The organism is Arcobacter sp. s6 (genome assembly GCF_040884245.1).
Lineage (GTDB): Bacteria > Campylobacterota > Campylobacteria > Campylobacterales > Arcobacteraceae > Aliarcobacter.
Genome location: NZ_JBEVTN010000014.1, coordinates 1 through 57,671, shown reverse-complemented (window position 1 = coordinate 57,671; position 57,671 = coordinate 1). Strand labels below are relative to the sequence as shown.

Here is a 57,671-nt window from a genome sequence, read left to right as displayed (position 1 = left end):
ACATTACCTTCTACATTTTTTTGAGTTGCATCGATTGCTGCTTGAAGCATTTCTCTCTCAGGAGAGAACCAGTAACCTTGGTAGATTAACTTAGCATATCTTGGCATTAACTCATCTTTTAAGTGTGCAGCTTCTCTATCTAAACAAATAGATTCAATAGCTCTATGTGCTTTTAACATAATAGTTCCACCTGGAGTTTCATAACATCCTCTAGCTTTCATACCAACATATCTATTTTCAACAATATCAACTCTTCCAATACCGTGTTTATTTCCATATTGATTTAGTGTTTCAAGTAAAGTTGCAGGTGACATTTCTTCACCATTTATTGCAATTGGATCTCCATTTTTATAAGTTATTGTTAAATATTCAGCTTCATCTGGAGCTAATTCAGGAGGAGTAGTCCATAACCACATTGATTCTTCAGGCTCATTAGATGGATTTTCTAAATGTAAACCTTCATAAGAAATATGTAATAAGTTTGCATCCATAGAATAAGGACTAATAGCAGGATTTCCATCTTTATCAAGATGTTTTTGAGCAATTTCAATACCATGTTTTCTAGCATACTCAAGTAAACTTTCTCTTGAATTTAAATCCCATTCTCTCCAAGGAGCAATAACTTTGATATCAGGTCTTAATGCTAGGGCACCAATTTCAAATCTAACTTGGTCATTTCCTTTTCCTGTTGCTCCATGAGATACAGCATCTGCACCTTTTTCATTTGCAATATCAATTAATTTTTTTGCAATTAAAGGTCTTGCTATTGAAGTTCCTAATAAATATTCACCCTCATAAATTGCATTTGCTCTAAACATAGGGAAAACATAATCTTTTACAAACTCTTCTTTAATATCTAAAATGAAAACATTTTCTGGTTTAATACCACAAGCTATTGCTTTAACACGAGCAGGTTCAACTTCTTCACCTTGACCTAAATCAGCTGTGAAAGTAATAACTTCAGCTTTGTATTCATCTTGAAGCCATTTTAAAATAATAGAAGTATCTAAACCACCACTATAAGCTAAAACTACTTTTTTAACATCTTTTTTACTCATAAATATATCCTGTGCTTACGTTATTTTTAAGGCATCATTTTATCAAAGTTTAGCTATAATTTTCTTTATGAGAATAGATAAATTTTTAAATGCCGTTAATATTACAAAACGAAGAGCAGTTGCAGAAGATATGCTTGAACACAAAGTTGTTTTTATAAATGACTTAGCTGTAAAAAAAGCAAAAGAGGTTAAAGTTGGGGATATTATAGAAATAAAATATCTTGAAAGAAGTGATAAATTCAAGGTATTACAAATCCCAACAACAAAATCAACACCAAAATCAAAAATAGATGAATATGTACAAAGGATAGATTAAATGTTTAATGCAGCAAAACTTAAATTTGATGATATTTTTGAAAACAGATTATCAGAGGATGAAGTAAGAGAATATTTAATTGAATTATATGAAAGAGGTGAAACAGCAGCTGAAATTGCAGGAGCTGCTAGTGCTATGAGAGATCATATGATACCTTTACCTGTTCATTATGATTTAAAAGAAAAACTAATTGATAATTGTGGAACAGGAGGAGATAAATCTAACTCTTTTAATGTTTCAACAACAGTTTCTATTTTATTAGCAGCTTGTGGATCTTATGTTGCAAAACATGGAAATAGAAGTATTACTAGTAAATCAGGAAGTGCTGATATGCTAGAAGTTTTAGGTATTAATTTAAATATTAGTCTTGAAAATAGTGCAAAAATGTTAGAAGAAACAGGTTTTACTTTTATGTTTGCACAAAATCATCATCCATGTATGAAACATATTATGCCTATTAGAAAATCAATACCCCATAGAACTATTTTTAATATTTTAGGACCATTATCAAATCCAGCAACTGTATCAAAACAGTTAATTGGGGTATTTGATAAATCATATATAAATAAATTAGCATATGCTCTAGATATGTTAGATACTAAAAGATCTATGATAGTATCTTCAAATGATGGAATGGATGAAATCTCAATTTCAGATATAACACATGCAAGTAGTTTATATAATGGAAAAATCGAAGATTTTGAAATCAACCCTGAAGATTACGGTATGCAACTAAGTGATAAAAGTGAAATTATAGGTGGAGATGCAAAATTTAATGCAAAACTAACAAGCGATTTATTATCAAAAAAACTTATTGGTGCAAAACTGAATATTGTATTACTAAATGCAGCAGCAGCTTTAATAGTAGATGAGAAAGCAAGAGATTTTAAAGATGGTATTGATATGGCAAAAGAAGCTATTATTAGTGGAGCTGCTAAAGATAAATTAGCTCAAATCATCAAAGTATCAAATCAATTAAGCTAGGAATTTTTTTGCAGAAAACTTTTGAATTAAAATTAGATGAATTAAGCAACTTAGTTGAGTATTTAATAGAATTATTAAAAAATGATGATTTTATTGTTATATTAAGAGGTGATTTGGCAAGTGGTAAAACAACCCTTGTTAAAAATTATGTAAAGACTTTGAATTTAGATGATTTAGTTACCTCTCCTACTTTTTCCTTACAAGCTATATATTCAGGTAATATTTTTCATTATGATGTTTACAATAAAACACTAAATGAATTTATAGCTTTAGGAATGCTTGAAGAGTTTGAAAAAAAAGGAACTCATTTTGTAGAATGGGGTGATGAAAAATTAGAAGAAATATTAAAAGATTATGGTTATAACGTAATTTTAATAGAGATTGAAAAGAAAGAAAATAAAAGGTTATATACAATAAATGCATAGATTACATATACAAGACATAACAAAAAATATTAAAAAAACTCAAATATTACATGGTATTTCTTTAGAAATTAGATCAGGTGAAATAGTTGGATTATTAGGACCAAATGGTGCTGGAAAAACTACAACATTTTATACTGTTTGTGGTTTAGTAAAGCCAAGTAGTGGAAATGTATATTTTGATGATAAGGATATAACATTATTGCCTTTACATAAAAGAGCGTTAAAAGGTATAGGATATTTACCTCAAGAATCTTCAATCTTTAAAGATTTATCAGTAGAAGATAACTTAATGCTTGCTGCTGAAATTGTTACAAAAGATAAAAAAGAACAAATTAGACGAGTAGAAGAATTACTAGAACTTTTTAATATTGAACCAATAAGACAAAGAAAAGGTGTTTCTTTATCAGGTGGGGAAAGAAGAAGAACTGAAATAGCAAGAGCCTTAGTTTCTAAACCTAAATTTTTACTTCTTGATGAACCTTTTGCAGGGGTTGATCCAATTGCAGTTAAAGATATTCAAGAGATTATTCATCAATTAACAAAAATTGATATTGGGGTTTTAATAACAGATCATAATGTAAGAGAAACTCTTGAAATTTGTGATAGAGCTTATGTTATGAAAGCAGGAGCTTTATTGGCAAGTGGAACAAGTGACGAAATCAGAAAAGATTCTAAGGTTAGAGAACACTATTTAGGTGAGAATTTCAATTTCTAAGTAATAGCTTATTTTGCTATTACTTTGTTTTTTCCTATATTTTTAGCTTCATATAAAAGTTTATTAACTCTTGAAAAAAAAGTTTTTTCGTCATCATCTTCTTGTAGTACTGATACTCCAAAGCTTGCAGTTAGTTTTAGTTGTTTGTCTGTAAATAGATGTTCAAATACTGTTGTATTTATTTTATTAGCAACAGTTAGAGCACCTTCTAAATTAGTTTGAGGAAGTAATACCAAAAATTCTTCTCCTCCCCATCTAGCTGATATATCTTGTTCTCTAATACAATTTGACATTATTTGTGAAATATCTTTTAAAATAATATCTCCAATTGGAGATTTATACATTTCTATTATTTCTCTATATTCATCTATATCAAAAAGTATAATAGATAAATCATTTTTATATCTTTTAGATCTTTTTATTTCTTTTTCATAAAATTCATCAAATTTATTTTTATTAAATAATCCTGTTAGTTTGTCATGGCTAGATTGATATTCTAATAAATTTGCTTTTTCTTTTATACTTGTAATATCTGTTAGAGAAAATATATAATAATGTTCTTTATTTTCATAATAATCTATATTTATTGTAAATAGTTTTTCTTCATTTGCATTATTTTTGATTTTAACAATTCTATCTATTTCTGGTAATTCTTTAATGTATTTAAGCCAACACTCTTGTTTTTCCATTTGATTTCTTGTAATAAAACCGAACTCTTCTTGAAAAAGATCAAAGATATCTTTCTTTGATTCTTTAAATTTCTCAAAACTCTCAATTCTAAAAAATTCCATAAACTTCTTATTTATATTTGTTATTTCCTCTTTATTTGTAACTATTACAATATTTTCTTGGGCATCTAAAATAGATTTTATTTTCTCAATTTCCATTTCTATTTTACTTTCAAGAGATAAATTCAAATTTACAAGTTCTTTTTTTAAAAAAATCGGTTCAATTGCTTTTGTAATACTCTCAATTAGTTGGTATAAATCAATAGGTTTCATTGCATAGGTACTAACTCCCACATCAATAGCTTTCTTTAAAAAACTAGTATCATTATGTGCACTTGTAACTACAATAGGGATTTCTTTATTTAGCTCTCTTATTTTCTCACACATAGTAATACCATTCATTTTTGGCATATTAATATCTGTAACAATTAAATCAATAGTATTTATATTTTCTTTATATAATTCCAATCCATCTTGGCCATTTTCAGCAGTAAATACATTTTTTAATAAAGATGATAAGAGTTTAGATGTAAATTCTCTTACATCGCTTTCATCTTCTACATATAAAATTGAAATATTTTTTAAAATTTCTTTATTCATGATATGTCTTTTTGTTAAATTCAACAACACTAGGTATTGCAAGAGGTTCTGAGAAAAAATAGCCTTGAGAATAATCTGCACCTAAATCTCTAACAATATTGAAAATTTGCTCATTTTCTACATATTCAGCGATTGTTTTTAGATTTAAATTTTTTGCAAACTCTATTATAGTTTTTGTTATTTTATATGAAGTCTCATCTGTTGCGACATTTTTAATCAATGATGCATCAATTTTTAAATAATCTATATTCATCTTTAACAAGTGTTCAAAATTTGAATATCCAGAACCAAAATCATCTATTGCAACTTTACATCCAAGAGCTTTTATTTCATCAATAAAAGATATTAAACATTGATAATTCTTAATACTTTCATCTTCGAGTATTTCAAAAACTACTCTATTTGAAATATTATATTTTTTTATCATACTTTTTATAAAATCTAAAAAATCACTACTTTCAATATCTTCATAAGAAATATTCACAGAAAATTCAAAAGGAAGATTTTCAAATCTTTTGAATGATTTTTCTAAAACAATTTTTGTCAGTTTTTTATATTGATTTGATTTTTTAGAAATATCTAAGAAAAAATAAGGTGAAACAATCTTTCCATTTTCTTCTATTAATCTTACCAAACACTCATATTTATCGACTTTTAGAGTTTTATTATTTACCAAGGGTTGAAAATAAACTTCTATGTTATCATTGACAAATGCTGATTTTAATTTTTTTGTCCAAAGCATATTATTTTCATATTCTTGAAATTTATCTAATTCATCAAAAAATACTAAGTAATCTTTATTTTCTTTTTTTGCAGTTTGCAAGGCAATATCTGCTGTAATTAATTTATTATTTTTATTGGAAAAAGAGATTCCGGCAGTAATCCTAATATCAATTTCATACTGTTCATATATAAAAACATTCTTATAAACAGAATCTAATATATTTTTCATTAATTCTATAAACTCGGATTTATTATCAACTGTACTTATGACGCAATAATTATCAGAAGGAAATTTAAAAAATTTTAAATAAGAATATTTTTTTATTTTTTTATTTATTAACTGAGCAACATCAATTAATATTGAATCACCAACATTATGTCCAAAAAAATCATTTACTTCTTTAAAAGAATTGATATTTAATAAGCAAACAGCCTCTAATGTAAGTAAATTATTTTGTAAATCTTCGATTAATTTTGTACGATTAGGAAATTTACTTAAGTTATCTGTGTATAAAAGTTGGAATAATTCATTTTTATGTTTTATCTCATGACTTATATCATTTAAAATAATTATATTTGTATGATTATGGGTTAAAAATATTTTTTGTAGAGAAAAGAAACGTTTATTATTTTCTTCATCTAAGATACAAACTTTTGTGTTAACAACTTCAGTTTTTGCTAACCATTTTTTATTTAACTCACTAAAGCATTCTTCTTCTTTATGGAAGATATTTTTTATCTTTTTATATTTTGTATTTATTTCCTCTAGTGAAGAACAATTTGTAAGTTTAAAGAAATGTTCATTTGAAAAAATAACACTATGACCATCTGTAGAAAAGATAGGATAATTGATATTATCAATTATAGAATTTGATAATTCTTCTTCTTTTTTAATTACTGGTTTTTTTTCAATTAAATTTATATATTTAGCAATTTTACTAATTAAATCATTGAATTTAAGGGGACTATATATAGTATCAATATTTTTTAATTTTGATAAGTTTTCTAATTCAATTTCGTCATTTATTAAAAATATTACAAATACATCTTCTTTTAAAAATTGCTTTATTTTATTGAAATATTCAAGAAATTTGACATTAATAATTAATAAATCTGTTAAATCTAAATCTTCATTTAGCTTATTAATATCTGAGAAAAGAGTAAATTTAATATTTTTTAATTTATTAAAAGAGTACTCTTCTAGCTCATTAAATTGGATAATGTCATCGTCTATTATTGATATATCATAACGCATTATTTGCCTTAAATTTTCTTTATCTACTATAGTTTACATAAATTATCATTAAAATGACTTTATTGTTTTTAAACTAAAGTAAATAAAATTTTTATAAATTATTTACCAAAAATTCTTATTGCATTATCCAAATCTTGTTGTGTATCTATTCCAAAAGATTTAGACTTTACTTTTACCATTGCTATTTTAAATCCATTATCTATAGCTCTTAATTGTTCTAATTTTTCTATATTTTCCAATTTAGAAGAATTTAGTTCACAAAAATTATTTAAAGATTTTTTAGTGAAACCATATATACCTAAATGACCACTATAAGTAGCTGCTTCGTAATGATCCCTATGGTATGGAACTTTTGCTCTTGAAAAATAAATTGCATTTGAATTTTCATCTAAAATTACTTTTACATGATTTGGATCATCTGCTAATTCTGAACTAATTTCTTTGTAACAAGAAGTAATCATTATATCTTCATTATTTTCTTTTATTTGTTTTACTCTATCTATTACAGCTTGTACAACTTCTATTTCAATAAAAGGCTCATCTGCTTGTACATTAACAATAATTTCATCATTGCTAAGATTTAAAATATTAACAGCTTCATTTATTCTATCAGTTCCACTATTGTGTAAACTTGATGTCATAATTGCATCAAAACCATATTCTTTAGCTAAATCAACTACCTCTTGTGAATCAGTTGCAATCACAACTCTATCCAAGCTACTAACTTGCTTTGCAGTTCTTATTACCATAGGTAAGCCTAAAATATCAACCATAATTTTATTTGCAAATCTACTTGAATTTAATCTAGCTGGGATTATTATCATTTGTCTACCTTTTTCATTTTATAATTTCAAAACCTTATTTTTAGTGACATTATTATATTATAAAATCTTTAAACAAGTATATGAAAGAGAAATTTTATGAAAAAAACAATTACAGTTATAGATACATTTGGATTCTTATTTAGAAGTTATTTTGCCTTACCCCCTTTAAAATCAAAAGATGGTTTTCCAACAGGTTTATTAACAGGATTTATTAATTTTATATCAAATATTGGAAAAGATTTTCAAACAGATTATATAGTTTTTGCACTTGATGCAAAAGGAAATACTTTTAGAAATGATTTATATGATAATTATAAAGCTCAACGACCTGATGTTCCAGAGGATTTATTAAAGCAACTTCCAATTGCAATTTCATGGATTGAACAAATGGGGTTTAAAACAGCAATTAGAACAGGTTTTGAAGCTGATGATATTGTAGCATCAATTGCCCATGATGCGAAACTAAAAGGTTTGGAAGTTCGAATTGTATCCCATGATAAAGATTTATATCAATTAATTGAAGATGATACTATTTATTTATTTGATCCAACAAAAAGAGTAGTTATAAATGAAGCTAAATGTTTAGAAAAATATGGAGTTCATCCTTCACAATTTACAGATTATCAATCACTTTTAGGTGATAGTGCTGATAATATTCCAGGTGTAAAAGGAATTGGGGCTAAAACAGCTGAAGCTTTAATTCAACAATTTGGAACACTAGAAAATATCTATGCAAATTTAGAAAATATTGAAAAAAAAAGATGGAAAACATTACTTGAAGAGAGTAGGGATATGGCTTTTCTTTCAAAACAGCTTGTGACACTATCAAAAGATTGCCATATAATTGATGATTTGGATAATTTTTTACTACCAAGTGAAAATCCAATTTTAAAGATTTCTGATACTTTAATTAAATATGATATGTCAAAAATACTTGATAGGGTAAATAAAAATGGAATGTCTTTTAAAACACAAATTCCAAAAGAAGTAGAAAAACAAGATAAAATGGAATTTATTTTATTAGATAATGAAAATAGCCTATCTTTAGTCATAAATAAAATTCCAAGAGATGCAATAGTTTCTTTTGATACAGAAACCACAGATATTGATGTTACAAAAGCAAAAATAGTTGGATTTTCATTTGCTTATGAAGAAAATAAAGCTTATTATGTTCCAATTGCACACTCATATTTAGGAGTTGGAAATCAAATTTCAAAAGAAGCAGCATTTCAAGCAATTGTTCAATTAAACAGACATAAATTGGTTTTACAAAACTTTAAATATGATTATGCAGTTATAAAATATAATTTTGATTTAGAACTAAAACTTTATGCAGATACTATGATTTTATCTTGGCTTTTAGATACAAATGAAAAAGTAGGACTTGATTATCAAATTGATAAGTATTTTAATCATAAAATGATTGCATTTAAAGATGTAGTCAAAAAAGGTGAAGATTTTTCAAACGTAGATATTTCAAATGCATGTGATTATGCTGCTGAAGATGCATTAATGACTTTAAAGCTTTTTAATAAACAATTAGAATTATTTAAAGAAAAAAATAGTGAAGAGTTATTAAAACTTGCTTTTGATTTAGAATTTGATTTTATTTATGTTTTAGCAGATATGGAAAACAATGGAATTAAAATAGATGTTGAATTATTAAAAGAGTTAAAAGAGACAAACTATAAGTATATACAAGAATTAACTAATAAAATTTATGAAACAAGTGGAGTGGAGTTTAACATTAATTCTCCAAAACAATTAGGAGTAGTTTTATTTGAAACTTTAGGTTTACCAACTGCTAAAAAAACAAAAACAGGTTACAGTACAGATGAAGCGGTTTTAAATGGTTTATTTGATGCACACAGCGTTGTTCCTTTGCTATTAAACTATAGAGAAGCTTATAAGCTTCAATCAACTTATATTGAACCATTATTAGAGCTTGGATTAAAAAATGAAAATAATAGAATTCATACCTCTTTTTTACATACCGGAACAGCAACTGGAAGATTAAGTTCAAAAAATCCAAATTTACAAAATATTCCTGTGAAATCAGAAGCTGGCTCTTTAATTCGATCAGCATTTATTCCAAAAGATGGATATACATTAGTAGGAATAGATTACTCACAAATTGAACTTAGACTTCTAGCTCATTTCTCAAAAGATGAAGCTTTAGTTGATGCTTTTAATAATAATTTGGATATTCACTACCAAACTGCTGTGAAAATTTTTGGTGAAGAGTCAGCAAAAGAGAAAAGATCAATTGCAAAATCTATAAATTTTGGACTTTTATATGGAATGGGAAGTAAAAAATTAGGGGATACATTAGGAATTTCTTCAAAAGAGGCAAAAATATATATTGAATCATATTTCAAAGCATTTAAGAGTGTAAAAGATTATTTAAAATCGATTGAAGATTCTGCTCATATAAATGGCTACATTAAAACATTATTAAATAGAAAAAGGCTCTTTGATTTTGAATCCGCAAATGCTATGCTTAAAGCTGCATATCTAAGAGAAGCTGTTAATACGATGTTTCAAGGAAGTGCAGCTGATTTAATTAAATTATCAATGGTAAAAATTCATAAAAAATATAAAAATAATGATAATATGAGAATGTTATTACAAATACACGATGAGCTTATATTCGAAGTAAAAGAAGATATTGCAGATGAAATTATTGAAGATCTAAAACAAATAATGGAAAATATATATGTATTAAATGTACCATTAAAAGTATCAATTGCTAAAGGAAATTCATGGCAAAAGTTGAAATAATAGAAAATTATTAAAATATAATCAAAATTATTAAAATATTTTTGACAAATAAAGAAATTTTTGTTATTATTATGACTTAAACCAATATATAAAGAGTACTATTATGTTAAAAACAGTAAGAAATATAAGAAAGTTATACAACGCGAAGTTATTATTCGTTACAAATGACCAGTCAATAATTGATACAATTCAAAATGAATTTGATGATTATTTTAAAGAATTAAAAGTTGCAGGAACTTTAGAAGAAGCAATATCATTAGCATGTTCAAATAGTTATGACATGGCAATTATTGATGCTGATGTAAAAGAAATTTCTTTTTCAGAATTATGTACAGAATTATCACAATTAGCTCCAACACTACCAAAAATCGTTATTTCAGATTCAGATAATAATGAAAGTATCGTTACAGCTATTAACTCAGGTGCTTACACATTCTTATCAAAGCCATTAAGAGCTAAAGATGTAAAATTAGCAGTTATTATGTGTCTAAACCAAACAAAAAGAGGTGATAAAATTGAATTCGAAAATGGAATCTATTTTGATGAATATAGAGATCAATTTTTTAAAGCAGGTGGAGTTTTAATTGACTTTACTAGATTAGAAAAATCATTTTTAAAATTACTGATTGTAAAAAGAAATGAAATCACAGATTATGATATAATAAAAGAAGTCGTATGGAAAGGTAAGGATATGTCAATTTATACTATGAGAAATATAGTAAATAAAATTAGACAAAAAACTTATTATGAAATTATTAAAAACCATTCCAATAAGGGCTATACAATAGACATTCTTAAAAATAATTAAGTTTGGTATTTGCAAAATCTTAATAAAAAAGTTATAATATGGAAGAACTGATCATTTCAAAAGAAGAATTAATACATTTTTTTGAAACGCAAAAAATTATAGATACCGGACGAAGTTGGTTAATGGAGGGTAGAGTTATTGAAATAATAGCTTTACACGACATTGAACCAAAATTCTTACAAGATGTTTCTAATGCTAAGTTTTACAAACTAATAATCAAAGGTAATAAATAATGTCCCATTGCCCATTTTGCAAAAAAAAGATTGCTATGAGTAAGGCTTTTTGCTCAAGAAGCTGTAAAGAGAATTATTTTCAATTAATAGCTATACAAGTACCAAAACCTTTTTTAAAAAGAATTTTTGTATTTTGTACACCTGAACAAAGAGACGTAGAAATAGAAAATTTTGCTAGTAGACATGGTTGGAGACTAGATTTATTAAAAAATAAGATTGCAGAGCTAGCTGTGGATGCTGGTTACAAAGACATGAAAGTCAATAGTTAATAAAAATTATTGACTTTTTTCATTTTTAAATATATTACTACACAAACTATTAAAACAACTGACGACTGTAAAATCCCCATTGTAAGCCAATTACTGTAAAGAAATCCTAATTGACTATCTGGTTGCCTGAAAAACTCTGCAATAATTCTCATAAAAGAGTAAAGAACTCCATACATAAGTGCTAGTTGACCATCAAAAGTTTTTCTTTTTCTAAGATAAACCAAAATTATAAATACAACTAAACCTTCTAGTATTGCTTCATAAATTTGTGAAGGGTGTCTTAATGTTTTATCAACATATATTCCCCATGGAACATCAGTAACTCGTCCGACCAATTCTTGATTGAAAAAGTTCCCAATTCTACCAAAAACATAAGCTGCGCTAATTCCTAAAACAGAAATATCAGTTATGAACCAAAAAGATATTTTATTTTTCTTACAAAAGAAATATGAAGCGATAATAAATCCAATAAAGGCTCCATGGTAACTCATTCCTGAAATTCCAGTATAAACACCATTTACATAAGGATTAAATATTTGCCATGGATGAGTTAAATAATATGAGGTATTAGAATCATAAAACAATATGTAACCAAGTCTAGCACCTAAAATTACTCCGATTTCTGCCCACCAAACATATGAATCAAATAAATCATTAGAAATATTTAATTTATCATTTTTAATAAACCATTTTGCTACAAAAATTGCAGAAATTAATGCTAGTGCATACATAATTCCATACCAGTGAACTGCTATTGGACCTAAATTAAAAGCTACTGGATTAAAGTTTGAATAAATATTTTGCCAAAATTCCATTATGCTTCCAACGCTTCAGCTATTAATTCAATAGGGTTCTTAAATTGAACATCAACATCTGCAAGATATAAAGAGTTTGTGATTTGCATTCTACATGCACTACATTCAGCACTTACAATTTGAGCTTTTGTTTCTCTAATCATTGCTGCTTTTGGTGCTCCTGCTGCTTTTGCAAAATCATATTTTTCAGTTTGCATAGTAACCCCACCAAAACCACAACATCTATTTGAATCGCTCATTTCTGTTAAAACATAGTTTTGTTTTAATAATTCTCTTGGCTCTTTCCATACACCTTGCATTTTTTTAGCATGACATGGGTCATGATAAGTTACAAGTTGATCAATTTTTTTACCACTATTAGCAAGCATATTTTTTAAATCTGTACTGTTTTCTAGCCATTTTGTAGCCATAAATATCTTCTCAGATAATTTTTCAGCTCTTTTTTTCCATTCTGGTTGATTATGGAAATAGTGTGCCCAATCTTGATTTATCATTGCACTACATGTAGCTTCTGGAATTATAACTGCATCAACTTCATCAATCCAAGTTTCAAAATATTCAATATTTTTCTTAGCTAAAAAATCTACTGTGTCAAAATCACCTGTAAAATAAGCAGGTGCTCCACAACATAATTGTTTTTTTGGAATCATAATATCAAGCTCAAGTTTTTTTAGAATTTTAACTAAAGAATCACCCGTATTTGTATATGTATAATTACTCATACAACCTATAAAAATAGCTACTTTATTTTTCTTATTCTCTTCAACTTTTTTATTAGTAGCTTTTATATTTGCAGGATATTTATTTAAAAAACTTCTACTATCTGCAAATGGTAAAGCTCTATCTTTTTTTACAATTGGCAAGCTGAATCTTGGAAGTCCAGATTGTGTTTTTTTATCAAGTTTTAGTGCACATGTTTGAAACATCCAACCCATTTTTGATAAAAAATCCATGGTTTTTCTATGTCTTAATAAGAAGAAGAATAGTTTTTTATACCAAGCTATTCCATATTTTTTTGCAATATCAGAACGTACTTGTTCAATTATCATATCTGTTGGTAAGTCATTTGGACATACCTCTACACAGTTTGTACATAAAAAACATGATTCAAATATATCTTTTGCAGTTTTATCAAGCTCTAATTCATTTCTTTCATAGGCTCCTAATAAATCAATAAATCCTCTAGGACTAGTAGCTTCATCTTGATTTATATTAAATATTGTACAAACAGGTTTACATTTTCCACATTTTACACAGTCATCAGAGATAGCTGTGTAATTAAATTTATTCATTGACACTTATCTAACCTTTTAAATTCAAAATTTTTAATATTTATAATAAAAATTTAATATACAAAAATAATGGTTAAAAGTTGTTAAATAGGTAAATGCAAAGAATTAAGGCAACTGTGATTTTGCCTTAATTTTTTCCTCTAAATTAACACTTGTTCTATTTATTCCATAGTTAATTAAGTCTAAATACTTTATGTCTAAAGTTAAAGTTTTTGCTTTAGAATATAATTGGTTTGCTATTTCTAATTGATTTGATGCTTCATATATAAGAGCTAAATTGTAAGTAATTTCAAAACTTTGGCTAGCTAATTCTTTATCTAATGATTCGAATTCTATTTTTGCTAAATCTAAGTATTTATTTACAAGTAAATCTACAGCTTTTTCAAATCTTTTTATATGCTCTTTTGTATAAATTTTATTGTTATCATCTAGCTCTTCAATAATATTTATATTGTAATAAACATAATGCGGAGACATATCATCTACAATATCTTGTGATATTTGTTCTGCAATTTGTGAGTTGATTCTAAAGATATCTGTTGTGGTCCTATAAAATGGATATGGTCTATCAAAACATACATTGTCATAACTTGATTTATCATATGTTTTAGAAAATATTACTTCATTTGTGATTGGTTTAATAATATTAATATTTGTTGTTACATTATATTCTCTATTTTCACAAGGTATTTGTCTTATAACATATTCCATACAATGTCTTGATCTATTTCTATCATCATATCTATAATATCTACATCTTGAATAATCAACTTCCGATCTATAATATGTATTATATCTTACTGATGAATTTAAAACATCTCCTGTTACAACCGCATCTGTACCAAAATCATTATTTTTTAATAAAAAAACATTACGATGATCAATTACTTTATTTGCAATTGCATTTTCTAAACTAATTGTTTGGTTAACATCATCACGATAAAATCTATCAACTTTTACAGTATATATCTTTTCTTTTTCTATTTTTGAAGGGTGTAATGACTTTATAGTCAAACTTTTTGTGCTACAAGCACTAATAAAAACTGAAATAAAAGTTAAGATAAAAATATTAAATATAATTTTCATAAAAATCCTTTCTATAGAATTGATATTATAACTTATTTGTATAAATAATGTGAAATGATTTTTTATAAATAAGAATAGTTTAATAGTAAAATGAGATAATATTGTAATTTAATATATTTATAAATAAGGAAGTACTTAATGGGATTTTTTACAGCAGATTTATGTGATAACTTTAGTGATAAAACTGAGATTTTAGGACCAGATTTTAAATCTTATGGTGGGAATAAAAAATTTAAAGGTGAAGTAATAACTATAAAACTAGATAAAAACAATAAAGATTTAGCTGCATTTTTAAAAAATAATAATGGATTAGGTAAAGTTGTAATTGTTGATGTTAATATGGAATATTTTGCTGTTGTTGGCGATAATTTAATGAAATTTGCAAATGATAATAAATTTGAAGGAATTATTGTAAATGGATATGTAAGAGACACTGTTACAACAAAAGAGTTTGATATAGGTTTAGTTGCAAAAGGAGTTTGTCCAAGAAAATATATACCTATTCAAGATGGAAAAATAAATGTACCTTTAATAATTGATGGAGTTGAAATAAATAGTGGTGATTATGTTTATGTAGATCCTGATGGAATTGTTGTTTGTAAAGAGAAGTTAATATAAAAATGTATCTTTTTGGTTTTGGGTCGTTAATAAATTTAAAAAGTGCACAAAAATCATTTACCCGCAAGTTAATGCAAAATGATTTGATACCTGTCAGAATAAAAGGGTATAAAAGAGTTTGGAATTCAATAGAAAATATAAAGTTTGATGATGATAAAGAAGTAAATGGAGTTTTTTTAAATTTACAAAAAGATGATACTGCTTGTGTAAATGGTGTTATTATAAAAATTACTCAAGATGAATTTGAAATTTTAAAACTAAGAGAAAAAAATTATTCTCAGATAGAAATAAATGCAAAAAATATTTTAGATTATTATTTAGACGAAAATCTTATCGCTTTTATGACTACAAATGGTGAGAAAATAGCAAAAAGAGGTGATAAAAACTGCTTTATTCCCTCTTTATATATTGATATTTTAACAAATGCTTTTGTTAATTATGATGAAAGTTTTGTAAAAGAGTATGAAAAATCTTTAAAAAGTTTACCTTTTCCTATTAAAAAAGGCTCTTATTTTTTTAGTGATCCTATTCAAAATAAAATAGCAAGGGAAGGTTTAAAAAAATAAATGAAACAAAATAATTGTTTTATATACACATCAAGACTTTGTAATCACAAAAGAAAAACATTAGAAGATCCTTGTATTGTTAAAAAAGGTAATGATATATTTATTACTTACTGTCAAAATGATAGTTTAGATAAATTTGAAGCAGATATAGGTTTGATAGATGGTAAGTCATCATTCTTTTATTTTTTAAGAAAAAAAATTTCAGCTAGTTTAATCTCATTTATATCCATAATACTAATACTTTTAGCCATAATTTCTGTATCAATTTATGAAGATATTTTAAAAAAGATTATTTTTGAGATGCCTTTTATTTGGGAAACAAAAGATTTTATTTCACTTTTTTTTGTCGCAGTTTTCTTTTTAGGTTTACTTATGATGCCTTCTTTACTTGATGGTGAAACAAGTGAATTTAAAAATTTAATCTCTTCATGGTTTAACAAAGATATACGAAGATTAAAAAAATTAAAATTAGCTTTTTCTAATTTTGATAAAAAAACAGTAGTTCATCTTTATAATTTTGATTTAGAAGATTCAAGTCATTGGGTTTGGAGACTTTTAATTAATAGTATTTTAAATAGATTTAATACTGTAAATTTTTATGTAAGAAATGATAAATCTCAAAATATTTTAAAAAGACTAAAAGAGTTTGATTTATTAAATATTGAATTAATAAAACGAGGTAAAACTTTAAAGAAATGTGATGTAGAAATTTTATTATCCTCAAAAGAACAAAAACTTTATTCTTTGATGCAACTTTGTTCAACTGTAATTTTAAAACAAAGGGATAAGAAAAGCTTTATATCCTTAGAGCTTTTTGAGTATTGTGGTAAAAATTTTATTAGAGATGAAATAGATAATAAAAATCAGCTTATTTTTGGGTTTCAAAATTTTATAAATAGAAGTTTTGAAGATTTTAGATTTGTAACACAAGAAAAAGCCTTACAAGTGTATTTTACTTCCAATGTTATTTTTAAAGATTTAGAAGAGGAAGAGAAAAGATTAGCTTATTATTTAAGAAATCATATTGAAGAGTGTCTATCTTATTTTGAAAATCCTATTTCTTTCTTAATTTTATACTATTATGTAAAAGAAATTGTTTTAGATAAAAAAAGAACTATAAAAATTTTAGAACAATTTATAGAGAGTATTGAAAAAAAACAACAATATGAACTCATTGATTTATATTGGTTTGATATTGCTGGATTAATGTTTGATTCAAAAGATTCAAATAATTTTGAAAACTCAACAAACTCTTATTATAGACAATTATCAATAGATTCTTTAAATAAATTAATTGTTTTATTTAAAAGAAATGGATACTTTGAGCAAGCTTTATTGGTATCTAATTATTTGTATGAAATAAATCCAGTTAAATATTCCGTTATTATTTGTTCTTTATATGAACGAATGGGTAATTTTGATAAAGCATTAAACTCTTTACCAAAAAATATGTCAAGTAATATAAATATCAAACCAAATGATACTGAAGTTAAATTTTATCAAAGAAAAGCATGGATAATTGTTAGTCAAAGAAAAGAAGAATTAAAAGAAGAAGGATTAGAAGCCTTAGAAAAATTAAAAAGTATTCTTTTTTCTCATATTGAAGATAATACTCCTTTATGGTTATGGCATTATTATAATATTAAAGCAAACTATGAAGAGTGGGGAAAGAACTATGATAATGCAGTTAATTATTATAAAAAATGTTTAGCAATTCCAACTTTAGGTGCTTTTGAATATGGAGCAAGTTTTGTAAATATGGCAATCGCTTATAGATTTATATATTTAACACAAGCTACACAAGAAATTGCTAAAATAAATGAAGCTATAAAACTTGGGGAAATAGGACTTGTACTTAAGCAATCCGTTGGTGATAGGGATGAAATGCCTATTGTTTTACATAATCAGGCTTTAAATATTTTATATAAAATTTTAAACTCTTCAATAGAAAATAGCTTATGTAATGAAGTATTAAATTTGACACAAGATGCATTAGAAATATTAGATAAAACAAAATCAATAAAAAGATTAGGAATGATTTTAATTGAAAATTATATTGCTAAATCTTTATTAAAAATAGAAGATAAAAATATTTTAAAGAGATTGGAAAAACAAATTGAAGTTTTAGATAAAAATGAGTTGAATCAGCTATTAAATCTATACAAACAATTTATAAAAGTGAATAAAATAAAAAAAGTAGAATTTTTAGAAAATAAATTAGAGAATAATTAGAGGAATATATGAATTATAATAAACAAAGTGTAAATTTAACAACAGGTACAATAGAAGAAAAAAGAGAAGAAATTAAAAAACAGTTTTTACAAACTTACGAATTAGATGAAAAACTTTTTGATTTATTAAAAGAAAAAGATTTTATTTATGAACAACCGAATACTTTAAGACATCCATTGATTTTTTATTATGGACATACAGCTACTTTTTTTGTAAATAAATTAATATTAGCAAATATTTTAAAAGAAAGAGTAAATGAGCAGTATGAATCAATATTTGCAATTGGTGTTGATGAAATGTCTTGGGATGATTTAAATCATAAACATTATACTTGGCCTACTTTTGAGCAAACAAAAGAGTATAGAGATAAAGTTAAGCAAATAGTTTTAAATTTAATAGATACTTTAGAATTTACACTTCCTATAAATTGGGATAGTCCTATGTGGATTATTTTAATGGGAATTGAACATGAAAATATTCATATAGAAACTTCATCTGTATTACTTCGAGAACTTGATATTAAGTTTTTAAAAGAAAATGAAATATTTACTTATGTAAATGAAGCTTCTGAAACGTATCCGAAAAATGAGTTAGTAAGTGTAAAAGGTACAACTGTAATTTTAGAAAAAGATAGATCTAATCCCATTTATTATGGTTGGGATAATGAGTTCTCATTTCATAAAGCTTTAATAAAAGATTTTGAAGCATCAAAATATTTAGTATCAAATGGAGAATTTTTAGAGTTTGTAAAAGATGGGTCTTATAATAAACCTGAATTATTTAGTGAAGAAGGAAAAGAGTGGTTAGATTTTACTCAAGCAAAACATCCAACTTTTTGGGTAAAAAAAGATAATAGTTATTTGTTAAGAGAGATAAATAAAGAAGTTCCACTTCCTCTTAATTATCCAGTTGATATAAATATTTATGAAGCAGAGGCTTTTTGTAAATATAAATCACAAAAATTAGGTTTTGAAGTTAGGCTTCCTAGTGAAGATGAATATTATGCTTTATATGAATATACAAAAGCAGCTCAAAAAGATGCAAATATAGGACTTATTCAGTTTAATCAAAGTCCAGTAGACAAATATAAATTTGATGATTTTTATGATGTAATTGGAAATGTATGGCAATGGAGTTTAACTCCTACTTATCCTTTTGATGATTTTATAACCCATCCTATTTATGATGATTTTACAACTCCTACTTTTGATGATAGACACGCTTTAATGAAAGGTGGATCATTTATATCTTTAGGAAATGAGACTTTAAAAGAAGCTAGATATGCTTTTAGAAAACATTTCTTTCAACATGCTGGTTTTAGATATGTTAGGTCATCAAATGAATATAGAACAAAATTAAATGATAATGTTTATGAAACTGATGAATTAATTGCTCAATATTGTGAGTTCCATTATGGAAATGAGAATTTTGGTGTCAAAAACTTTTGTGTAAACTCAGTTGAGTTATTAAAACCATATATTAAAGATATTAAAACAGCTAAAGCTTTAGATTTAGGATGTTCTGTTGGAAGATCTACTTTTGAATTAGCAAAAGAATTTGATGAAGTTGTCGGAATTGATTTCTCAGCAAACTTTATAAATGTTGGAGTAAAACTAAAAACTTATGATAACTTAATCTATAAAGTAAAAAAAGAGGGTGAAATCTTTGAAGAAAAATCTGTTTCCCTTGATAGTTTAAATTTAGAGAAAATCAAAGACAAAGTTACTTTTATGCAAGGTGATGCTTGTAATTTAAAAGATATTTATACCGGTTTTGATTTGATTTTTTGTTCAAACTTAATAGATAGATTATATTATCCTCAAAAATTTTTAAATGATATCCCAAGTAGAATAAATGATAATGGTTTATTAGTCCTTTTAAGCCCTTATACATGGCTTGAAGATTATACACCAAAAGAGAATTGGCTTGGTGGTTACATCAAAGATAATAAAGAAGTATACACTTTAGATACACTAAAAGAAAATTTATCACAATTTGAACTTTTAGAAACTATTGATGTTCCATTTGTTATAAAAGAGACTTCTAGAAAATACCAACATACAATCTCACAAATGTCAATCTGGAAGAAAAAGGCTTAATAGCTTTTTTCTTTTACAAATTATTCTCCAAGTCAAAATTATTTATACTAATAATAAAATTATTTTATTAAATTTATGATAGTATATATATATTATAAAACTTAGTAAAAAGAAGTACAGTGTATAAAAAAATAATTTTGATTTTAATCTTTTCTTTATATTCATTTGCAGAATTAATAAATAACAAAGAAATAGATAAAGAGTTTTTTATGTTATTTATAAAAAAAGCAAAAACAATTGATGATTTAAAAAAAGACATCAATGATGTAGAAGTATTTGATTATAGTATTATTAAAACCTCTGATAATTTTGAATTATATTTAGTTAATATTTCTACGTATGAAGAAATACTTGAATATAAAAAGGCTTTTAAAAATGGTGTAATAACTAAAAATTTTGATAATAATTCACAAAATAAAATTTATAATAATAATGACAATAAAAAAGTAAAGAAATTAAATAAAGTAAAAGAATTTAAAGATTTAACAAAAGAATATAATAGAGCATTAAATGTATTTGAAAAAGGTAATTATAATGAATCTTATCATGAATTTTATAAGTTATTTTTGTTAAAAATGGATGATGTAAAATATAATTTTTATCTTGGAAGATCTGCTTTTGAATTAAAACAATATGAAGAAGCTCAAAGTATTTTTGAAAGAATCTTATTATATCAACCTGATTCAATGAGAGCAAAATTAGAATTAGCCAGAACATATTTTGAATTAGGAATGCACAAAGAATCAATTTCTCTATTTAATGAAGTTAAAAATGAAAAAAATATAGATCCTCTTATAGTGAAAAATATTGATTATTTTTTAAAAAAGAATGAAAATAAAATCACAAAACATTTTATAAAAGCAAATCTAATTTTAAGCGCATCTTATGATGATAATATTGATAATGATTCATTAAATGATTCTTTTCATCCAACTTTACTTTATTTAAATGATTTTATAGGAGAAGAGGGTATACCAGCTTCAGAAAAAAAAGCAGACATCTCTCACAGTGAGATATTATCTATGAATTATATGTATAAAAAAAGCGATGATTTATTCTTTAAAATTGATACTCTTGTATATAATCAAATATATAAAAGATATTCAGATAAAAATTTACAACTAATAGGAATTAATCCTAAGATATCTAAAGCATATAATGAAAAACTAATAGTTGATTATGGTTTTTATATTGATAATTTATGGCAAGGAAGTGATAACTACCTTACCAGTTATGGTCTTTCTCCAAGTTTGAGATATCTTATAAATAAAGATTTATTATTAGATGCAAATATTAAATATTTATATAAAAAAGCACAATCTATTGAAAATCAACATGATGATAGCAAAGTTATTAAAATACATCTTGGATTATTAAAGATAATTGATAAACAGTTTAGTTTGTATTCGTCACTAAATCTTTCAAAAGAATATGAAGAATATATAGAAAAAGACGATGTCAATCAAGATATTATTTCTTTAGCTACAAGTTTAGACTATAAATTAAATAATAATATTACTATTAATACAGGTCTTGGATATTCAAGTGTTAAATATAAAGATATAGATTCTTGGTATTTAAGAAAAAGAGAAGATTCTGAATTATCATTTAATTTAAGTAGCTCATATGAAATGTTTAAAGAATCTTTTTTATATTTAGCTTATAACTATACAAAAAATAATTCAAATATTGATTATGCAGAATATTATAAAAATAAAATAACATTGAGTTATATTAAAAACTTTAAGGATTAAAAATGAAAAAATTATTATTTATTTATTTTATCTTAGCATTAATAAATGTATATGCCAGCATAGGTAAAATTACATTTATAAATGGTACAGCTAATATATTAAGAGAAGAAAAAAGTTTTATTGCTAAATTAGGTGATGATATTTTATCAAAAGATATTATAAATACAGAAGAAAACTCTAAATTACAAATTATTTTTAATGATAAAACAGTAGTTACAGTAGGAAATAAATCAAAGTTTTCTATTGATGATTATTATTATGATATGAATAATTCAAAGGAAAGTAAATTAGATATGAATTTTTCAAATGGATTTTTCAAAACTATTACTGGAAAAATTGGTAAAATCAATCCCTCAAAGTTTAAATTAAATACAAAATCAGCTTCTATTGGAATAAGAGGGACTCAAATTATAATGACAACTGATTCTGTTGCAGGAGATTTTATTGCTTGTACTTCAGGTGAAATATCAGTAACTTCAAATTTAACAGGAAATTCTGTAATTGTGCCATCGGGAAATTTTACAAAAATAGTACCAGGAGTAAATCCCACTATTCCAGAAACTTATTCAAGCGAACAACTTGATAATCTATCTAAAAATACAGCAGGTGAAAAATCAGAAGAAATAGCTGCTTCTGAAACAGAAAATAAAACGACAACAAATGATAAAACAAGTATTGAGAATGTAAATAAAAATGATACTGCAACAACTACTATTGCAGCTCAAGAAGCTCAAGCTCAAGCAGATGCTGCAGCAGCGTTGGCAGCACAACAAGCAGCAGCTGCCGCAGCTCTTGCTGCACAAGAAGCTCAAGCTCAGGCAGAAGCCCAAGCTCAGGCTGCAGCGGCTCTTGCGGCTCAACAAGCACAATCTGAAGCTGCCGCAGCTCTTGCGGCTCAAGAAGCATTAGCTCAATCTACAGCAGCAGCAGCTCTTGCTGCACAAGAAGCTCAAGCAGCTGCTGATGCAGCAGCCGCTCTTGCTATTCAAGAAGCACAAGATGCAGCTGCTATTCTTGCAGCTGAAAATGCAGCAGCAGCAGCGGCACTTGCAGCACAAGAAGCTCAAGCACTTGCTGATGCCGCACTTGCAGCACAAGAAGCTCAAGCAGCTGCTGATGCAGCAGCAACACTTGCAGCACAAGAAGCTCAAGCTCAAGCAGATCAAGCAGCAGCTGCTGCTATTGAAGCAGAAGCAGCCGCTGAGGAAGCTGCACAAGCAATTATTGATAACCAAACACTTCTTGATAAAATTCGCTTGGCATTAGAAGCTATTTTATCTATAAAACAAGTTCAATATGATAACTCTATTTTAAAAATGGGTTATTGGACAAATCCTTTTACAGGTAAAGAAGTATCTACATACGTTGAAGGAACAACAACACCTTATTCTAAATTAAAAGATTATAAAAATAATGATATAAGTGCCCAATATAATGGTGTAATAAGTGCAATCCATACAAAAACTGATGGTTCAAATAATGCTGTTGGAGGAAATGCTACTTTTGATGTAGATTTTGGAAATAAAAAATTGGATGGTACTTTTGTTATTGGTGGAACCGATTGGAAAACTAAAATAACAGATATTTCAATAGATAAATATAGTTCATTCAGTACTACAAGTATAGAAAATAATGGAAGTAGTACAACTGGAATTACAGGAACTATCGCTGGTAAATTCTATGGACCAAATGCTGAAAATATTGGTGGAAGTATTGACATGAATTCAACTAATAATGGTAGTGTCAAAGGTTCTTTTGCTACAGGGAAGATAAGTAACTCTCAAAATTAAAATTTTTATATAGCTGGTTAAACTAGCTATATAATGTAATTACAATTATTTATCTTTATTTAGATATTTGTCATTTATAATGGCTCTTTTTATTTTAAAAATACTTTAGTTTTCATTATTATATATAATATTATTTCAGTATAATAATTATAATGATTACTTTTATGAATAAAAATAGACTAGTTTTACTATTGTTATTTATTTTCTTAATAAATATCTCAATAGAACATAAGAAATATGAAGAAATAATAAGTGAAGAAATATATGAATCAAAAGTAAGTATTTTGAATATATATGACAAAAATGATTATCAAGTTTTAAAATTAAAAGCTAATAATTTCATTCTTTATACTTCTATTGATAAAGAAATAAAGCTAGAGAAACTAGATATCTTAAATATTGTATTTGTTACTAATAAAATCTCTTTTATAGATTATTTAAAAGGTTTTTATTCAAAAACAATTTATTTTGATAAAGTAAAAAGAGATGTTGATTTTAAAGATAAGATAATTTATAAAATAGACTCTAATCATCAAGATGAAATGATAAGTGAATTATTTCAAGCTTTGTTTTTAGCAATTCCTATTTCATCGAACTTGCGAGATATTTGTACAAATTATGGAATCAGTCATTTAATAGCTTTGTCTGGATTTCATATTGCTGTGATTTCTTTTGTGATTTATTGGATTTTATATTTCCCTTATACTTATTTTCATAAAAGGTATTTTCCTTTTAGAAATAGAAAATTTGATTTATTAATAGTTTGTATGTTGGTTTTGTTTGGATACTTATTTTTTGTGGGAATAGTGCCTTCTCTTTTGCGATCGCTAATTATGCTACTAATATCGGTAATACTTCTTCGTAACAATATCAAAATATTTTCCTTTGGAACTTTACTTTATACGGTTTTATTGATAATTACTTTTATTCCTAGTTTTATTTTTTCTTTAGGCTTTTGGTTTTCAGTTATTGCTGTATTTTATATAATTCTTTATATGAAATATTTTTTCAATATGAATAAATATCTAAGTTTTGCTTTTTTTAATTTTTGGATGTTTTTGATTTTTAATCCTATTGTGCATTTTTATTTTCCTCAAACTTCTTATGAGCAATTTTTATCACCTATTATTACTATATTCTTTACACTGTTTTATCCCTTTGAAATATTTGCACATATCTTTGATTTTGCTATTTATTTTGATGGGGTTTTAAAACTTTTTTTAGAGCATAAAATGAATGTTTTTGAAGTTGTAACTCCATTTTACTTTTTTGTTATATATATAGCAGTTTCATTATTTTCAACAATAAATAAAATGGCATTTTTCTTTTTAAATATTTTAATGATTTTATTTAATTTTTATTTATTTAACTTATTTTGTTTTTTGTTGTAATTCTTCTAATAAGTCAATTTGAATCTCTTGAATTTGAGCTAATCTTTCCCATTGATGAGAAAGAAGATGATCCATTTTTTCATGAAGTTGTCGTATTTCTAATTCAGCTTTTAGATTAACTTGATAATCATATTGAGCTCTTAATCTATCTTTTTTCTCTTGTCTATTTTGACTCATAAGAATTATTGGGGCTTGAATAGCTGCTAAGCATGATAGCAATAAATTTAATAAAATAAAAGGATATGGATCAATTGGTTTCCAAAATATAACAGTTGCATTCATTCCTATCCATATTAATAAAAATGCAGTGAAAAATCCCATAAATGCCCAACTTCCACCAAAGGTTGCAATTTTATCGGCAATTCTTTCACCTCTAGTCCATTCATGATCAAAAATTGTATCAGAAGTTATTGAGATTAAATCATGTTCTTTCATGGCATTTAATACTTGATTTTCTAAAATAGTTAATTCACCTTTTTCTGATTCAACAATTGTATGAATATATTTATTTTGATAGAAATGTAAGTCATTTCTACATATTTCAGATTTATTATTCCAATTTGGTATGTCATTTTGAATTAGTTTGTTAATCTCATCACGAATAACATCAGCATGAATGATTTGATTGTTTCTAAATTTTTTTTGACAAACAGTACAGGTATGTAATTTTTCCAAGATTATCCTTTTTCCAATCAAATTTATAATATAAATATTAACAAAAATCTAAAATATATCGTGTGAATTTTACTTTTTAGTGGATTAATGAATAATTAATCTACTTATAAAAAGAGTAAAATTAAAGTCTAGATAGTAATTCAGATTTCTTTGTATTAAATTCAGTATCATTTAACACACCAACAGAATGTAACTTAGCAAGTTGTTCTATTAATTCAATAATATTTTTTGATGAATCATTTACTACAGGATTATTTATAGGATTTTGATTGTTAGTTTCTTGATTAGATTGAGAAATAGGTTCAATAAAGTTTTGTATTGGTTCTTGTAGGAAATTATTTATAGGAGCATTATTTGAAACATTTGAATTATTAGCACCAGAAATTACTGGAAGAGTAGATACTAAAATTGTACCATATTGACTAGAAAAAGTAAAAGAATCATTTCCTCCTTGTTGTTGGCTAATTCCTGATATATTATTATCTAAAGTATCATAAACTGTAACCTGTCCATTAAAATCAACTGCTAATCTATTTGGAAAAATAGCATATCTCGTACTATTTTGTGCTCCACTACTAAAAGGATTTCCAAGTTCAACAGGCCACCATTGATTACTTTCTCTTGTGCCTTTTGGTGCAAGTGGAAATATAATTGTAGAAGCTAGTGCATTTGAAATATCATTACAAAGATTATCAACAGTATTTTTTAAACTATAGTTAAACATATCGCCAACCATAGTCATTCCACCTCTCATCCATTGACCGCCACCGCCTAGTTCTGGGCAATTAAATTGAGCCATTGATCCGCCACCATTATTTACAGCTCCAATCATATGTATGACTGCATCTTGGCTTAAGTTATATTTATTTGAAAGATCGTTAACGATTTTTTGACCTTCTGTTGTAAGTTTTTGCATATAGATTTTCCTTTTATGCGTTGGTTAGTTTATACAGTTTTTTAGAAGGTATAGTAGAATTTATGGAAATTTAGGATAAATTTATTTATTATCCTAAAACCTTATCAAGAGTATATCTTAAATCATCATCAAGTTCCATATTAGATCTCATCCAATTTAAATATCCAGCATCTTCACGTGCAACAGACTCAATATCTTTGCCTTTATATTTACCAAATTTAAATGTTTTTATAAATACAGGCGTTTTAGTTAAATCAACAAGTTTTTCAATTGGATTATAATCAGGATATATTTCTCTACATTTTCCAACAAGTTTTGTTAAAAATAGTTTCATAACTAAAACATCACCAATTGCATCGTGAGCTTTGATTGTAATATTATGTTTAGCAGCTTCTACAGATTCTATTTTATAAAGTTCCAACGCATATCTTATATATTGAAGTCTATGATATGGAAGTTCAGGAAATAGATGTTTAGCACATCTTAAAGTATCAATTAATTGATATTGATTAATAAATCCTTCTTTTTTTATCATTCCCATATCAAAAGAAATATTATGAGCTATTAAATAGTTTTCATTACTATTTAACTCTGCTAATCTTTTATAAAAAGCAGTATCAATAGCTTTTGGTTTATTTATTAATAAATCAGGAGTGATATTATGAACTTCCATTGCTTCAAGTTTTATATCTACATTCGTTGAACATAATTCATCAAAAGCTTCAACTTTTCCTTTTTGATCTACAATCATTGCTCCAAATTGAATTACTTTATCTTCTTCTTGGTTTCCTGTTGTTTCTGTATCAAATAGTACGTAATAAGCCATTTTTATCCTTTATATAATTAACATACCATCACCATAAGAGTAAAATCTATATTTCTCTTTTATAGCTTCATGGTAAATTTCAAGTGTTTTTTCTAAGCCTACAAATGATGCAATAAGCATAATAAGTGTAGATTTTGGTAAGTGAAAGTTTGTTAGTAAGTAATCAACTTTTATAGGTTGATTAACTGGATTTAAAAACAAATCACATTCCCCTTGTATTTTATTTGTTCTTGCATAGTATTCAACAGTTCTTGTAACAGTAGTTCCAACCGCTAGAACTTTTTGTGCTTTATCTAAAGCTTTTTTAGCATCAATTCCTATTTCAAAATATTCACTATGCATAGGATGATTTAAAATATCTTCTGCATCCACAGGTTTAAAAGTTCCAGCTCCAACATGTAAAGTTAAATAATTTACATCATATTTTGCATTAATTTTTTCTAATAATTCAGGTGTAAAGTGAAGTGATGCTGTAGGAGCTGCAACGGCTCCATAGTTTTTAGCAAAAAGAGTTTGATAATCTTGCTCATCTTTTTTTTCATCAGTTCTATTCATATAAGGAGGAAGAGGTAGGTGACCAATTTTATTTAAGATTTCTACAAGTTCTAAAAAATCAAGCTTTTTATGATTCTGGAAAAATGTAACTACACGACTTCCATCGTCATTTACTTCTAAAACTTCAGCATTTAGATTTTCATCAAAAAATAGTTTTGTTCCAACTCTTACTTTCCCACCTATCATTACAAGATATCTATCCATAAATAAGGGTTTATTAAGTAATAACTCAATTTTTCCACCTGTATCTTTTGTACCAAAAATTCTAGCTTTTATAACTTTTGTATCATTTAAAAAGATTGATAAATTTTCTGGTAAAACATCCATAAGGTGTTTAAAAGTAGTGTGAGTGATTTTGTTTGTATTTCTATTATAAACCAAAAGCCTAGCGCAATCGGCTGGGCTTATAGGGTGAGTTGCAATTAACTCTTTTGGTAAGTTATAATCATAACTTGAAGTCTTTAAAGGGTCTAACATAAAATTTTATTCTTCCTCATTTTCTTCTTTAGGAGCTGGATTAAATACTTTTGCGATATATATAGAAACTCCATAAAGTAAAGTAAGAGGTGCAGCCATTAATAATTGACTTATAACATCAGGTGGAGTTAATAGTGCTGAAATTATAAATATAAGAACAATTGCATATCTAAAGAAATTTTTTAACATCTTATCATCTACAAGACCAATTTTTGCAAGAAAAAAAGTAATAACAGGTAACTCAAATGCAATACCAAAACCAATTAAAAGTTTTGTAAAAAAACCTACATATTTACCAATACTTGGAAGTACAGTAACAACGGTTGAACCAAAATTAATCAAAAATTCAAATCCAACTGGAACAACTATATAGTAAGCAAATGCAGAACCAGATAAAAACATAAGTGTAGCAAAAAAGACAAATGGTATTACAAGTTTTTTTTCATGATCATAAAGCCCTGGAGCTAAAAACAACCATAATTGCCAAAAAATAACTGGAAGAGATACTATAAAACCTGCAAAAAATGCTACTTTTAAAGCAGTAAAGAATGTTTCTTGAATTTCAACTGCAACCATTTGAGAGTTTTTAGGTAAAACAGCTTCAACAGGAACCATCATCCAATTTAATATTGGTTCATAAAAAGAGAAACAAACAAAAAACATAACTCCAACAGTTAAACATGATATAACTAATCTTTTTCTAAGATCTGCAATATGTGGTTTTAAATCTTCAAACATTAAGCATTTTCCTCTTTTTTGTCATCTAACTTTACTTTAAATTTATCTTCTTTTTTAAAAGAAACTTTTTCTTCTTTTGGTTTTTCTTCGATAGTTTGAGTTTTTTTCTCTTCTTTAACAGAAGAATTTTCTTTTAAATCATCTTTTAAAATATCATTTAATCCCAAATCAATTTTTGAATCAACAGATAATGATGCTTTTGTATCTTCAATTTGTGATTTAAATTTACTTGCTTCTGCTTTCATCTCTGATATGTTTAATTCACTATTCAGAGTTGTTTTTGCATCATCAAGTCCAGTTTTAAACTTTTTAATAAATTTTGCTATTTCAACCATAGTACCAGGTAGCTTATCAGGCCCCAACGCGATAACTGCGATAATTGCAATTAAAAAAATTTCCATAAAGCCCATTCCAAACATATATAACTCCATTCTATAAATAAAGGTAAAAATTCTACCTAATTAGAGTAAAAAGACTACTTAAGCGTTCTAAACTATTTGTGGAACTTTTTATTTTATTTTGTAACATTATTTATTTATTTTAAAAAATTAAAAATAATAAAACTATTGTTTTACCAAAAATTTGATAAAATTTAAAATTAAAGAAAATTATATCTAAGGAAAATCATGGAATTAATTGTTATATTAGTTGTAATTGCTATTTTATTTTTTATTGGAAAAAATTATAAAACAGAAGAATTTAAAAATATAAATTTAAAAAGAAAAGATAGATTCGAAGGCGATTTATTAAATCATGAAGCTGGACTTTTAGTAGCTTTAATGGCAAAAGTTGCAAAAGCAGATGGAAATGTTTGTGAATTAGAAGCAGAACTTTTAAAACATACATTTAATGATATTTCAAGTCATTTTGAGAATAGTGAAGAGATTAGAGAAAAATTAAAAGTATTGTATAAAAAAGAGAAAGAAAGCTTTGACAATATGATTGTTATTTGTGAGAAATTACATAGTTTAACACGAAATGATTATAACAAACGTGCAAAAATTATGGAATATTTATTAAATTTAGCATTTATTGATAAAGAATTCTCAAAAACTGAAAAAATGATTACAGAAGATATTTCAAATGCACTAAAAATAAAAAAAGAGGATTTTGAAAGATTAATTGCTACTTTTGAAGCATTTTATGCACAACAAGCAACAAATAAAGCTCTTAGTTTAGATAATGCTTATGAAATATTAAACTCAAATATTTCAGATGATGATGCAACTTTAAAGAAAAATTATAGATCTTTAGTAAAAAAACATCATCCTGATATTATTTCAGGGCAGGGTGCGGCTCAAAATATTATTGATGAAGCTACAAAAAAACTTCAAGAAATTAATGAAGCCTATGAACTTATTAAAAAAGATAGAGGAATATAATATTGAAAGATTTTTCTAAATCTTATGAAGTATGTAATTGTAAAAAAGTTACAATAGAACAAATACAAGATGTGATTATTAATCAACAAGCCAAAACACTACGAGAAATACAAGATTTGACAACAGCAGGAACTGAGTGTAGGCATTGTATTTTTCCTGAAGGTGATTTTGGAAAAATTAAAAAAAAGATATATTGTAAAGATATATTAAATCAATTTGTATAAAAAAGGTTAACTATGGCTAGAAGTTTTCAACACTCTTATGAAGTATGTACTTGTAAGCATGTAACATTAGGTGAGTTGATCTATGCAATAAAAGAAAAAAATGCTAAAAGCCTTGAAGAATTAGGAGCTTTAACAGATGCTGGAACTTGTTGTAAATCATGCAAAAATCCACAAAGTGATTTAGGCGTTGAAAAAATGGAATTGTATTTAGAGCAGATATTAGATAAATTTAATAAAGAATAATAATGAAAAAAGAAATAATAGAAAATATAAAAAAACTAATAAATATTAATCCAGAAGATAGTGTAGAAATAAATCCAAATTATTTAGAATATTTTGATGAAGAAGAACTTTTAGATATACAAAAAAAACTTGAGTATAAAAAAGAGAACATTTCTAAACTAAGTGTTGATTATTTAGATGAAATTTATGAAAAAACAAAAAAAGATGAGATATAATTACTTAATAAAGGATTAAAAATGATAAACTGGAAAAATATTAAGTTAGATTTAATAAAATTCTTAAAAGATGAAGTTGAGAAAGCTGGATTAAAAAAAGTTACTATGGGACTTTCTGGTGGTTTAGATTCAGCTGTTGTTGCAATTTTATGTAAAGAAGCTTTTGGTGACAATTTAAACTGTGTCTTAATGCCTTCACAATTTTCATCACAAAGTTCAACGGATCATGCTATTGAAGTTTGTGAAAAGTTTAACATCAAATATGAAATTATTTCAATAGAACCAATGGTAAGTGGTTTTATTAAAAATATGGATAATGATAAATTAAGAATTGGAAACTTTTCTGCAAGAATGAGAATGGCAGTTTTATATGATGTATCTTCAAGGGAAAAATCATTAGTAGTAGGTACTTCAAATAAAAGTGAAATCCTTTTAGGTTATGGAACAATTTTTGGAGATATTGCATGTGCTATTAATCCAATAGGTCAAATATATAAAAGTGATGAGTTTGAATTTGCAAGATTGTTAGGTGTTCCTGAGTCTATTTTAAATAAAGCTCCAAGTGCTGACTTATGGGAAGGTCAAAGTGATGAAGAAGAATTAGGTCATTCTTATAAAGAAATGGATAATTTATTAAAAGCTATGATTGATCAAAAAAAATCGAAAGAAGAATTAATAAATTTAGGTTTTGAGGAAGAGTTTATTAATAAAATAGATTATAAAGTAAAATCAAATGCATTTAAAGGTAAGTTACCAACAATCGCAAATATTAGGTGGAATTAATGGCAAGTAAAAATATAGCAATATACAAAGCAAGTACTGATAATGAAGAATTAAATCAAATTAGATCTGTTTTAGAATCTAAAAATGATTTATCAAAAGTTTTGGAATTTGAAGAAAGTATGAGGAACTTTATAGGTGCTAAGTATGCAGTTGCAACTGCTACTTCAACAGCAGCTATTCATTTAGCCTTAAGTGCAATTAAACTTAAAAGAGGTGACAAAATCTTAATGTCTGTAAACTCTTTTGTAAACTTACCGGAAGTTGTTAGACATTTTGATGCTGAACCTATTTTTATTGATATTAATATGGAAGATATGAATATTGATATTAATAAATTTGAGGAAGCTTTATCTTCAAATGATTCCAAAAAATTAAGAGGTGCAATTATTACTTTTGTAGCTGGTCAAGCACCTGATTTAGATAGAATTTATGATATTGCAAAAAGATATGGAATTATTTTAATTGAAGATTGTAGATCTAGTTTAGGTGGAACATATAAAGGTAAGAAAATTGGAAATTTAAGAGCTGATATGACGATTTTTTCAACAAATCCATCAAACTCTAAATATGCAATTTCAAGATCAGGAGTTATTGTTACAAATAATGAAGATATAGCAAATAGAGCAAAACTTTTAAGAACACATGCACTTACAACGACATATGATAGTTATGGAAACTTAGATTATGTATATGACGTAGTCGATATTGGACATAAATATGATTTATCTGAACTTGATGCAGCTTATGCACTTGCTCAATTAAATAAGACAGAAAAATTTATTAAAAGAAGAAAGGAAATAGCAAAACTTTACTCTAAAAGATTAACAGGAGTTAAGCATATTACTATTCCTTCTCATAATGATGAGCATCTTTTTACACACTTTATAATCAAAATTTCAAGAAATAGAGATGCTTTTGCAAGAGCATTAAAAGAAAGAGGTGTTTCAACAGGACTTAATTATATTCCTTTACATCTTTTATCTTATTATAAAACAAAATATTCAATTAAAATTACAGCTTTTTCAAATGCTTTAAATAACTATCAGCAAATACTTTCTCTACCAATATATGCTAGTTTAAGTGATGAAGATGTTAATTATGTTTGTGATCAAGTAATTGATGTTGCATCTGAGTGGATATAAAGCAACTTGAAACAAAAACTATATTTATGGATTGAAGATTATCTCTTCTTTCCAAATAGCTTTCAAAGAATAATCTCTTTTTTACTTCTTCCTTTAACCTTTATTTATATGTTGATTATCTTAATCAAACGCGCAATGGCAAAAGAAATTGAGTTTGGTATTCCAATTATTTCTGTTGGAAATATTATAGTAGGTGGTAGTGGAAAAACTCCAATTACAATAAAACTAGCTTCTAAATATGAAAATGCATGTGTAATTTTAAGAGGTTACGGAAGAGCCTCAAAAGGTTTATTTGTAGTCTCACAAAGTGGTAAAATTTTAGTAGATGTAAAAACAAGTGGAGATGAAGCTATGCTTTTAGCAAATTCCTTACCAAAAGCCACAATAATAGTTAGTGAAAATAGAGTGAAAGCTATTTTAAAAGCAAAAGAGATTGGATGTAAAATAGTTTTTTTAGATGATGGTTTTTCAAAATATCAAATCTCAAAATTTAATATTTTACTTCGACCAAAAGATGAACCTACAAATATCTTTTGCTTACCAAGTGGTGGATATAGGGAGCCAAAAGGTTTTTATGCACAAGCTGATATTGAGCTTCTTGAAGGAAGTGATTTTAAAAGAGTTGTTACCATAAAAAAAGATGACAAAGATAATGAACTTCCATCTAAAATAGTTTTAATAACAGCTATTTCAAAACCAAAAAGATTATTAGAGTTTTTACCAAAAAATATAAAACTAGTTTCTTTCCCTGATCATTATGATTTTACAATTGAAGATATAAAAGATATTCAAGAAAAATATAAAGAGTACTCTTTTTTAACAACTGGAAAAGATTTTGTAAAATTAAGAAAATTTAATTTAGATAATATTTATTTAATGGATTTAGATATAAAAATTGATGATAAAGTTGATTTTTCTTTAATGAATGAATATATAAATAGTTTTAATAAAGGAGCTTAAATGACTGGGTTATTAGTATCTTCATTTTTAATGATATTTGTTGTTTTTACTTTTGTATTATATATTTATATTTTAATAGATATTATAAAGCATGAATTTACAGGTTATAATAAAATTATTTGGATTCTTGTTCTTATATTCTTCCCAATTTTGGGTGCAATTTTATATTTAGTTTTTGGAAGGTCTCAAAGAATAAAGTAGCAAAAGCTACTTTATGTTTATATTGTTTTAGAGAATCTTCTTTTATCTTCAGGAATTTTATTTAAATATGCATCAAAAGGCATACAAATATTTCGAATAAGCATAGTACCTGTTTGAGATACTTCAATCTTATCATTATTAACTTCGATTAATTCAGCCTCTTCAAACTCTTTTAGAGCTTCTAATGCATCTGCAAAATACTCTTTAAAGTTAATATTAAATTCTTTTTCAACTCTTGTTATATTTAAAGAGAAGTTACTCATTAATTCCATAATTACAAATTGTCTTAATTGATCATCTAAAGATAATCTATAACCTTTAAATACTGGTAAATCACCATTATCAATTGCTTTTTCCCAATCATCTAATTCTTTAAAGTTTTGAGCATAATAATCAACTCCATTTCCAATAGATGTAAGTCCAATTCCTATTAAATCAGCTCCACCTTTTGTAGTGTAACCTTGGAAGTTTCTATGTAATTCACCTTTTTTTATAGCTTTAAATAGTTCATCTTCTGGTTTTGCAAAGTGATCCATTCCTACCATTTTATAACCATTTGATGTAAAGAAATCAATAGTGTCTTTTAACATTTCTAGTTTTTCTTTTGGTTTTGGAAAAGTTGTTTCATCAAATTTTCTCATGGTTTTCATAAGCCAAGGAACATGAGCATAATTAAATACAGCAAATCTATCTGTATCTAAAGTTATCATTTTCTCTAAAGTTTTTTTAAAACTTTCTCTTGTTTGATGAGGAAGTCCATATATTAAATCTGTATTTACAGAATGAATTCCAGCATCTCTTGCTATTTTGATTACATTTTGAGTTAATTCAAAGGGTTGAATTCTGTGAATTGTCTTTTGAACAGTTTCATCTAAATCTTGAACCCCAAAACTAAGACGATTGCAACCACCAGCTTTTAATACATCCATATGCTCTTTTGTAAAGTGTCTTGGATCAACTTCACATGAAACTTCAGCATCAGCACTAAAGTTCGGGAAAATAGCTTTAATTGCATTTATCACTTCTTCTAATTGAGAAGGTGAGAAAAATGTTGGTGTTCCTCCACCAAAATGCATTTGAGTTACAACTCTTTTTGTATTTAAATGATTTTTTAGAATATTTAACTCTTTTTTTAAATACTCAATATAAGATACTTTTTTATCTTCTTTTGAAGTAAAAATTGTATTACATCCACAAAAATAACAAGCACTTCTACAAAAAGGCATATGAATATATAAAGACAACGCTCTATCATCACTTTGATTTTTATAGTACTCTTTTAAATCTTCTTGTGTAAAAGTTTCACTAAACTCAGGAGCTGTTGGATATGAAGTATATCTAGGCCCTGGTCTTGAATATTTTTCAAATTTTTTAAAGTCAATCATTTATTTTTCATCTCTTTTTCTATCTAGCCAAACCATTACACCTTTTTGAGCATGAAGTCTATTTTCTGCTTCTTCAAAAATTAAGCTTTGAGGACCTTCCATAACTTCTTCACTTACTTCATAACCTCTATATGCTGGTAAACAGTGAAGGAAAATAGCTTTTTCTTGTGCTAGTTTCATCATATTTGAATCAACAATGTAACCGTTGAAATCTTTTACTCTTTTTTCTTTTTGCTCTTCTTGTCCCATAGATACCCATGTATCAGTTGTTACAACAGTAGATCCTTTTACAGCTTCAATTGGATCATTTGTTATAATGATTCTTGCACCACTGTTTTTTGCCATTTCAAGAGCATTTGCTAATATATTAGCATCTACTTCATAACCTTTTGGTGTTGCAATTCTAAGTTCAAATCCTAATTTTGCAGCCATATTTAACCATGAGTGTGCCATATTATTTCCATCACCAACATAAGCTACAACTAAATCTTTATCAAGACCTGCTTCTTGAATAGTCATATAATCAGCCATAAGTTGTACAGGATGAAACTCATTTGTTAAACCATTTATTACAGGAACTTTTGAATATTTTGCAAATTCTTCAATTTTACTTTGCTCAAATGTTCTAATCATTACCATATCAACCATTCTTGAAATTACTCTTGATGTATCACTCATGGGCTCACCTCGTCCCAATTGTATATCATTTGATGATAGAAATAAACCAATACCACCTAACTGATAGATACCTGTTTCAAAAGATACTCTAGTTCTAGTTGAGCTTTTCTCAAAAATCATTCCTAATGTTTGATTAGGCATATATTTTTTGAACTCTTTTGCTTTCGTTTCAGCTTTGATTTGTTTCGCAAGGTCTAGTATTTCTAAGATTTCCTCTTTAGAATAGTCTGCTAATGTTAAGAAATGTCTCATCTTATTTCCTCAATAATTAATAAAAGCAAACATTCTATTTAATTTAACTTTAGAAATACTTAAAATTTATAAGTTTATTATAAAATCTTTTACACTTTTTTAAATGATTTAAATTTATTTCTCTTTGTAAAGTACCATTTTATGACACTTCTGTGACAAAAATACTCATTACTTATTAAGAAAATCTCATCTACAATTACAAAATCTTTAAAAAGGAAATACAAATGATTGAAAGCATATTAAAAAGAGATGGTACAAAACAAAAGTTTGAATCATACAAAATAGAAGATGCAATAAAAAAAGCATTTAAAAGTGTAAATATTCAATATGATATTTCTATATTTTTTAATGTTTTGTTTGAAATAAAACAAAAAAGATTAGTTGCAGTTGAAGATATACAAGATATTATTGAAAAAGAGTTATTTAAAGCTCGATATTTTGATGTTATGAAGTCGTTTATTTTATATAGACACCTACATAAAATACAAAGGGAACAAGTATTACAAATCGCAAGTGATACAACATATATAAATTCAACTCAAACTATCCAAGAGTATATAAATGGAAATGATTGGAGAATAAAAGCAAACTCTAATACAGGATATTCCCATGCTGGACTTATTAATAATAGTGCAGGGAAAGTAATTGCTAATTATTGGCTTGATAAGGTTTATTCAAAAGAAGAAGGTTATGCCCATAGAAATGCTGATTATCATATTCATGATTTAGATTGCTTAAGTGGATATTGTGCAGGTTGGAGCTTAAGGGTTTTACTTGATGAGGGATTTAATGGTGTCAGAGGAAGAGTTGAGAGTTCTGCTCCAAATCATTTTAGAGAAGCATTAGGACAAATGGCAAATTTTTTAGGAATATTACAGAGTGAATGGGCAGGTGCCCAAGCTTTTAGTAGTTTTGATACATATTTAGCTCCTTATGTTTTCAAAGATAATTTATCTTATGATGAAATCAAAAAAGCTGTAAGATCTTTTATATATAATCTAAATGTTCCAGCTCGTTGGGGACAAAGTCCATTTACAAATATTACTATTGATTGGACAGTTCCAAATGATTTAAAAGATCAAATTCCAACAAGAAATCAAAAACATCTTTTTAAAGATTTTGTAAATGATGAATTATTAGAAAAAATAAAAGAAAAAGGTTATAAATCATTTGAAGATTTAACATATAAAGATTTTCAAAAGCAGATGAATCAAATAAATAAAGCCTATTATGAAATCATGACTCAAGGAGACAAAACAGGACAACCATTTACTTTTCCAATTCCTACAGTAAATATAACTGAAGATTTTGATTGGTATGGAGAGAATACTGATGTATTATTTGAAAATACTGCAAAAATAGGAAGTTCATATTTTCAAAATTTTATTGGAAGTCAATATATAAAAGATGAAAATGGTAATTTAATAGAGAATGAAAAAGCTTATAAACCAGGACATGTAAGATCAATGTGTTGTAGATTACAGCTTGATTTAAGAGAACTTCTAAAACGTGGTGGTGGTCTTTTTGGTAGTGCAGAAATGACTGGAAGTATAGGAGTTGTTACAATTAATATGGCAAGACTTGGATATTTATATAAAAATGATATAAATGGCTTGCTTACAAGACTTGAAGAGCTTATGGAACTAGCTAAATCAACACTTGAAAAGAAAAGAGTTTTTGTAAAAGATATGTATGATAGGGGTCTTTATCCTTATACAAAAAGGTATCTTCCAAACTTTAATAATCATTTTTCAACTATTGGCGTAAATGGAATGAATGAAATGGTTAAGAACTATTTTTGTGATGACAAAGGTCAAAATATCGATCTTTCTTCTAATCTAGGTAATCAATTTTGCTTAGAAATATTAGACTTTATGAGAGAAAAAATGATTAAATTCCAAGAAGAAACAGGAAATTTATACAATCTTGAAGCAACACCTGCTGAGGGAACTACTTATAGATTTGCAAAAGAAGATAAGAAAAGATATAAAGATATTATTCAAGCTGGAATTGGAAAAAATATCTACTATACAAACTCTTCACAGCTTCCCGTTGATTATACAGATGATCCTTTTGAAGCATTAACACTACAAGATGAATTACAGTGTAAATATACAGGAGGTACAGTTCTGCACTTATATATGAACGAAAGAATATCTTCTATAGATGCTTGTAGAAAATTTGTTAAAAATACAATCACAAACTTTAAATTACCATATATTACAGTAACACCACTGTTTTCTGTTTGTGAAATTCATGGCTACTTACATGGTGAACATGAGTTTTGCCCAAAATGTGATGAAGAAATCTTAAAAAAGGAGTTAAAAAATGATGAAAAAACAAGAATTGCTTGAAAAGCATAGTGAAAAAAGAACTAAATGTATGGTATATACTAGGGTTATGGGTTACCATAGACCAGTTGAAAGTTTCAATATAGGGAAAAAAGGTGAGCACAATCAAAGAGTTAAATTTATTGAATCAAAAGATTGTATATAACATTACAAAATTTACTACAACAGATTATGTAGGACACTTGTCTTGCATAATTTGGTTTGTTTCTTGCAATTTTAGATGTTTGTATTGTTATAATGATGATATTGTTTATACAAAAGAAGGAAATTATACTCAAAATGATATTCTCGATTTTTTAAAAACAAGAGTTGGCTTATTAGATTCAGTTGTTTTATCAGGTGGAGAAGCAACAGTTCATAATGTTATACCAATTTGTAAAGAGATAAAAAAATTAGGTTTTAAAATAAAACTTGATACAAATGCTACAAATTTACCACAAATAAAAAAGTTGATAGAATTAAATTTATTAGAATATATTGCCATTGATTTTAAAGCACCAAAATATAAATTTGAACAAATTGTAGGTATTAGTATGTATGATAATACTATTAAAACTATACAATATCTAATAAATATAGATTTTAACTTTGAATTAAGAACAACTATAAATAAAGCTTTATTAGATGAAAATGATATAAATAGTATGATAGAAACTATTTCTAATCTAGGATACAAAAATATCTACTATTTACAAAATTTCTTAGAAACCTCATCAAATATTGGAAATATTTCTAAGTCTTCATCCATAGATAAAACTAAAATAAATAGTCTAAAACTAAGAGTTCAATACAGAAATTAAGTAACCTTGAGCAGATATATTTTCAACTATTGATTTTGAAGTTTTAAGTCTAAGTCTTTTTATAAAAGTTCTTAATCTCTCATCATTAACTTCTTCGTTCCAAAGCATTTCTTTAATATATTGATTACTAAGAATAGTATTTCTGTTTTTTATAAGTAAATAAAGAAACTCTTTTTCTCTTTTTGTTAAAGTTATTAGAATATTGTCTTTGTATAAAGACATAGAGTTATTATCAAAAATAAAATCTTCTTTTAATAAAACTTGTTTTTGTTTATTTAAGCTAGGGGCAATTTTATTTATATGTTCTATTACGTCATCAGGATCAAAAGGTTTAATAAAATATTTACTAATGCCTACATCAATAGCTTTTAAAAGTTTTTCTTTATCAGAGTGAGCACTTAAAACAATAATAGGAATAAAATTATCTGACTCTTTTATTTTAATTGTCATATCTAATCCATCGCACAATGGCATCATAATATCAGTGATAATAATATCAGGTTTAAAAGATTTAAATTTTTTTAAACCTTCTTTTCCATCTTTTGCTATAACTACAGAAAAAAAGTAATCAGCAATTGCTTCTTTTAGAAGTTGAGCTAATCTTTTTTCATCTTCCACAATAAGAATTTTTAAGGTTTTTAATAGTTCGTAGTTCATGTTTATTCCGTATCTTTTTTATAAAACTAATTTAATAGTAAATATTGAGCCATCTTTAGTATTTCTGTGAGTAAGTTGGCCATCTAAACTTTTTTCTATAATCATTTTAGACATAAAAAGTCCAAGTCCTGTTCCTTGTGATTTATGTTTAGTAGTGAAATAGGGCTCAAATATTTTATCTATATTTTCTTTATTTATTCCACCTGCATTATCACTTATTTCTAACATAGAGTATTTTTTGTCTAAGATATCTTCTTCTTTTAGTGTTATTGTGATTCTTTTGTTTTTGATATTATTTAGTATAAAAGCATCTTTTGAATTTTGAATTAAATTTATAATTACTTGTGAAAGCTCATTTGATACTCCTAATACTTTATAGTTTATAGGAACATCTATCTGTAGGTTTATAGATTCATTTTCTATTACTTTTCTCAAAAGCATTAAAGCTTCATTTACAGCCTCTTTTATTTCAAAACTTTTTTTCTCTTTTTGTGGATTAAAAAAGTTAGAAAAATCTTCTATTGTTGATGACATATTTAAAATAAGCTCTTTGCTCTCTTTATATAATTCATCCATCTTTTTTTCATTTTGATTTAAAAAAGCTTTTTTCATATTAAATAATGTTAAATTTAACTCTGTTAATGGCTGTCTCCATTGATGTGCGATATTTCCTAACATTTGCCCTAAGCTTGCCATTCTAGATTGCCAAAAAAGCATTTTTTGTTTTTCTTCATTTTTTTTAATTTCTTCTTGAACTCTTTGTTCTAAGGTTTTATTTAAATCTTGCAATTGTTTAGTTTGTTCAATAACTTTTTGTTCTAGTGTTAAATTTAATTGCTCAAGCTCTTTTTCTTTTATTTCTAAATGCTTTTTTAGTTCAACTTCAGCAGTTACATCGTATCTAATAGCAATAAATTCTATAATATTTTCATCTTTATCTAAAATAGGAGTGATTGTTGTATTTAAATAAACAGTTGAACCATCTTTTGAAAGATTTTTAACAGTTGCTTTAAATGGCTTTTTCGAAAGAATTGTCTTCCATAGACTTTCAAAATTTGAAGTAGATACATCAGGATGTCTTACGATATTGTGATTTTGTCCAATCAATTCATCGTAAGAGTATCCAGATATTTTACAAAACTCATCATTTACAAAAGTGATAATTCCATTTATATCAGTTTTTGATACTATGTTTGAATTTTCAATTGCTTCTTGATAAGGATTGCTCATATTTATTTACTATTTCTTAATAACTCGCAAACTTCTTTTGCATGATATGAAATTATTATATTAGCTCCTGCTCTTTTAAATGCAATCATTGTTTCCATCATTACTCTTTCATAATCAATCAAACCTGCAAGGCCTGCATGTTTTAGCATCGCATACTCTCCACTTACATTATAAACACATAATGGAAGATTTGAAGCATTTCTTATATCTCTAATTACATCTAAAAATGCAAGGGCAGGTTTAACCATAAGTATATCAGCACCTTCTTTTTCATCTTCAAGTGATTCTTCAATTGCTTCAAGTCTATTTGCTGGATTCATTTGATAAGTTCTTCTATCCCCAAATGATGGAGTTGACTCAGCTACATCTCTAAATGGACCATAATATCCACTTGCAAACTTAGTTGAATATGCCATTATTGGCAGATTTCTAAATCCATTTTCATCTAATGCGTTTCTAAGTGTGGTAATTATTCCATCCATCATTCCAGATGGTGCTATCATATCAGCTCCAGCACGTGCGTGAACAATTGCTTGTTGTGCTGAAATTTCTAATGTTTTATCATTATCAACTGTTTGAGTTTTAGGATCAAGTATTCCACAATGTCCGTGGTCTGTATATTCACAAAAACATAAATCAGTAACAACAAACATTTGTGGAAATTTTTCCTTTATAGCTTTAATAGTTCTTGAAATAATACTCTGCTCACATAAACACTCACTTCCAACTGAATCTTTTACATCTGGAATTGCAAAAAGAATAATTGATTTTAAGTTAATACTTACAAGGTATTCACACTCCTTTAATATTTCATCAAGACTCATTTGATAAACACCTGGCATTGAAGAAACTTCAGTTTTAATACCACTTCCTTCTCTTACAAATAATGGATATATGAAATCATCAGCTGTTATTGTAGTTTCTTGAACTAAATTTCTTAAAGTTTCATTTATTCTTAGTCTTCTAAATCGTTTAAACATTCTATTTACCTCTTTTGGTTATAATCCTCTGATTTTAACAGTTTAAGGTTTAAATACAAATGAATATAATACAATCAAATATAGCTAATTTACCTACAAAATACGGAAAATTTAAAATAAAAGCTTACAAAGAAGGAAATCAAGAGCATTTAGCAATTATGAGCCAAGATTTTGAAATTCTTGATGCACCTTATGTAAGAATCCACTCAGAATGCTTAACAGGTGATACACTTGGAAGTTTAAAGTGTGATTGCCAAAATCAATTAGATTTATCATTAAGATTTATTGCACAACATGGTGGATTAGTTATTTACCATAGACAAGAAGGTAGAAACATTGGTTTAGTAAATAAAGTAAATGCTTATGCTTTACAAGACCAGGGGCGAAATACAATTCAGGCAAATTTAGAATTGGGTTTTGGTGAAGATGATAGGGATTACTCTATAGTTGGACATATTTTTAAAGATTTAGGTGTAAAAAAATTAAAACTTATTACAAATAATCCTAAAAAAATAAATTATGTTGAATCACTTGGAATTGAAATTATTGAACGAATTCCTGCAATTACAAAGTCGAATAAATATAATGAAGGATATTTATTTACAAAAAAAGAACAGATGGGACATATGCTTTAATGGCTTTAAAACAATTATTAGAAGAAAATAAGCTTCAATTTGATGATAAGTTTTACCAAGACTGTAATGTTTTTATAAAATTATTACAACAATGGGGAAAGGTACATAATCTAAGTGGAAGACTTTCTAGAGAAGATATACAAGAGAATATCCTAGATTCTGTATATCCCTTAAGCTTTATTAATAAATATACAAGTTTTGCAGATATAGGAACAGGTGCTGGTTATCCAGGCCTTATACTTGCAATGGCTCAAAGAGATGTTAAATCATACTTGATAGAGCCTAGAATTAAGAGGGTTTCTTTTTTAAACTTTGTAAAAGCAAGTTTAAAACTTGAAAATCTAACAGTACTTTGTAATAGAGTTGAAGATGTTAAAGATTTACAAGTTGATTTAATTACTTCAAGGGCTGTTACCAATACTTCTTTACTTTTAGATATAACTACTAATATAAAAAAAGATAGTAGTTCATATTTATTTTATAAAGGTAGTATGTTAGATGAAGAACTTGAAGTGGCTAAAGTTAATGATTATAAAATAGTAAATAGAAAAGATAGAAATTATCTTTATATAAAAGGTGAATAATGCTTTTAAAAGTAATAGCTGTATTTGTAATTCTTTTTTTAGTTTATATTCTTTTTTTTAAAAAGAATAGAGAAAAAGATATTAAAAACAAAAAAAATGAAATTATAGAAGATGAAATGGTGGAATGCCCAACTTGTAAAACATATGTTTCACAAAAAGAGGCAATTTTGAGTAATGGCAAATTTTATTGTTCAAAAGATTGTTTATTAAATAAATAGTGAGGGGAATATAATGATACTAATTGGTGATGAAATTGTTCCTTTTGGAGATATTTCATTTATTTCAAACATAGAGCAAATAAGTAATACAAAAGCGAATTCTACGGTGTTATTTACTTATGATGAGAAAATATTAAAGTATGTATATGATAATGAATTATCATCAGGTGTAATAGTAAAATCAATAAAAGATGCAATATATTGTAATAATTTGAATGTTAAATATATAATATCAGAAAAACCTCTATCTCAACAAATACAAAAAATTGCAGATAATTATATGTATGATTCAAAAAATCTTGCAATAATTGACTCAAATGATGAATTTGAAGAAATGGCAAGAAATGAAATAGACGGTATTATTTATAGAAGTTTGATTCAAGAAAAATGATAAAAAAAGTCTTTCTTTTTCTAATTTTTTGCATATACTCATATGCTTGTAGTGGTGATTGTATGGCTTGCCATCCAATTTTAAAAGACTCAATAAAAGAAAAACACCATCAAATATTAACTTCATGTATTGCATGTCATACTAAAACTCCTGATGCAATGACGCAGTGTGGAGGAGATTGTTTTTCTTGCCATTCTCAAAATAAACTTATTGAATCAAATAGGATAGAGCATAAAAATTTAGCATCTTGTAAAGAGTGTCATATAAATAAAGAGGATTTATTTAAAAATCCTTCCATGAATAGCGGCTCTACTTTATCAGATTTACTTAATAATAAGTGATTTTTAGTTAAACTTCTGACCTCTTATTAGATACAAAACTTAGGATAAATGTGAAAGATATATTAGATACAGTAATACTTGTTATGTTCGTAATTATGGTTGCGATGTTCATTATTAACTTTAATAGACAACAAATAAAAAAACATACAGATAAATTTGATGGAAATAAAAAAAGAAATACTGAAAATAAGGAAGAAACAATAAATGAATAAACCATTATTAATTGAAATTGGTGTTGAAGAATTACCAGCGATTCCATTTTTAAATGAATTGCCAAACATTGAAAAAAAATGGAGTGATATTTTAGAAAAAAATAGACTTTTATGTGATTTTGACTTTTTTTATACACCAAGAAGATTAGTATTATGGCATAGAGAATTTCAAATATCACAAGAAGATTCAGTTATTGAGCAATTTGGAGCTCCTGTTAAAATAGCTTATAAAGATGGTATTCCAACAGGCGCTGCACTTGGTTTTGCAAAAAAATGTGGAGTTGACATTTCAGAAATTGGGAAAATTGATCAAGGTAAGGGTGAAGTTTTATATTTTAAACAAGAAGTAGCAGGAACTCAAGCTAAAGTTTTATTAAACGATATGGTAAATGAATTTATCTCTTCTTTAAATTTTGGAAAATCAATGAGATGGGCTAGTAGAACTGATAGTTTTATTAGACCTATTAGATCTTTATCTATTATCTTAGGTGAAGAGATTGTTGATGCTGAATTATTCGGTGTTAAATCATCTAATTACTCATTTGCCCATAGAATGGTTTCATATGAGCCATTTACTTACTCATTTGCAGGAGATTATTTCTGTAAACTTGATAAAAATGGTGTTATCTTATATCCTGATGAAAGAAGAGAAAAAATACTTTCTCAAATGAAAGATATTGAGCAAAGACATAATGTAAAAATAGATATTGATAAAGAGTTATTAGAAGAAGTTGTAGCTATCACTGAGTATCCAACAGCTTTAATAGGTCAATTTGATGTAGAGTTTTTAGAATTACCAGAAGAAGTAATTGTAACATCTATGAAAGAGCACCAAAGATATTTTGCTGTTTATAAAAATGATAAATTAACAAACAATTTTATTGTTGTATCAAATTCAAAAACAGAAGATTTTGGATATATAATTTCTGGAAATGAAAAAGTATTAAGACCAAGACTTGCTGATGCAATGTTTTTTTATAAAAATGATATTAAAAAAGGTCTATCAAATGAGGGTCTTAAAAAACTAGTATTTGTTGAAGGCCTTGGTTCAATGTATGATAAATGTGAAAGAGAAGCTAAAATTGCATCTTATTTAGCAGATGTTTTCAAAGTTGAAGAAAAAGAGTTATTACAAAAAGCCGTTATGTTAAGTAAAGCTGATTTAATGTCTGAAATGGTTTATGAGTTTACAGAACTTCAAGGACTAATGGGATATTACTACGCACAAATAGCAAATGAAGATAAGTTAGTTTATACAGCTTTAAAAGAGCAGTATTTACCAGATGGTGAAGATTCAGAACTTCCATCAAATGTATTCTCATCAATCGTTGCTTTATCTTATAAATTAGATAATTTAATGGGATTATTTAGTGTTGGTAAAATTCCAACAGGTTCAAAGGATCCATTTGGACTTAGACGAGCAGCAGCAGGAATCGTAAAAATAGCGATGGAACATAAATTAGCAATTGATTTATCAAAAATAATTGATGCTTTAAGTGCAAACTATAAAAATTTAGATAAAAAAGCACTAATTGAATTTTTTACTGAGAGATTATTTAAAATATTTGAAGTTAATCCAACAGTGATAAAAGCTGTATTAGCAAGTGGTGAAACAGATATTTATAAAGTTTCTCAAAAACTTTGTGCATTAAACCCAATAGTTCAAAGTGATAATTTTAAAGAGTATGTTGCAACATTTAAAAGAGTTGCAAATATTATAAAAGATATAGATACTTCAAAAGCTTTATCAATTGATGAAAAACTATTTGAAAATAAAGAAGAAATAGAGTTATATACTAAATATACTCAAATATCTTCAAAAACATATGAAACTTATGAAGAAGAGTTAGAAGCACTATTTTCTTTGAAAACTCAATTAGATAACTTCTTTGAAAATGTATTTGTAAATCATGAAAATGAAGCAATAAAAACAAATAGGAAAAATCTAATTGGACTTGTTTATCAAGGATTTAAAAATATAGCTGATATTAAAGAGATTACTATTTAATAATAGTATAAATAGCTTATAAATCTCTATTGAATAATTAAGATAAGAAATTACTTGAATGAATAAAATCATCGTAAAGTAAATTTCTTAACTTTATTCTAGGATTGTTAAGACAGTTTAATAGTATTTATTATACTACAAAAAATAACTAATATAATCCTAATGGAGAGTTAGACGTGAGTAAATTTACAAAAACTCAAATGAAAAAGAATATAATATTCGCAGCACTTCAAATAATAGTAAGTGGTATTAGTTTATTTATTTTATATAAAATATTATTAATAGAAATTGGTATCGAACTAATTGGTATTTGGTCTATTGTAATGGCTTTTTCAGCTTTTTTAAGAACAGGTGATTTTGGTTTTGCAGGTAGTATAGTAAAGTTTGTATCGGTGAATATTACTAAGGGTGAAATTGAAAAAGTTAATGATATTGTAAAAACTTCAATTACTTCTGTTGCTGTTATTTTAGGTTTTTTATTAATAATCTTTTATCTAATAATACCTTTTTTCCTTCCTCATTTTATTAGTGAAAAATATATAATTCAGGCGCTTGATTTATTACCCTATTCAATAGTATCTGTTTGGCTTGTTGTTCTTAGTACATTAATAATTTTTGTTTTTGATGGATTAAATAGAGTTGATATTAGAAGCTCTTTTTTACTTGTTTTTAATTTAATATTAGTAGGTTTATCAATAGTATTTGTGTATAAATTTGGATTTATTGGTTTAGGTTATGCACAAGTTTTCCATGCCTTTTTTCAATTAATTATTGCTTGGTTTTTAGTAAAAAAACATTTAAAAATAGATTCTTTATTACCTTTTTCATGGAATTATAAACTATTTAAAGAAATGTTATCTTATAGTGTTAATTTACAAATGAGTTCATTAATGTCTATGATGCTAGAACCTGTAAGTAAATTATTATTAGGTTACTTTGGAACTATGAGTAGTGTAGGATATTTTGAAATGGCAAATAGATTAGTTATGCAAATTAGGAATGTTGTTATAAATGCTAATCAAGCAGTAGTTCCAATGATTTCAAAAGCTCATACGGAAAATGAAAATTTGGAGAGAAATTATTATATTACATTAAAAATACTTTTTCTTGTATCTTTGTGTTTTTATTCTATAACAGCAATTTTAACTTCCTTTGTATCAGAATTATGGATAGGTCATCATGAAAAAGATTTTGTCTACTTTACTTACATTATACTTTTTTCACTCGCAATTAATACTATATCAGGTGCAGCTTATTTTACAAATATGGCAAGTGGAGATATTAAATATAATACAATATCACAAATTATAATTGCTGTAGTAAATATTGTATTAGGAATTTTATTTGGATATATGTATAAAGACTATGGTATTGTATTAGCTTATGGTATATCAATTACAATAGGTAGTTTATGGGTTATATATAATTTTAGATCTAGATTAATAATGAAGGAGAATTATGTTAAATAAATTAATTAAATTTATAGAATTACCTTTTTATGAAAAATTAAATTTATTTAGTGTTATTTATTATAGAATTAAAACTCAATATTTTTACAAATTATTTTTTAAAAATATTGGTAAAAGAACTACAATAAAAAAACCTATTCTTCTTATAAATATACAAAAAGTTGATATACAAGAAAATGTATTTATTAGAGATTCTGCAAGAATAGAATGTATAATAAGTAAAGGTATTCAAAAATTTAATCCAAAATTAACAATAGAAAATGGAGTATCTTTTGAGCAAAGATGTCACATTATTGTGGGTGGAGATTTAACTATAGGAAAAAACGCTATGATTTCATTTGATGTTATGATAACAGATACTGAACATGAATACGAAAATGTAGATTTACCTGTTGCTACACAACCATTAAAAGTTAGCAAAACCTACATTGGGGAAAATTGTTTTATTGGAAGTGGTGTTAAAATTCAAGCAGGAACAATATTAGGTAAACATTGTGTGGTTGGTGCAAATTCAGTTGTAAGGGGAATTTTTCCTGATTATTGTGTAATAGTAGGAATCCCTGCAAGAATAATTAAGAGATATGATGAAAAATCCAGAATATGGGAAAAAACAAATAATAAAGGTGAATTTTTAAATGAAATATAAAAATATACTAATAACAGGTGGAGCAGGCTTTATAGGTTCAAATCTTAGTTTGAAACTTATTGAAAAAGCTTATAATATTACAGTTTTAGATAACCTTTCTCCTCAAATACACACTGAAAACTCGCCACTTTATAACTCTATTAAAGACAAAGTAAGATTTATAAAAGGAACTGTTCTTTCTTATGATGACTGGAAAAATGCCTTAGAAAATATAGATGTTGTTGTTCATCTTGCTGCTGAAACAGGTACTGGTCAATCTATGTATGAAATAGAAAAATATACAGATGTTAATATCAAAGGTACTTCAATCTTTTTAGATATTTTAGCAAATGAAAAACATAGTGTTAAAAAAATGATAATAGCATCATCAAGAGCAATATATGGTGAAGGAAAATATGAATGTTCTTCTTGTGGAATTGTTTATCCAAATGAAAGAAAAGATGTAGATATGTCAAAGGGTGATTTTTCTGTTAAATGCCCAAAATGCAGTGAAAATGCAAAACTTCTAGCAACTGATGAAGATAGTAAAATTCATCCAAGCTCAATTTATGGTATCACTAAACAAGTTCAAGAACAGATGTTTATGGTAATGGGAAAAACATTAAATATTCCTGCTGTTGCATTTAGATATCAAAATGTTTATGGAGCAGGGCAATCATTAAGTAATCCATACACAGGAATACTTTCAATATTTTCAACTCGTATAAAAAATGGAAATGATATAAATATTTTTGAAGACGGAAAAGAAAGCCGTGATTTTGTCTATATCGATGATGTGGTAGATGCTACGATTCTTGGAATTGAAAAAGATGAAGCTAACTATGAAGTATTTAATGTTGGGCTTGGAATTGCAATTGATGTAAACACTGTGGCAAATACACTTGTAAATGAATATAAAAGTAGTTCTAAAATCTCAATTTCTGGTAATTATAGATTAGGGGATATAAAAGATAATTATGCTGATTTAACAAAAATCCATTCAAAACTTGCTTTTACACCAAAAGTTAGTTTTGAAGAGGGAATTCAAAGATTTACAAAATGGGTGAATGAGCAAGAAGTTGTTGTTGATATGTATGAAAAAAGTATAAATGAAATGAAAGATAAGGGTTTATACAAATAATATAAAGAATCTAGTAAGAAATAAATCCTATATTTATTTCTTACTAATTCATAACTCCAATTTTTTTAGATATCTCAACTTCACAGCATTTATGGTCACTTGTGATTTCTCCATGTTCTTTAACGTAAGATATCCCCCAGTTAAACATCTCTTTAAATACAGGTCTTAATCTTTCTCCTGCAGGTGTTAATGAATAAACCACTTTAGGTGGGACAACTGCAAAAACTTCTCTATTTATAATGTTTTTTTGTTCTAATTCTTTTAATTTTATAGTTAAGGTTTTTTGAGTAATCTCAGGAATTTCTTCATTTAAATCTTTAAATCTTTTTTCATCATCTAATAAATGCCATATAATAGATAATTTCCATTTATCATTAAAAATATCAACGGTAACTGCAACTGAGCAATCATACTCTTTATCATTTATTTTATACATTAAAATCCTTTGTAAGAAATTATATCATAAAAGAACATAATATTCTATTACTTACAAAAAGTATTGTAAGGTAATATTAAGTTCAGCTAATGTAATATTCCATTACTAACAAAAATTACTGTAAAGTATTTTTATGTATGTAATATAAAATAATATATAATCAAATGGAGAATATAATGGAAAATAAGTTTTTAGAAGCAATGAAATTTAGACATGCAACAAAAGAGTTTAATGCAACAAAAAAAATTAGTGATGAAGATTTTAATACTATTTTAGAATATGGGATTTTAAGTCCTAGTTCATTTGGATTTGAACCTTGGAAATTTGTTGTTGTTCAAAATGAAAATTTAAGAGCTAAACTAAAAGATTTTTCTTGGGGAGCACAAGGAACACTTCCAACTGCTAGTCATTTTATGATTATCTTAGCTAGAAAAGACAAAGGTATGAAATATGATAGTCAATATATAAAACATATGATGAATGATGTAAAACAATTTCCTGCAGATGTTCAAGAAATATATTCTGGTTTCTATGAAAAATTCCAAAAAGAAGATTTTAAACTTTTAGATAATCCTAGAACGATGTTTGATTGGTCTACTAAACAAACTTATATTGCATTAGCAAATATGATGACAGGTGCTGCATATATGGGAATAGACTCTTGTCCTATTGAAGGGTTTGATGCAGATTTAACAGAAGCTTTTTTAAGAGATGATTTAGGTGTTGATACTGAAGATTTTGGTGCAGCAGTAATGGTTTGTTTTGGGTATAGAAAAGATGCTCCTAAACATGAAAAAATTAGACAAGATATTAATACTGTTACATCTTGGTATAAGTAACAAATAAAAAATTTTATGATACAAGATTTTAAAGATCAAGAATTTGAGTCAATAAATAAGGGCTACAATCAAATATTTAAAATAAATCATTTAAGTATAGGCCTTGTTGTGCCAATTGAAACCTATGCAAATAATTCAATTCCTTTTATGATAAATCAACTAGAACGTATAAAATTAGCAGAAAACTTAGGTTTTTCTGCTGTTTGGTTAAGAGATATTCCTTTTAATGTTCCATCTTTTGGCGATGTTGGTCAAATATTTGATCCTTTTGCATATTTAGGTTTTTTATGTGCGCAGACAACAAAAATTGCTTTAGGAGTTGGAAGCATTATTTTACCTTTAAGACACCCAGCCCATGTGGCAAAAGCTGCTGCTAGTATTGATGTTTTATCTCAAGGAAGATTGATATTAGGAATTGCTTCAGGTGATAGAGCTGAAGAATATCCAGCACTTAATATCAATTTTCCCTTAAGAGGTAAAAATTTTAGAGAAAGTTTTGAATATATTAGTGAAGTATGGAAAGACTTTCCTATGTTTGAAAATAATTTTGGAACACTTAATGGCACTTTAGACATGTTACCAAAACCAATAGCAAAAAAAGTACCTATGTTAATAACAGGAGCTAGTCAGCAATCTTCTGATTGGTTAGTAAAAAATGCTGATGGTTGGATAACATATCCTCGAAATCCTGATTTACAAAGAAAACTTATTGATTCCTGGCGAGAAAAAGCTAAAAATTCTGAAACTAATAATAAGCCAGTATCTCAATCTTTATATATTGATTTAGATGATAATTTTGCCTTAAGTCCACAACCAATACACTTAGGTTATAAATTAAATACAAAACATTTAATAGAGCATTTAAAATCATTGGAAAGAGTTGGTGTAAATCATGTGGCTTTAAATCTTCGTTTTAATAAAGCAAACATAGAAAAAACTTTAGAAAAATTAGCAAATGAAGTATTGCCGTATTTTAATAAATAAGAAGAGTAGAGGACTATGCAAAAAACAATTTTAATTACAGGTTCAACAGATGGAATAGGTTTAAAAACAGCAAAAACACTTGTTTCATTAGGTCATAACGTTTTGATACATGGAAGAAATTTTGAAAAAGTAAAAGAAGTAGAAAAGAGTTTAAAAGAGATTTCATCTAAAGTTATAATACAGAGTTATATTGCAGATTTATCAAATCTTAAAGATGTAATAAATTTAGCAAAGAATATAATGTCAAAACATAAAACTCTTGATATAATAATAAATAATGCAGGTATTTATAAAACAGCTAATTCAGTAACAGAAGATGGACTGGATGTAAGGTTTGTAGTAAATAGCGTAGCACCATATTTTCTAACAAAGCTTTTGATTCCCTTGTTTCATAAGAAATCACGTATAATAAATTTATCATCAGCTGCTCAAGCTAGTGTAAATATCGATGCGATGCTAGGAAAGGTACAATTAAATCATGGTGAAGCTTATGCTCAAAGTAAACTTGCACTAACTATGATTACTTCAGTTCAAGCCCAAGAGTTTAAAAACAATATATCATCAATAATTTCAGTTAATCCAGCTTCTTTATTAGCTACAAAAATGGTAAAAGAGGGCTATGGGATAGTTGGAAATGATATAACAATTGGTTCTAATATTTTAGTTTCGATGGCATTGGATGATAGATTTGAAAATATTAAAGGTAAATATTATGATAATGATAATAATAAATTTGCATTACCACATCCTTTTGGTCAAGATATTCAAAATTGTAAAATGATTGTAGACACAGTTGAAAAAATCTTATCGTCTAAGTTTGAATAATTAAGTATGAAAGATTAGGTTTTACTTTTCGGAAATATAACTTTTCCGAAAAGTAAAGTAAAGCTAATGTTTCGCACGCATTATTTTTATAAAAACTAAATTTATTTTACTTTGTGAAAAAAGATTTGAATTTTAGTGGAGCTGGTGAAGGGAGTTGAACCCCCGACCTGCTGATTACAAATCAGCTGCTCTAGCCAACTGAGCTACACCAGCATAAAAGCGTTGATATTTGCTTTAAAATGGTGTCAAGAGAGGGACTCGAACCCTCGACCTCCGGCTTATGAGACCAGCGCTCTAGCCAGCTGAGCTACCTTGACATAAGACAACATTTTAAAGCAAATGTTTTGTTTGGTTGCGGAAACAGGATTTGAACCTGTGACCTTCGGGTTATGAGCCCGACGAGCTACCTAGCTGCTCTATTCCGCGATTTATATCTGTGATTGTAATAAGGATTAAATACTTCAGTGAAGGTTTAAAAACTATTATTTTTCACTTGGTGATATTCCAAGCTTTTAAGTGGTGGAATTATAGTTAAATACGTGCCTATTGTCAAGGCTTTTTAGATTAAATTTTGGATTTTTTGATATAATAAATAAATTTAAAATAATTACAAATAAAGAAGAAATATGAATGCAATACAAAGAGTACAAGAAGCAATAAAAGAGATTCAAAAAGGTAATATGATTATCATGTTAGATGATGAAGATAGAGAGAATGAAGGTGATTTAGTTTATGCTGCACCTTTAAGCAGTGCTGAAAAAGTAAACTTTATGGCTACTCATGCAAAAGGTTTAATCTGTGTATCTGTTACAAAAGAAACAGCAAATAGACTACAGCTTAATCCTATGGTTAGTTCTAATACTTCATCTTATGAAACTGCATTTACAGTTTCAGTTGATGCAGCAGATGCAAGCACTGGAATTAGTGCAAAAGAAAGAGATGATACAATAAAAATATTAGCTAATCCAATTTCAAATGCAGTTGAATTAGTACGTCCTGGACATATATTTCCGTTAATAGCAAAAGATGGTGGAGTATTAGTTAGAACAGGTCATACAGAAGGGAGTATTGATTTATGCAAATTAGCTGGACTTAATGGTGAAGCTGTTATTTGTGAAATAATGAAAGAAGATGGAACTATGGCTAGACGTGATGATTTAGATATTTTTGCAGCTAAACATAATATGAAACAAGTTTATATATCTGATTTAGTTGAGTATAGATTATCACATGAAAAACTTGTAGAAGAGATTTCAAGTATTGATAGAAAATTCTTTTCATCAGATGTTAAACAAAAAGAGTTTAAAGATCATTTAGGAAATATTCATACAGCAATCATATTTGGTGAAGTTAAAGAAGTTAGTCCTATTAAATTTCATACAATTACAGCAGATATAAATTTATTTTTAAATGATGAAAAGCTTCACTCAATGCTTAAAACAATTAACTTCTTACAAGCAAAAGGTGGAGTTTTAATTTTTCTAAATGATGAAATGAGAAATAAAGAATCGCAAAAAGATTATGGAATAGGGGCCCAAATTTTAAATTGCTTAAATATAAAACAAATTAAGCTAATGACAAGTGGTGGAAAACATTCTTTTGTTGGTTTACAAGGTTTTGGTTTAGAAATTGTAGAAGAGATTCAAATAGAGTGTTAATTAACACTCTATTTAAAAATTAATAAATTCCAGCAGCTGATTTTATTAATTCTAATGTTTTTTGAGGAATTACAAGATTAGCAGATAATTTATCTTCATTTTCTTTATAATATTTTGACTGTAAAATAGCATTTATTTTATCTTCAAATTTTTGAATCACAGTTTCTTGAGTATCTTTATCTTCAATATCTAAAAATTGTCTAGGTTCTTGATTTGAAATTCTAGCTAGTCTATAGTTATATAAGTATGCATTATCAGCTTCTTCATTAAATACTTTACAAATTATTTTATAAACATCATTTAATTCAGCTTCATATTTTTTATAAATAATTCCAGCGCTATCATTTAGAGCTTTTGTGAAATTATCATAATTAACAAATAAGTTTTTTAATATTTCATCATCAACAGAATCTTCGTTGATATTATATTTTTTTGACAATAAATGATTGCAACAGTAATAAACAACTTCCTCTTGATTTTTTTTAATTTCTTCTAAAAAAACCGATAACTTCATCTTTTTCTCCTATTTTATATTAAAAAAAAGGAGTGAAAAAATTCACTCCTTCAACAATAAACTTTTTTATAGAAGAATTATATCTTATAAAATTGGTCCTGCAGCTGTAAAATCATATTCACTTTCTAAAGTTAAGTATTTTTTAAAGTTAGAAATATACATAGTAGCTAATTTTTTAATAGTTTCATCATAAGACTCTTTATTTTCCCATGTATTTCTTGGATTTAATACTTCTGTATCAACTCCATTTAATGTTTTTGGAATACTTAAATTAAATACAGGTAATACTTCAAATTCTGAATTATTAATAGATCCATCTAAAATACCATTTATACAAGCTCTAGTATTTTTGATACTCATTCTTTTACCAACACCGTATGGACCACCTGTCCAACCTGTATTTACTAAATAAACATTAACATTGTGTTTATCAATTTTACTACCTAATAATGCTGCATAAACAGTAGGATTTAAAGGTAAAAATGCTTCACCGAAACAAGAAGAAAATGTAGCTATTGGCTCATTTATTCCTCTTTCCGTTCCTGCAACTTTCGCAGTATACCCACTTAAGAAGTAATACATAGCTTGTTGTTTATCAAGTTTAGACACAGGAGGTAAAACACCAAATGCATCAGCACATAAGAATATAATATTAGTTGGATGTCCACCTTTCATATCAGGTGTATGGTTTTCAATATGATTTAAAGGATATGAAACTCTTGTATTTTCAGTTTTTGATCTATCAGTATAATCAACAAGACCATTTTCATCAGCAACTACATTTTCTAATATAGCTCCTTTTTTAATAGCTCCAAAAATTTCAGGCTCACTACTTTGATCTAAATTAATAACTTTAGCATAACAACCACCTTCAAAGTTGAATACTCCATTATCATCCCAACCATGTTCATCATCACCAATTAAGGCTCTTTTTGGATCTGTTGAAAGTGTAGTTTTACCTGTTCCTGAAAGTCCGAAAAATAGAGCAGTATCTCCATTTTCACCAATATTAGCTGAACAATGCATTGGTAATTTACCTTCCAATGGAAGCCAGTAGTTCATCATTGAGAAAACACCTTTTTTCATTTCACCAGCATACCAAGTTCCACCAATAATTGCTACATTATCTTCAACATTAAATATTACATAAACTTCTGAGTGCAAACCATGACTTGCATATGCCATATCAACTGTTTTACATGAATTATAAATTGTAAAATCTGGTTTAAAATTATCTAATTCTTCTTGAGTTTGAGGCATAATAAACATATTTTGAATAAAATGTGCTTGCCATGCAACTTCTGTTATAAATCTAACAGATTTTCTAGAATCAAGTGAAGCTCCACAATAAACATCAGTTACATATATATCTTTATTACTTAATTGCTTTTTAGAAGTTTTTAATAAATCTTCATAAACTTGTTTAGAAACTTTATGATTAATATCTCCCCAAGCAATATACTTATTAGATGGGTCTTGATTTACAAAGAATTTATCTTTTGGACTTCTTCCTGTAAAAATACCTGTATCTATCATTAATGCACCAGTTGAAGATATTTTTGCGCCTTCATTTGCAACAGCATCTTGCATTAATGAATCAATATCTCCATTTCTCTTAATAATTCCAACGTTTTCTAAACCTAATGAGTCTTTAATTTCAGACATAATTTAACTTTCCTACTTGTTAATTTTTTTATTTAAATATCGATAAAAGTACACCAGCAGCGACTGCTGAACCAATAACACCAGCTACATTAGG

At 26.6% G+C, this 57,671-nt stretch carries 61 protein-coding genes and 3 tRNA genes (1 of these 64 running past the window's edge); 40 read left to right on the top strand and 24 right to left on the bottom strand.

Annotated features, from left to right (window positions below; all coding sequences use genetic code 11):
• A protein-coding gene (locus tag ABVS04_RS09975; RefSeq protein WP_368030558.1) for an argininosuccinate synthase crosses the window boundary here: on the bottom strand, positions 1-1,058 show its 5' portion. It extends 184 nt beyond the left edge of the window; 1,058 of the gene's 1,242 nt are visible here — the first part of the coding sequence; its start codon is at positions 1,056-1,058; the stop codon falls past the left edge of the window.
• Between the two features lie 67 nt (positions 1,059-1,125).
• Between ABVS04_RS09975 and ABVS04_RS09970 the strand changes: the two genes are divergently transcribed.
• From ABVS04_RS09970 to lptB, 4 genes are read left to right on the top strand one after another with little or no spacing between them, the layout of a single operon-like run.
• Complete coding sequence (locus ABVS04_RS09970; RefSeq protein ID WP_172126199.1) at positions 1,126-1,374, top strand: S4 domain-containing protein; 249 nt, start codon at positions 1,126-1,128, stop codon at positions 1,372-1,374.
• The gene (gene trpD, locus ABVS04_RS09965) at positions 1,375-2,358 is read left to right on the top strand and encodes an anthranilate phosphoribosyltransferase (protein ID WP_368030556.1); all 984 of its coding nucleotides are present in this window, start codon (positions 1,375-1,377) and stop codon (positions 2,356-2,358) included. It abuts the gene before it with no gap.
• Between the two features lie 8 nt (positions 2,359-2,366).
• Positions 2,367-2,783 (top strand): tRNA (adenosine(37)-N6)-threonylcarbamoyltransferase complex ATPase subunit type 1 TsaE, encoded by a 417-nt coding sequence (gene tsaE / locus ABVS04_RS09960; RefSeq protein WP_368030555.1) that lies wholly within the window; start codon positions 2,367-2,369, stop codon positions 2,781-2,783.
• Positions 2,776-3,498, top strand: coding sequence for an LPS export ABC transporter ATP-binding protein (lptB, locus tag ABVS04_RS09955; protein WP_368030554.1), 723 nt, complete (start codon positions 2,776-2,778; stop codon positions 3,496-3,498). The genes tsaE and lptB overlap by 8 nt, the downstream gene beginning before the upstream one ends.
• 8 nt (positions 3,499-3,506) lie before the next feature.
• Here the strand turns inward: lptB and ABVS04_RS09950 are convergent, their stop codons facing one another.
• The 3 genes from ABVS04_RS09950 to kdsB form a co-directional block, all read right to left on the bottom strand.
• Positions 3,507-4,826: a diguanylate cyclase gene (locus ABVS04_RS09950; RefSeq protein ID WP_368030553.1), complete on the bottom strand. Its 1,320-nt coding sequence runs from the start codon at positions 4,824-4,826 to the stop codon at positions 3,507-3,509.
• Complete coding sequence (locus ABVS04_RS09945) at positions 4,819-6,804, bottom strand: EAL domain-containing protein (protein ID WP_368030552.1); 1,986 nt, start codon at positions 6,802-6,804, stop codon at positions 4,819-4,821. Before ABVS04_RS09945 ends, ABVS04_RS09950 begins: the two co-directional genes overlap by 8 nt.
• A gap of 98 nt (positions 6,805-6,902) precedes the next feature.
• Positions 6,903-7,628: a 3-deoxy-manno-octulosonate cytidylyltransferase gene (gene kdsB / locus ABVS04_RS09940; RefSeq protein ID WP_368030551.1), complete on the bottom strand. Its 726-nt coding sequence runs from the start codon at positions 7,626-7,628 to the stop codon at positions 6,903-6,905.
• A 96-nt stretch (positions 7,629-7,724) separates the two neighbouring features.
• Here kdsB and polA point away from each other — a divergent pair, with 96 nt between their 5' ends.
• The 4 genes from polA to ABVS04_RS09920 all read left to right on the top strand — a co-directional run bounded on the left by polA (position 7,725) and on the right by ABVS04_RS09920 (position 11,719).
• The gene (gene polA, locus ABVS04_RS09935) at positions 7,725-10,409 is read left to right on the top strand and encodes a DNA polymerase I (RefSeq protein ID WP_368030550.1); all 2,685 of its coding nucleotides are present in this window, start codon (positions 7,725-7,727) and stop codon (positions 10,407-10,409) included.
• 103 nt (positions 10,410-10,512) lie between these two features.
• The gene (locus ABVS04_RS09930; protein WP_368030549.1) at positions 10,513-11,217 is read left to right on the top strand and encodes a response regulator transcription factor; all 705 of its coding nucleotides are present in this window, start codon (positions 10,513-10,515) and stop codon (positions 11,215-11,217) included.
• A gap of 38 nt (positions 11,218-11,255) precedes the next feature.
• Entirely contained in the window at positions 11,256-11,450 is a 195-nt protein-coding gene (locus tag ABVS04_RS09925) for a hypothetical protein (RefSeq protein ID WP_368030548.1), read from the top strand.
• Positions 11,450-11,719, top strand: coding sequence for a DUF2116 family Zn-ribbon domain-containing protein (locus ABVS04_RS09920; protein WP_368030547.1), 270 nt, complete (start codon positions 11,450-11,452; stop codon positions 11,717-11,719). The genes ABVS04_RS09925 and ABVS04_RS09920 overlap by 1 nt, the downstream gene beginning before the upstream one ends.
• Here the strand turns inward: ABVS04_RS09920 and lgt are convergent.
• The 3 genes from lgt to ABVS04_RS09905 all read right to left on the bottom strand — a co-directional run bounded on the left by lgt (position 11,716) and on the right by ABVS04_RS09905 (position 14,912).
• Positions 11,716-12,534 (bottom strand): prolipoprotein diacylglyceryl transferase, encoded by an 819-nt coding sequence (lgt, locus tag ABVS04_RS09915; RefSeq protein WP_368030546.1) that lies wholly within the window; start codon positions 12,532-12,534, stop codon positions 11,716-11,718. The genes ABVS04_RS09920 and lgt overlap by 4 nt on opposite strands.
• Positions 12,534-13,826, bottom strand: a complete 1,293-nt coding sequence (locus tag ABVS04_RS09910) for a (Fe-S)-binding protein (protein WP_368030545.1) — start codon at positions 13,824-13,826, stop codon at positions 12,534-12,536. The genes lgt and ABVS04_RS09910 overlap by 1 nt, the downstream gene beginning before the upstream one ends.
• A 105-nt stretch (positions 13,827-13,931) precedes the next feature.
• On the bottom strand, positions 13,932-14,912 hold the full coding sequence (locus ABVS04_RS09905) for a hypothetical protein (RefSeq protein WP_368030544.1): 981 nt from the start codon (positions 14,910-14,912) through the stop codon (positions 13,932-13,934).
• Positions 14,913-15,050: 138 nt separating this feature from the next.
• Here ABVS04_RS09905 and rraA point away from each other — a divergent pair, with 138 nt between their 5' ends.
• The 7 genes from rraA to ABVS04_RS09870 all read left to right on the top strand — a co-directional run bounded on the left by rraA (position 15,051) and on the right by ABVS04_RS09870 (position 25,362).
• A complete protein-coding gene (gene rraA / locus ABVS04_RS09900; RefSeq protein WP_368030543.1) occupies positions 15,051-15,530 on the top strand; it encodes a ribonuclease E activity regulator RraA in 480 nt (159 codons plus the stop codon).
• A gap of 2 nt (positions 15,531-15,532) precedes the next feature.
• The gene (locus ABVS04_RS09895) at positions 15,533-16,096 is read left to right on the top strand and encodes a hypothetical protein (RefSeq protein WP_368030542.1); all 564 of its coding nucleotides are present in this window, start codon (positions 15,533-15,535) and stop codon (positions 16,094-16,096) included.
• Positions 16,097-18,328, top strand: a complete 2,232-nt coding sequence (locus ABVS04_RS09890; RefSeq protein WP_368030541.1) for a hypothetical protein — start codon at positions 16,097-16,099, stop codon at positions 18,326-18,328.
• Positions 18,329-18,336: 8 nt separating this feature from the next.
• Entirely contained in the window at positions 18,337-20,427 is a 2,091-nt protein-coding gene (gene ovoA / locus ABVS04_RS09885) for a 5-histidylcysteine sulfoxide synthase (RefSeq protein ID WP_368030540.1), read from the top strand.
• A gap of 119 nt (positions 20,428-20,546) precedes the next feature.
• The gene (locus ABVS04_RS09880; RefSeq protein ID WP_368030539.1) at positions 20,547-22,181 is read left to right on the top strand and encodes a surface lipoprotein assembly modifier; all 1,635 of its coding nucleotides are present in this window, start codon (positions 20,547-20,549) and stop codon (positions 22,179-22,181) included.
• A gap of 2 nt (positions 22,182-22,183) precedes the next feature.
• Positions 22,184-23,971 carry a transferrin-binding protein-like solute binding protein gene (locus ABVS04_RS09875; protein WP_368030538.1) on the top strand — a complete coding sequence of 596 codons (1,788 nt, stop codon included), beginning with the start codon at positions 22,184-22,186 and terminating at the stop codon, positions 23,969-23,971.
• Positions 23,972-24,135: 164 nt separating this feature from the next.
• The gene (locus ABVS04_RS09870) at positions 24,136-25,362 is read left to right on the top strand and encodes a ComEC/Rec2 family competence protein (RefSeq protein ID WP_368030537.1); all 1,227 of its coding nucleotides are present in this window, start codon (positions 24,136-24,138) and stop codon (positions 25,360-25,362) included.
• Here the strand turns inward: ABVS04_RS09870 and ABVS04_RS09865 are convergent.
• The 6 genes from ABVS04_RS09865 to tatB form a co-directional block, all read right to left on the bottom strand.
• Entirely contained in the window at positions 25,342-26,037 is a 696-nt protein-coding gene (locus tag ABVS04_RS09865; protein WP_368030536.1) for a DUF1003 domain-containing protein, read from the bottom strand. The genes ABVS04_RS09870 and ABVS04_RS09865 overlap by 21 nt on opposite strands.
• Before the next feature lie 121 nt (positions 26,038-26,158).
• The gene (locus ABVS04_RS09860) at positions 26,159-26,953 is read right to left on the bottom strand and encodes a hypothetical protein (protein ID WP_368030535.1); all 795 of its coding nucleotides are present in this window, start codon (positions 26,951-26,953) and stop codon (positions 26,159-26,161) included.
• A gap of 88 nt (positions 26,954-27,041) precedes the next feature.
• Positions 27,042-27,779 (bottom strand): exonuclease domain-containing protein, encoded by a 738-nt coding sequence (locus tag ABVS04_RS09855; protein WP_368030534.1) that lies wholly within the window; start codon positions 27,777-27,779, stop codon positions 27,042-27,044.
• A 9-nt stretch (positions 27,780-27,788) separates the two neighbouring features.
• Complete coding sequence (gene queA, locus ABVS04_RS09850) at positions 27,789-28,811, bottom strand: tRNA preQ1(34) S-adenosylmethionine ribosyltransferase-isomerase QueA (protein WP_368030533.1); 1,023 nt, start codon at positions 28,809-28,811, stop codon at positions 27,789-27,791.
• Positions 28,812-28,817: 6 nt separating this feature from the next.
• Positions 28,818-29,549: a twin-arginine translocase subunit TatC gene (tatC, locus tag ABVS04_RS09845; RefSeq protein ID WP_368030532.1), complete on the bottom strand. Its 732-nt coding sequence runs from the start codon at positions 29,547-29,549 to the stop codon at positions 28,818-28,820.
• Entirely contained in the window at positions 29,549-29,968 is a 420-nt protein-coding gene (gene tatB, locus ABVS04_RS09840; protein ID WP_368030531.1) for a Sec-independent protein translocase protein TatB, read from the bottom strand. The genes tatC and tatB overlap by 1 nt, the downstream gene beginning before the upstream one ends.
• A gap of 207 nt (positions 29,969-30,175) precedes the next feature.
• On the opposite strand from tatB, the gene ABVS04_RS09835 reads away from it, so the two are divergent.
• Genes ABVS04_RS09835 through ABVS04_RS09800 form a run of 8 tightly spaced genes read left to right on the top strand, consistent with a single transcriptional unit; the run spans position 30,176 to position 34,699 of the window.
• Positions 30,176-30,931 (top strand): TerB family tellurite resistance protein, encoded by a 756-nt coding sequence (locus ABVS04_RS09835; RefSeq protein ID WP_368030530.1) that lies wholly within the window; start codon positions 30,176-30,178, stop codon positions 30,929-30,931.
• Positions 30,932-30,933: 2 nt separating this feature from the next.
• Positions 30,934-31,155 carry a bacterioferritin-associated ferredoxin gene (locus tag ABVS04_RS09830; RefSeq protein ID WP_368030529.1) on the top strand — a complete coding sequence of 74 codons (222 nt, stop codon included), beginning with the start codon at positions 30,934-30,936 and terminating at the stop codon, positions 31,153-31,155.
• A 12-nt stretch (positions 31,156-31,167) separates the two neighbouring features.
• Positions 31,168-31,398, top strand: a complete 231-nt coding sequence (locus ABVS04_RS09825; protein WP_368030528.1) for a (2Fe-2S)-binding protein — start codon at positions 31,168-31,170, stop codon at positions 31,396-31,398.
• 2 nt (positions 31,399-31,400) lie between these two features.
• Complete coding sequence (locus tag ABVS04_RS09820) at positions 31,401-31,613, top strand: hypothetical protein (RefSeq protein ID WP_368030527.1); 213 nt, start codon at positions 31,401-31,403, stop codon at positions 31,611-31,613.
• A gap of 21 nt (positions 31,614-31,634) precedes the next feature.
• Entirely contained in the window at positions 31,635-32,396 is a 762-nt protein-coding gene (locus tag ABVS04_RS09815; RefSeq protein WP_368030526.1) for an NAD+ synthase, read from the top strand.
• Entirely contained in the window at positions 32,396-33,538 is a 1,143-nt protein-coding gene (locus ABVS04_RS09810) for a DegT/DnrJ/EryC1/StrS family aminotransferase (RefSeq protein WP_368030525.1), read from the top strand. The genes ABVS04_RS09815 and ABVS04_RS09810 overlap by 1 nt, the downstream gene beginning before the upstream one ends.
• 6 nt (positions 33,539-33,544) lie before the next feature.
• Positions 33,545-34,498, top strand: coding sequence for a tetraacyldisaccharide 4'-kinase (locus ABVS04_RS09805; protein ID WP_368030523.1), 954 nt, complete (start codon positions 33,545-33,547; stop codon positions 34,496-34,498).
• Positions 34,499-34,699, top strand: a complete 201-nt coding sequence (locus tag ABVS04_RS09800; RefSeq protein WP_368030522.1) for a PLDc N-terminal domain-containing protein — start codon at positions 34,499-34,501, stop codon at positions 34,697-34,699. It abuts the gene before it with no gap.
• A gap of 17 nt (positions 34,700-34,716) precedes the next feature.
• On the opposite strand, the gene hemN is transcribed toward ABVS04_RS09800, so the two are convergent.
• Together hemN and argF are read right to left on the bottom strand one after the other, a co-directional pair.
• A complete protein-coding gene (gene hemN / locus ABVS04_RS09795) occupies positions 34,717-36,084 on the bottom strand; it encodes an oxygen-independent coproporphyrinogen III oxidase (protein ID WP_368030521.1) in 1,368 nt (455 codons plus the stop codon).
• The gene (gene argF / locus ABVS04_RS09790; RefSeq protein ID WP_368030520.1) at positions 36,085-37,014 is read right to left on the bottom strand and encodes an ornithine carbamoyltransferase; all 930 of its coding nucleotides are present in this window, start codon (positions 37,012-37,014) and stop codon (positions 36,085-36,087) included.
• A gap of 224 nt (positions 37,015-37,238) precedes the next feature.
• On the opposite strand from argF, the gene ABVS04_RS09785 reads away from it, so the two are divergent.
• The 3 genes from ABVS04_RS09785 to ABVS04_RS09775 are packed head-to-tail and all read left to right on the top strand — an operon-like array spanning position 37,239 to position 40,165.
• Positions 37,239-39,368 (top strand): ribonucleoside triphosphate reductase, encoded by a 2,130-nt coding sequence (locus ABVS04_RS09785; RefSeq protein ID WP_368030519.1) that lies wholly within the window; start codon positions 37,239-37,241, stop codon positions 39,366-39,368.
• Positions 39,346-39,510, top strand: coding sequence for an anaerobic ribonucleoside-triphosphate reductase (gene nrdD, locus ABVS04_RS09780; RefSeq protein ID WP_368030518.1), 165 nt, complete (start codon positions 39,346-39,348; stop codon positions 39,508-39,510). The genes ABVS04_RS09785 and nrdD overlap by 23 nt, the downstream gene beginning before the upstream one ends.
• Positions 39,461-40,165: an anaerobic ribonucleoside-triphosphate reductase activating protein gene (locus tag ABVS04_RS09775; RefSeq protein WP_368030517.1), complete on the top strand. Its 705-nt coding sequence runs from the start codon at positions 39,461-39,463 to the stop codon at positions 40,163-40,165. Before nrdD ends, ABVS04_RS09775 begins: the two co-directional genes overlap by 50 nt.
• Here ABVS04_RS09775 and ABVS04_RS09770 read toward each other — a convergent pair.
• Genes ABVS04_RS09770 through hemB form a run of 3 tightly spaced genes read right to left on the bottom strand, consistent with a single transcriptional unit; the run spans position 40,142 to position 43,032 of the window.
• Positions 40,142-40,822 (bottom strand): response regulator transcription factor, encoded by a 681-nt coding sequence (locus ABVS04_RS09770; RefSeq protein ID WP_368030516.1) that lies wholly within the window; start codon positions 40,820-40,822, stop codon positions 40,142-40,144. The genes ABVS04_RS09775 and ABVS04_RS09770 overlap by 24 nt on opposite strands.
• Before the next feature lie 18 nt (positions 40,823-40,840).
• A complete protein-coding gene (locus ABVS04_RS09765) occupies positions 40,841-42,052 on the bottom strand; it encodes a PAS domain S-box protein (protein ID WP_368030515.1) in 1,212 nt (403 codons plus the stop codon).
• 2 nt (positions 42,053-42,054) lie between these two features.
• A complete protein-coding gene (gene hemB / locus ABVS04_RS09760; RefSeq protein ID WP_368030514.1) occupies positions 42,055-43,032 on the bottom strand; it encodes a porphobilinogen synthase in 978 nt (325 codons plus the stop codon).
• Between the two features lie 59 nt (positions 43,033-43,091).
• Here hemB and ribA point away from each other — a divergent pair, with 59 nt between their 5' ends.
• The 10 genes from ribA (at position 43,092) to ABVS04_RS09710 (ending at position 50,656) form a co-directional block, all read left to right on the top strand.
• Entirely contained in the window at positions 43,092-43,667 is a 576-nt protein-coding gene (ribA, locus tag ABVS04_RS09755; RefSeq protein WP_368030513.1) for a GTP cyclohydrolase II, read from the top strand.
• Complete coding sequence (gene rsmG, locus ABVS04_RS09750) at positions 43,667-44,251, top strand: 16S rRNA (guanine(527)-N(7))-methyltransferase RsmG (protein ID WP_368030512.1); 585 nt, start codon at positions 43,667-43,669, stop codon at positions 44,249-44,251. Before ribA ends, rsmG begins: the two co-directional genes overlap by 1 nt.
• On the top strand, positions 44,251-44,469 hold the full coding sequence (locus ABVS04_RS09745; RefSeq protein ID WP_368030511.1) for a PP0621 family protein: 219 nt from the start codon (positions 44,251-44,253) through the stop codon (positions 44,467-44,469). Before rsmG ends, ABVS04_RS09745 begins: the two co-directional genes overlap by 1 nt.
• A 13-nt stretch (positions 44,470-44,482) precedes the next feature.
• Positions 44,483-44,860: a hypothetical protein gene (locus tag ABVS04_RS09740; protein WP_368030510.1), complete on the top strand. Its 378-nt coding sequence runs from the start codon at positions 44,483-44,485 to the stop codon at positions 44,858-44,860.
• 62 nt (positions 44,861-44,922) lie between these two features.
• Complete coding sequence (locus ABVS04_RS09735; RefSeq protein WP_368030509.1) at positions 44,923-45,201, top strand: hypothetical protein; 279 nt, start codon at positions 44,923-44,925, stop codon at positions 45,199-45,201.
• 50 nt (positions 45,202-45,251) lie between these two features.
• Positions 45,252-45,413: a hypothetical protein gene (locus ABVS04_RS09730; protein WP_368030508.1), complete on the top strand. Its 162-nt coding sequence runs from the start codon at positions 45,252-45,254 to the stop codon at positions 45,411-45,413.
• On the top strand, positions 45,406-47,421 hold the full coding sequence (gene glyS / locus ABVS04_RS09725) for a glycine--tRNA ligase subunit beta (protein ID WP_368030507.1): 2,016 nt from the start codon (positions 45,406-45,408) through the stop codon (positions 47,419-47,421). The genes ABVS04_RS09730 and glyS overlap by 8 nt, the downstream gene beginning before the upstream one ends.
• Before the next feature lie 176 nt (positions 47,422-47,597).
• On the top strand, positions 47,598-48,890 hold the full coding sequence (locus tag ABVS04_RS09720; protein WP_368030506.1) for an oligosaccharide flippase family protein: 1,293 nt from the start codon (positions 47,598-47,600) through the stop codon (positions 48,888-48,890).
• A complete protein-coding gene (locus ABVS04_RS09715; RefSeq protein ID WP_368030505.1) occupies positions 48,880-49,536 on the top strand; it encodes a DapH/DapD/GlmU-related protein in 657 nt (218 codons plus the stop codon). The genes ABVS04_RS09720 and ABVS04_RS09715 overlap by 11 nt, the downstream gene beginning before the upstream one ends.
• Complete coding sequence (locus ABVS04_RS09710) at positions 49,526-50,656, top strand: NAD-dependent epimerase/dehydratase family protein (protein ID WP_368030504.1); 1,131 nt, start codon at positions 49,526-49,528, stop codon at positions 50,654-50,656. The genes ABVS04_RS09715 and ABVS04_RS09710 overlap by 11 nt, the downstream gene beginning before the upstream one ends.
• A gap of 43 nt (positions 50,657-50,699) precedes the next feature.
• Here ABVS04_RS09710 and ABVS04_RS09705 read toward each other — a convergent pair whose 3' ends face one another.
• Positions 50,700-51,092 (bottom strand): winged helix-turn-helix transcriptional regulator, encoded by a 393-nt coding sequence (locus ABVS04_RS09705; RefSeq protein WP_368030503.1) that lies wholly within the window; start codon positions 51,090-51,092, stop codon positions 50,700-50,702.
• Positions 51,093-51,268: 176 nt separating this feature from the next.
• Between ABVS04_RS09705 and ABVS04_RS09700 the strand changes: the two genes are divergently transcribed.
• From ABVS04_RS09700 to ABVS04_RS09690, 3 genes are read left to right on the top strand one after another with little or no spacing between them, the layout of a single operon-like run.
• A complete protein-coding gene (locus tag ABVS04_RS09700) occupies positions 51,269-51,931 on the top strand; it encodes an NAD(P)H-dependent oxidoreductase (protein ID WP_368030502.1) in 663 nt (220 codons plus the stop codon).
• Between the two features lie 15 nt (positions 51,932-51,946).
• Positions 51,947-52,915: an LLM class oxidoreductase gene (locus ABVS04_RS09695; RefSeq protein ID WP_368030501.1), complete on the top strand. Its 969-nt coding sequence runs from the start codon at positions 51,947-51,949 to the stop codon at positions 52,913-52,915.
• A gap of 15 nt (positions 52,916-52,930) precedes the next feature.
• Complete coding sequence (locus ABVS04_RS09690; protein ID WP_368030500.1) at positions 52,931-53,740, top strand: SDR family NAD(P)-dependent oxidoreductase; 810 nt, start codon at positions 52,931-52,933, stop codon at positions 53,738-53,740.
• A gap of 136 nt (positions 53,741-53,876) precedes the next feature.
• On the opposite strand, the gene ABVS04_RS09685 is transcribed toward ABVS04_RS09690, so the two are convergent.
• From ABVS04_RS09685 to ABVS04_RS09675, 3 genes are all read right to left on the bottom strand, one after another.
• Positions 53,877-53,953: transfer RNA gene (locus ABVS04_RS09685), tRNA-Thr, on the bottom strand.
• Between the two features lie 27 nt (positions 53,954-53,980).
• A tRNA-Met gene (locus ABVS04_RS09680) sits at positions 53,981-54,057 on the bottom strand.
• 32 nt (positions 54,058-54,089) lie between these two features.
• Positions 54,090-54,166: transfer RNA gene (locus ABVS04_RS09675), tRNA-Met, on the bottom strand.
• Between the two features lie 200 nt (positions 54,167-54,366).
• On the opposite strand from ABVS04_RS09675, the gene ABVS04_RS09670 reads away from it, so the two are divergent.
• Positions 54,367-55,398 carry a bifunctional 3,4-dihydroxy-2-butanone 4-phosphate synthase/GTP cyclohydrolase II gene (locus tag ABVS04_RS09670; protein WP_368030499.1) on the top strand — a complete coding sequence of 344 codons (1,032 nt, stop codon included), beginning with the start codon at positions 54,367-54,369 and terminating at the stop codon, positions 55,396-55,398.
• Positions 55,399-55,417: 19 nt separating this feature from the next.
• Here ABVS04_RS09670 and ABVS04_RS09665 read toward each other — a convergent pair whose 3' ends face one another.
• Both ABVS04_RS09665 and pckA read right to left on the bottom strand, forming a co-directional pair.
• Positions 55,418-55,912: a hypothetical protein gene (locus ABVS04_RS09665; RefSeq protein WP_368030498.1), complete on the bottom strand. Its 495-nt coding sequence runs from the start codon at positions 55,910-55,912 to the stop codon at positions 55,418-55,420.
• Positions 55,913-55,996: 84 nt separating this feature from the next.
• Positions 55,997-57,577 (bottom strand): phosphoenolpyruvate carboxykinase (ATP), encoded by a 1,581-nt coding sequence (gene pckA, locus ABVS04_RS09660; protein ID WP_368030497.1) that lies wholly within the window; start codon positions 57,575-57,577, stop codon positions 55,997-55,999.
• Positions 57,578-57,671: the final 94 nt, after the last annotated feature.

Coding starts and splice junctions, on each gene's coding strand:
- ABVS04_RS09970 (WP_172126199.1), top strand. CDS start 1,126: ATGAGAATAGATAAATTTTTAAATGCCGTTAATATTACAAAACGAAGA.
- trpD (WP_368030556.1), top strand. CDS start 1,375: ATGTTTAATGCAGCAAAACTTAAATTTGATGATATTTTTGAAAACAGA.
- lptB (WP_368030554.1), top strand. CDS start 2,776: ATGCATAGATTACATATACAAGACATAACAAAAAATATTAAAAAAACT.
- ABVS04_RS09950 (WP_368030553.1), bottom strand. CDS start 4,826: ATGAATAAAGAAATTTTAAAAAATATTTCAATTTTATATGTAGAAGAT.
- ABVS04_RS09945 (WP_368030552.1), bottom strand. CDS start 6,804: ATGCGTTATGATATATCAATAATAGACGATGACATTATCCAATTTAAT.
- kdsB (WP_368030551.1), bottom strand. CDS start 7,628: ATGATAATAATCCCAGCTAGATTAAATTCAAGTAGATTTGCAAATAAA.
- polA (WP_368030550.1), top strand. CDS start 7,725: ATGAAAAAAACAATTACAGTTATAGATACATTTGGATTCTTATTTAGA.
- ABVS04_RS09930 (WP_368030549.1), top strand. CDS start 10,513: ATGTTAAAAACAGTAAGAAATATAAGAAAGTTATACAACGCGAAGTTA.
- ABVS04_RS09925 (WP_368030548.1), top strand. CDS start 11,256: ATGGAAGAACTGATCATTTCAAAAGAAGAATTAATACATTTTTTTGAA.
- ABVS04_RS09920 (WP_368030547.1), top strand. CDS start 11,450: ATGTCCCATTGCCCATTTTGCAAAAAAAAGATTGCTATGAGTAAGGCT.
- lgt (WP_368030546.1), bottom strand. CDS start 12,534: ATGGAATTTTGGCAAAATATTTATTCAAACTTTAATCCAGTAGCTTTT.
- ABVS04_RS09910 (WP_368030545.1), bottom strand. CDS start 13,826: ATGAATAAATTTAATTACACAGCTATCTCTGATGACTGTGTAAAATGT.
- ABVS04_RS09905 (WP_368030544.1), bottom strand. CDS start 14,912: ATGAAAATTATATTTAATATTTTTATCTTAACTTTTATTTCAGTTTTT.
- rraA (WP_368030543.1), top strand. CDS start 15,051: ATGGGATTTTTTACAGCAGATTTATGTGATAACTTTAGTGATAAAACT.
- ABVS04_RS09895 (WP_368030542.1), top strand. CDS start 15,533: ATGTATCTTTTTGGTTTTGGGTCGTTAATAAATTTAAAAAGTGCACAA.
- ABVS04_RS09890 (WP_368030541.1), top strand. CDS start 16,097: ATGAAACAAAATAATTGTTTTATATACACATCAAGACTTTGTAATCAC.
- ovoA (WP_368030540.1), top strand. CDS start 18,337: ATGAATTATAATAAACAAAGTGTAAATTTAACAACAGGTACAATAGAA.
- ABVS04_RS09875 (WP_368030538.1), top strand. CDS start 22,184: ATGAAAAAATTATTATTTATTTATTTTATCTTAGCATTAATAAATGTA.
- ABVS04_RS09870 (WP_368030537.1), top strand. CDS start 24,136: ATGAATAAAAATAGACTAGTTTTACTATTGTTATTTATTTTCTTAATA.
- ABVS04_RS09860 (WP_368030535.1), bottom strand. CDS start 26,953: ATGCAAAAACTTACAACAGAAGGTCAAAAAATCGTTAACGATCTTTCA.
- ABVS04_RS09855 (WP_368030534.1), bottom strand. CDS start 27,779: ATGGCTTATTACGTACTATTTGATACAGAAACAACAGGAAACCAAGAA.
- queA (WP_368030533.1), bottom strand. CDS start 28,811: ATGTTAGACCCTTTAAAGACTTCAAGTTATGATTATAACTTACCAAAA.
- tatC (WP_368030532.1), bottom strand. CDS start 29,549: ATGTTTGAAGATTTAAAACCACATATTGCAGATCTTAGAAAAAGATTA.
- tatB (WP_368030531.1), bottom strand. CDS start 29,968: ATGTTTGGAATGGGCTTTATGGAAATTTTTTTAATTGCAATTATCGCA.
- ABVS04_RS09835 (WP_368030530.1), top strand. CDS start 30,176: ATGGAATTAATTGTTATATTAGTTGTAATTGCTATTTTATTTTTTATT.
- ABVS04_RS09825 (WP_368030528.1), top strand. CDS start 31,168: ATGGCTAGAAGTTTTCAACACTCTTATGAAGTATGTACTTGTAAGCAT.
- ABVS04_RS09820 (WP_368030527.1), top strand. CDS start 31,401: ATGAAAAAAGAAATAATAGAAAATATAAAAAAACTAATAAATATTAAT.
- ABVS04_RS09815 (WP_368030526.1), top strand. CDS start 31,635: ATGATAAACTGGAAAAATATTAAGTTAGATTTAATAAAATTCTTAAAA.
- ABVS04_RS09810 (WP_368030525.1), top strand. CDS start 32,396: ATGGCAAGTAAAAATATAGCAATATACAAAGCAAGTACTGATAATGAA.
- ABVS04_RS09800 (WP_368030522.1), top strand. CDS start 34,499: ATGACTGGGTTATTAGTATCTTCATTTTTAATGATATTTGTTGTTTTT.
- hemN (WP_368030521.1), bottom strand. CDS start 36,084: ATGATTGACTTTAAAAAATTTGAAAAATATTCAAGACCAGGGCCTAGA.
- argF (WP_368030520.1), bottom strand. CDS start 37,014: ATGAGACATTTCTTAACATTAGCAGACTATTCTAAAGAGGAAATCTTA.
- ABVS04_RS09785 (WP_368030519.1), top strand. CDS start 37,239: ATGATTGAAAGCATATTAAAAAGAGATGGTACAAAACAAAAGTTTGAA.
- nrdD (WP_368030518.1), top strand. CDS start 39,346: ATGAAAAAACAAGAATTGCTTGAAAAGCATAGTGAAAAAAGAACTAAA.
- ABVS04_RS09770 (WP_368030516.1), bottom strand. CDS start 40,822: ATGAACTACGAACTATTAAAAACCTTAAAAATTCTTATTGTGGAAGAT.
- ABVS04_RS09765 (WP_368030515.1), bottom strand. CDS start 42,052: ATGAGCAATCCTTATCAAGAAGCAATTGAAAATTCAAACATAGTATCA.
- hemB (WP_368030514.1), bottom strand. CDS start 43,032: ATGTTTAAACGATTTAGAAGACTAAGAATAAATGAAACTTTAAGAAAT.
- ribA (WP_368030513.1), top strand. CDS start 43,092: ATGAATATAATACAATCAAATATAGCTAATTTACCTACAAAATACGGA.
- rsmG (WP_368030512.1), top strand. CDS start 43,667: ATGGCTTTAAAACAATTATTAGAAGAAAATAAGCTTCAATTTGATGAT.
- ABVS04_RS09745 (WP_368030511.1), top strand. CDS start 44,251: ATGCTTTTAAAAGTAATAGCTGTATTTGTAATTCTTTTTTTAGTTTAT.
- ABVS04_RS09740 (WP_368030510.1), top strand. CDS start 44,483: ATGATACTAATTGGTGATGAAATTGTTCCTTTTGGAGATATTTCATTT.
- ABVS04_RS09735 (WP_368030509.1), top strand. CDS start 44,923: ATGGCTTGCCATCCAATTTTAAAAGACTCAATAAAAGAAAAACACCAT.
- glyS (WP_368030507.1), top strand. CDS start 45,406: ATGAATAAACCATTATTAATTGAAATTGGTGTTGAAGAATTACCAGCG.
- ABVS04_RS09715 (WP_368030505.1), top strand. CDS start 48,880: ATGTTAAATAAATTAATTAAATTTATAGAATTACCTTTTTATGAAAAA.
- ABVS04_RS09710 (WP_368030504.1), top strand. CDS start 49,526: ATGAAATATAAAAATATACTAATAACAGGTGGAGCAGGCTTTATAGGT.
- ABVS04_RS09705 (WP_368030503.1), bottom strand. CDS start 51,092: ATGTATAAAATAAATGATAAAGAGTATGATTGCTCAGTTGCAGTTACC.
- ABVS04_RS09700 (WP_368030502.1), top strand. CDS start 51,269: ATGGAAAATAAGTTTTTAGAAGCAATGAAATTTAGACATGCAACAAAA.
- ABVS04_RS09695 (WP_368030501.1), top strand. CDS start 51,947: ATGATACAAGATTTTAAAGATCAAGAATTTGAGTCAATAAATAAGGGC.
- ABVS04_RS09690 (WP_368030500.1), top strand. CDS start 52,931: ATGCAAAAAACAATTTTAATTACAGGTTCAACAGATGGAATAGGTTTA.
- ABVS04_RS09670 (WP_368030499.1), top strand. CDS start 54,367: ATGAATGCAATACAAAGAGTACAAGAAGCAATAAAAGAGATTCAAAAA.
- ABVS04_RS09665 (WP_368030498.1), bottom strand. CDS start 55,912: ATGAAGTTATCGGTTTTTTTAGAAGAAATTAAAAAAAATCAAGAGGAA.
- pckA (WP_368030497.1), bottom strand. CDS start 57,577: ATGTCTGAAATTAAAGACTCATTAGGTTTAGAAAACGTTGGAATTATT.